At 53.5% G+C, this 56460-nt stretch carries 55 protein-coding genes, 1 pseudogene and 1 riboswitch (2 of these 57 running past the window's edge); of the genes and pseudogenes, 29 read left to right on the top strand and 27 right to left on the bottom strand.

What is annotated here, in order from left to right:
• Positions 1-724, top strand: partial view of a molybdenum ABC transporter ATP-binding protein ModC gene (modC, locus tag ACX1CU_RS16675; protein WP_459399387.1) — the 3' portion only. The gene continues 344 nt to the left of window position 1, outside the view; only the last 724 of its 1068 coding nucleotides appear in the window; the start codon falls outside the window, past its left edge; it ends in the stop codon at positions 722-724.
• Positions 725-757: 33 nt separating this feature from the next.
• On the opposite strand, the gene ACX1CU_RS16670 is transcribed toward modC, so the two are convergent.
• A complete protein-coding gene (locus ACX1CU_RS16670; protein WP_459399386.1) occupies positions 758-1582 on the bottom strand; it encodes a pyridoxal phosphatase in 825 nt (274 codons plus the stop codon).
• A gap of 305 nt (positions 1583-1887) precedes the next feature.
• Between ACX1CU_RS16670 and ACX1CU_RS16665 the strand changes: the two are divergent.
• From ACX1CU_RS16665 to pgl, 3 genes and pseudogenes are all read left to right on the top strand, one after another.
• Positions 1888-1983 (top strand): annotated as a pseudogene (locus tag ACX1CU_RS16665) (mRNA interferase); the annotation flags it as partial.
• Between the two features lie 80 nt (positions 1984-2063).
• A complete protein-coding gene (locus tag ACX1CU_RS16660; RefSeq protein WP_459399385.1) occupies positions 2064-2471 on the top strand; it encodes a type II toxin-antitoxin system HicB family antitoxin in 408 nt (135 codons plus the stop codon).
• Between the two features lie 277 nt (positions 2472-2748).
• Positions 2749-3744: a 6-phosphogluconolactonase gene (pgl, locus tag ACX1CU_RS16655; RefSeq protein ID WP_459399384.1), complete on the top strand. Its 996-nt coding sequence runs from the start codon at positions 2749-2751 to the stop codon at positions 3742-3744.
• Between the two features lie 563 nt (positions 3745-4307).
• Here the strand turns inward: pgl and ACX1CU_RS16650 are convergent.
• Together ACX1CU_RS16650 and bioA are read right to left on the bottom strand one after the other, a co-directional pair.
• Entirely contained in the window at positions 4308-4790 is a 483-nt protein-coding gene (locus tag ACX1CU_RS16650) for a kinase inhibitor (protein WP_459399383.1), read from the bottom strand.
• 79 nt (positions 4791-4869) lie between these two features.
• Entirely contained in the window at positions 4870-6144 is a 1275-nt protein-coding gene (gene bioA, locus ACX1CU_RS16645; RefSeq protein WP_459399382.1) for an adenosylmethionine--8-amino-7-oxononanoate transaminase, read from the bottom strand.
• 91 nt (positions 6145-6235) lie between these two features.
• On the opposite strand from bioA, the gene bioB reads away from it, so the two are divergent.
• Genes bioB through bioD form a run of 4 tightly spaced genes read left to right on the top strand, consistent with a single transcriptional unit; the run spans position 6236 to position 9854 of the window.
• Positions 6236-7273, top strand: coding sequence for a biotin synthase BioB (gene bioB / locus ACX1CU_RS16640; protein WP_459399381.1), 1038 nt, complete (start codon positions 6236-6238; stop codon positions 7271-7273).
• Positions 7273-8424: an 8-amino-7-oxononanoate synthase gene (gene bioF, locus ACX1CU_RS16635; protein WP_459399380.1), complete on the top strand. Its 1152-nt coding sequence runs from the start codon at positions 7273-7275 to the stop codon at positions 8422-8424. The genes bioB and bioF overlap by 1 nt, the downstream gene beginning before the upstream one ends.
• Entirely contained in the window at positions 8408-9175 is a 768-nt protein-coding gene (bioC, locus tag ACX1CU_RS16630; RefSeq protein WP_459399379.1) for a malonyl-ACP O-methyltransferase BioC, read from the top strand. The genes bioF and bioC overlap by 17 nt, the downstream gene beginning before the upstream one ends.
• A complete protein-coding gene (gene bioD / locus ACX1CU_RS16625) occupies positions 9168-9854 on the top strand; it encodes a dethiobiotin synthase (RefSeq protein WP_459399378.1) in 687 nt (228 codons plus the stop codon). Before bioC ends, bioD begins: the two co-directional genes overlap by 8 nt.
• Before the next feature lie 11 nt (positions 9855-9865).
• On the opposite strand, the gene ACX1CU_RS16620 is transcribed toward bioD, so the two are convergent.
• Entirely contained in the window at positions 9866-10576 is a 711-nt protein-coding gene (locus ACX1CU_RS16620; protein WP_459399377.1) for an ATP-binding cassette domain-containing protein, read from the bottom strand.
• A gap of 912 nt (positions 10577-11488) precedes the next feature.
• Here ACX1CU_RS16620 and uvrB point away from each other — a divergent pair.
• Both uvrB and ACX1CU_RS16610 read left to right on the top strand, forming a co-directional pair.
• Positions 11489-13501: an excinuclease ABC subunit UvrB gene (gene uvrB, locus ACX1CU_RS16615; RefSeq protein ID WP_459399376.1), complete on the top strand. Its 2013-nt coding sequence runs from the start codon at positions 11489-11491 to the stop codon at positions 13499-13501.
• A 97-nt stretch (positions 13502-13598) separates the two neighbouring features.
• Positions 13599-13844, top strand: coding sequence for a VF530 family protein (locus ACX1CU_RS16610; RefSeq protein ID WP_459399375.1), 246 nt, complete (start codon positions 13599-13601; stop codon positions 13842-13844).
• A 1-nt stretch (position 13845) separates the two neighbouring features.
• Here ACX1CU_RS16610 and ACX1CU_RS16605 read toward each other — a convergent pair whose 3' ends face one another.
• Positions 13846-14763: a gluconeogenesis factor YvcK family protein gene (locus ACX1CU_RS16605; protein WP_459399374.1), complete on the bottom strand. Its 918-nt coding sequence runs from the start codon at positions 14761-14763 to the stop codon at positions 13846-13848.
• A gap of 262 nt (positions 14764-15025) precedes the next feature.
• Positions 15026-15168, top strand: a riboswitch (molybdenum cofactor riboswitch).
• Here ACX1CU_RS16605 and moaA point away from each other — a divergent pair.
• The 6 genes from moaA to ACX1CU_RS16575 all read left to right on the top strand — a co-directional run bounded on the left by moaA (position 15155) and on the right by ACX1CU_RS16575 (position 18788).
• On the top strand, positions 15155-16141 hold the full coding sequence (moaA, locus tag ACX1CU_RS16600; RefSeq protein ID WP_459399373.1) for a GTP 3',8-cyclase MoaA: 987 nt from the start codon (positions 15155-15157) through the stop codon (positions 16139-16141). Its footprint overlaps the riboswitch before it by 14 nt.
• 121 nt (positions 16142-16262) lie before the next feature.
• The gene (gene moaB, locus ACX1CU_RS16595; protein WP_459399372.1) at positions 16263-16775 is read left to right on the top strand and encodes a molybdenum cofactor biosynthesis protein B; all 513 of its coding nucleotides are present in this window, start codon (positions 16263-16265) and stop codon (positions 16773-16775) included.
• Positions 16776-16778: 3 nt separating this feature from the next.
• Entirely contained in the window at positions 16779-17258 is a 480-nt protein-coding gene (gene moaC, locus ACX1CU_RS16590; protein ID WP_459399371.1) for a cyclic pyranopterin monophosphate synthase MoaC, read from the top strand.
• Positions 17255-17500: a molybdopterin synthase sulfur carrier subunit gene (gene moaD, locus ACX1CU_RS16585; RefSeq protein WP_459399370.1), complete on the top strand. Its 246-nt coding sequence runs from the start codon at positions 17255-17257 to the stop codon at positions 17498-17500. The genes moaC and moaD overlap by 4 nt, the downstream gene beginning before the upstream one ends.
• Before the next feature lie 2 nt (positions 17501-17502).
• Positions 17503-17955: a molybdopterin synthase catalytic subunit MoaE gene (moaE, locus tag ACX1CU_RS16580; RefSeq protein ID WP_459399369.1), complete on the top strand. Its 453-nt coding sequence runs from the start codon at positions 17503-17505 to the stop codon at positions 17953-17955.
• 125 nt (positions 17956-18080) lie between these two features.
• Positions 18081-18788 (top strand): Bax inhibitor-1/YccA family protein, encoded by a 708-nt coding sequence (locus ACX1CU_RS16575; RefSeq protein WP_459399368.1) that lies wholly within the window; start codon positions 18081-18083, stop codon positions 18786-18788.
• A 53-nt stretch (positions 18789-18841) separates the two neighbouring features.
• On the opposite strand, the gene ACX1CU_RS16570 is transcribed toward ACX1CU_RS16575, so the two are convergent.
• From ACX1CU_RS16570 to cecR, 5 genes are read right to left on the bottom strand one after another with little or no spacing between them, the layout of a single operon-like run.
• A complete protein-coding gene (locus ACX1CU_RS16570) occupies positions 18842-19948 on the bottom strand; it encodes an ABC transporter permease (protein WP_459399367.1) in 1107 nt (368 codons plus the stop codon).
• Between the two features lie 9 nt (positions 19949-19957).
• Positions 19958-21094 carry an ABC transporter permease gene (locus ACX1CU_RS16565; RefSeq protein ID WP_459399366.1) on the bottom strand — a complete coding sequence of 379 codons (1137 nt, stop codon included), beginning with the start codon at positions 21092-21094 and terminating at the stop codon, positions 19958-19960.
• Complete coding sequence (locus ACX1CU_RS16560) at positions 21091-22827, bottom strand: ATP-binding cassette domain-containing protein (protein WP_459399365.1); 1737 nt, start codon at positions 22825-22827, stop codon at positions 21091-21093. Before ACX1CU_RS16560 ends, ACX1CU_RS16565 begins: the two co-directional genes overlap by 4 nt.
• 9 nt (positions 22828-22836) lie before the next feature.
• A complete protein-coding gene (gene hlyD, locus ACX1CU_RS16555) occupies positions 22837-23820 on the bottom strand; it encodes a secretion protein HlyD (protein WP_459399364.1) in 984 nt (327 codons plus the stop codon).
• A 37-nt stretch (positions 23821-23857) separates the two neighbouring features.
• Positions 23858-24556 (bottom strand): transcriptional regulator CecR, encoded by a 699-nt coding sequence (gene cecR, locus ACX1CU_RS16550; protein WP_459399363.1) that lies wholly within the window; start codon positions 24554-24556, stop codon positions 23858-23860.
• 304 nt (positions 24557-24860) lie between these two features.
• Between cecR and rhlE the strand changes: the two genes are divergently transcribed.
• The 6 genes from rhlE to dusC all read left to right on the top strand — a co-directional run bounded on the left by rhlE (position 24861) and on the right by dusC (position 31250).
• Positions 24861-26219, top strand: a complete 1359-nt coding sequence (gene rhlE, locus ACX1CU_RS16545) for an ATP-dependent RNA helicase RhlE (protein ID WP_459399362.1) — start codon at positions 24861-24863, stop codon at positions 26217-26219.
• Between the two features lie 226 nt (positions 26220-26445).
• Entirely contained in the window at positions 26446-27219 is a 774-nt protein-coding gene (locus ACX1CU_RS16540) for a CDP-diacylglycerol diphosphatase (RefSeq protein ID WP_459399361.1), read from the top strand.
• 463 nt (positions 27220-27682) lie between these two features.
• The gene (locus ACX1CU_RS16535; protein WP_459399360.1) at positions 27683-28537 is read left to right on the top strand and encodes a hypothetical protein; all 855 of its coding nucleotides are present in this window, start codon (positions 27683-27685) and stop codon (positions 28535-28537) included.
• Between the two features lie 16 nt (positions 28538-28553).
• Positions 28554-29411, top strand: a complete 858-nt coding sequence (locus ACX1CU_RS16530) for an ion channel (RefSeq protein ID WP_459399359.1) — start codon at positions 28554-28556, stop codon at positions 29409-29411.
• A 2-nt stretch (positions 29412-29413) separates the two neighbouring features.
• Complete coding sequence (locus ACX1CU_RS16525; protein WP_459399358.1) at positions 29414-30304, top strand: hypothetical protein; 891 nt, start codon at positions 29414-29416, stop codon at positions 30302-30304.
• Between the two features lie 10 nt (positions 30305-30314).
• Positions 30315-31250: a tRNA dihydrouridine(16) synthase DusC gene (gene dusC / locus ACX1CU_RS16520; RefSeq protein WP_459399357.1), complete on the top strand. Its 936-nt coding sequence runs from the start codon at positions 30315-30317 to the stop codon at positions 31248-31250.
• Positions 31251-31255: 5 nt separating this feature from the next.
• On the opposite strand, the gene ACX1CU_RS16515 is transcribed toward dusC, so the two are convergent.
• Positions 31256-32320, bottom strand: coding sequence for an AraC family transcriptional regulator (locus tag ACX1CU_RS16515; RefSeq protein ID WP_459399356.1), 1065 nt, complete (start codon positions 32318-32320; stop codon positions 31256-31258).
• A gap of 84 nt (positions 32321-32404) precedes the next feature.
• Complete coding sequence (locus tag ACX1CU_RS16510) at positions 32405-35080, bottom strand: beta-glucosidase (protein WP_459399355.1); 2676 nt, start codon at positions 35078-35080, stop codon at positions 32405-32407.
• 420 nt (positions 35081-35500) lie between these two features.
• Between ACX1CU_RS16510 and ACX1CU_RS16505 the strand changes: the two genes are divergently transcribed.
• Positions 35501-36124, top strand: a complete 624-nt coding sequence (locus ACX1CU_RS16505) for a LysE family translocator (RefSeq protein WP_459402840.1) — start codon at positions 35501-35503, stop codon at positions 36122-36124.
• Between the two features lies 1 nt (position 36125).
• Here ACX1CU_RS16505 and ACX1CU_RS16500 read toward each other — a convergent pair whose 3' ends face one another.
• Positions 36126-36689, bottom strand: coding sequence for a DedA family protein (locus tag ACX1CU_RS16500; RefSeq protein ID WP_459399354.1), 564 nt, complete (start codon positions 36687-36689; stop codon positions 36126-36128).
• Positions 36690-36816: 127 nt separating this feature from the next.
• Between ACX1CU_RS16500 and ACX1CU_RS16495 the strand changes: the two genes are divergently transcribed.
• The 3 genes from ACX1CU_RS16495 to ACX1CU_RS16485 all read left to right on the top strand — a co-directional run bounded on the left by ACX1CU_RS16495 (position 36817) and on the right by ACX1CU_RS16485 (position 39587).
• Positions 36817-38136 carry a sensor histidine kinase gene (locus tag ACX1CU_RS16495; RefSeq protein ID WP_459399353.1) on the top strand — a complete coding sequence of 440 codons (1320 nt, stop codon included), beginning with the start codon at positions 36817-36819 and terminating at the stop codon, positions 38134-38136.
• Positions 38136-38756, top strand: coding sequence for a response regulator transcription factor (locus ACX1CU_RS16490; RefSeq protein ID WP_459399352.1), 621 nt, complete (start codon positions 38136-38138; stop codon positions 38754-38756). Before ACX1CU_RS16495 ends, ACX1CU_RS16490 begins: the two co-directional genes overlap by 1 nt.
• A 147-nt stretch (positions 38757-38903) precedes the next feature.
• Positions 38904-39587 carry an outer membrane protein gene (locus ACX1CU_RS16485; protein WP_459399351.1) on the top strand — a complete coding sequence of 228 codons (684 nt, stop codon included), beginning with the start codon at positions 38904-38906 and terminating at the stop codon, positions 39585-39587.
• Positions 39588-39709: 122 nt separating this feature from the next.
• On the opposite strand, the gene ACX1CU_RS16480 is transcribed toward ACX1CU_RS16485, so the two are convergent.
• Positions 39710-40399 carry a DJ-1/PfpI family protein gene (locus tag ACX1CU_RS16480; protein WP_459399350.1) on the bottom strand — a complete coding sequence of 230 codons (690 nt, stop codon included), beginning with the start codon at positions 40397-40399 and terminating at the stop codon, positions 39710-39712.
• Between the two features lie 78 nt (positions 40400-40477).
• Here ACX1CU_RS16480 and ACX1CU_RS16475 point away from each other — a divergent pair, with 78 nt between their 5' ends.
• Both ACX1CU_RS16475 and pbpG read left to right on the top strand, forming a co-directional pair.
• The gene (locus tag ACX1CU_RS16475; protein ID WP_459399349.1) at positions 40478-41581 is read left to right on the top strand and encodes an adenosylhomocysteinase; all 1104 of its coding nucleotides are present in this window, start codon (positions 40478-40480) and stop codon (positions 41579-41581) included.
• Between the two features lie 285 nt (positions 41582-41866).
• Entirely contained in the window at positions 41867-42796 is a 930-nt protein-coding gene (gene pbpG / locus ACX1CU_RS16470) for a D-alanyl-D-alanine endopeptidase (protein ID WP_459399348.1), read from the top strand.
• A 196-nt stretch (positions 42797-42992) separates the two neighbouring features.
• Here pbpG and ACX1CU_RS16465 read toward each other — a convergent pair whose 3' ends face one another.
• The 12 genes from ACX1CU_RS16465 to ACX1CU_RS16410 all read right to left on the bottom strand — a co-directional run bounded on the left by ACX1CU_RS16465 (position 42993) and on the right by ACX1CU_RS16410 (position 54426).
• Positions 42993-43556: a GNAT family N-acetyltransferase gene (locus ACX1CU_RS16465; RefSeq protein WP_459399347.1), complete on the bottom strand. Its 564-nt coding sequence runs from the start codon at positions 43554-43556 to the stop codon at positions 42993-42995.
• Between the two features lie 12 nt (positions 43557-43568).
• Positions 43569-44252: a LuxR C-terminal-related transcriptional regulator gene (locus tag ACX1CU_RS16460; protein WP_459399346.1), complete on the bottom strand. Its 684-nt coding sequence runs from the start codon at positions 44250-44252 to the stop codon at positions 43569-43571.
• A 107-nt stretch (positions 44253-44359) separates the two neighbouring features.
• Positions 44360-45436 carry a hypothetical protein gene (locus ACX1CU_RS16455; RefSeq protein WP_459399345.1) on the bottom strand — a complete coding sequence of 359 codons (1077 nt, stop codon included), beginning with the start codon at positions 45434-45436 and terminating at the stop codon, positions 44360-44362.
• A 63-nt stretch (positions 45437-45499) separates the two neighbouring features.
• On the bottom strand, positions 45500-46021 hold the full coding sequence (locus ACX1CU_RS16450) for a fimbrial protein (protein ID WP_459399344.1): 522 nt from the start codon (positions 46019-46021) through the stop codon (positions 45500-45502).
• A gap of 15 nt (positions 46022-46036) precedes the next feature.
• A complete protein-coding gene (locus ACX1CU_RS16445) occupies positions 46037-46711 on the bottom strand; it encodes a fimbrial biogenesis chaperone (protein WP_459399343.1) in 675 nt (224 codons plus the stop codon).
• Complete coding sequence (locus ACX1CU_RS16440) at positions 46680-47360, bottom strand: pilus assembly protein (protein WP_459402839.1); 681 nt, start codon at positions 47358-47360, stop codon at positions 46680-46682. Before ACX1CU_RS16440 ends, ACX1CU_RS16445 begins: the two co-directional genes overlap by 32 nt.
• Before the next feature lie 42 nt (positions 47361-47402).
• A complete protein-coding gene (locus ACX1CU_RS16435; RefSeq protein ID WP_459399342.1) occupies positions 47403-49655 on the bottom strand; it encodes a TcfC E-set like domain-containing protein in 2253 nt (750 codons plus the stop codon).
• Positions 49656-49934: 279 nt separating this feature from the next.
• Complete coding sequence (locus ACX1CU_RS16430; RefSeq protein ID WP_459399341.1) at positions 49935-50432, bottom strand: CS1 type fimbrial major subunit; 498 nt, start codon at positions 50430-50432, stop codon at positions 49935-49937.
• Positions 50433-50978: 546 nt separating this feature from the next.
• A complete protein-coding gene (locus ACX1CU_RS16425; protein ID WP_459399340.1) occupies positions 50979-52022 on the bottom strand; it encodes a MerR family transcriptional regulator in 1044 nt (347 codons plus the stop codon).
• Positions 52023-52138: 116 nt separating this feature from the next.
• The gene (locus ACX1CU_RS16420) at positions 52139-52951 is read right to left on the bottom strand and encodes a MetQ/NlpA family lipoprotein (RefSeq protein WP_459399339.1); all 813 of its coding nucleotides are present in this window, start codon (positions 52949-52951) and stop codon (positions 52139-52141) included.
• 125 nt (positions 52952-53076) lie between these two features.
• Complete coding sequence (locus tag ACX1CU_RS16415; protein WP_459399338.1) at positions 53077-53910, bottom strand: DUF1460 domain-containing protein; 834 nt, start codon at positions 53908-53910, stop codon at positions 53077-53079.
• A gap of 111 nt (positions 53911-54021) precedes the next feature.
• Positions 54022-54426, bottom strand: a complete 405-nt coding sequence (locus ACX1CU_RS16410; protein WP_459402838.1) for an acyltransferase — start codon at positions 54424-54426, stop codon at positions 54022-54024.
• Between the two features lie 303 nt (positions 54427-54729).
• On the opposite strand from ACX1CU_RS16410, the gene ACX1CU_RS16405 reads away from it, so the two are divergent.
• A complete protein-coding gene (locus ACX1CU_RS16405) occupies positions 54730-55320 on the top strand; it encodes a Yip1 family protein (RefSeq protein WP_459399337.1) in 591 nt (196 codons plus the stop codon).
• 77 nt (positions 55321-55397) lie between these two features.
• On the opposite strand, the gene dld is transcribed toward ACX1CU_RS16405, so the two are convergent.
• Positions 55398-56460, bottom strand: the 3' portion of a protein-coding gene (gene dld, locus ACX1CU_RS16400) for a D-lactate dehydrogenase (RefSeq protein WP_459399336.1). Its footprint extends 644 nt past the window's final position; the window shows 1063 of its 1707 coding nt (coding positions 645-1707); its start codon lies off the right edge, out of view; it ends in the stop codon at positions 55398-55400.

Here is a 56460-nt window from a genome sequence, read left to right as displayed (position 1 = left end):
GCTGGGGATTGCGCCATTGCTTAACCGTTTGCCATTAACCCTTTCTGGTGGCGAAAAACAGCGGGTGGCCATCGGCCGGGCTTTGCTCACCGCGCCGGAACTGCTGCTGATGGATGAACCCTTGGCCTCGCTCGATCTGCCGCGCAAGCGTGAACTGTTGCCCTATCTGGAGCGGCTGGCGCAGGACGTCAATATCCCGATCCTCTACGTCAGCCACAGTATGGATGAGATCCTGCGGCTGGCGGAGCAGGTGATGGTGTTGGATAACGGTCAGGTGCGTGCATTTGGCGGGTTGGAACAGGTGTGGGCCAGCAGCGCGTTGCGCCCTTGGTTACAGCGTGAAGATCAGAGCAGCGTGCTGCGCGTCAGCGTGCTTGAACATCATCAGCACTACGCCATGACCGCGCTGGCGCTTGGCGATCAACGCCTGTGGGTAAGCGGTATTAATTCGCCCGTCGGCAGGCAATTACGCATCCGCATTAACGCCGCCGATGTTTCGCTGGTGCTGCAACCGCCGCTCAACAGCAGCATCCGTAATATCCTGCCGGCAAAAGTGGTGGAGTGTCTGGATGTTGATGGGCAGGTGGAAGTGAAGCTCGCGGTAGGGGAAAACGTTCTGTGGGCACGCATCACGCCCTGGGCGCGTGACGAATTGCTGATCAGGCCAGGGCTGTGGCTGTATGCGCAGATCAAGAGCGTGTCGATCAGCCGCGAAGGGCGCTGAATCTTTCCTCTTCCGTGAGAAGAGGGAAGCAGCTCACAGTCCAAGCACCCGCGTGCGGATCACTTCCGCGATGCCTGGTTGCAGGTGATCGGCGATCACCAGATCGGCGCGTTGTTTGATCGCATCATCGGCGTTCCCCATCGCGACACCCAACCCAGCGGCTTCCAGCATGCTCAAGTCGTTGTAGTTATCACCAAATGCCACCACCTGATCCATAGTAAAACCCTGCGATTCTACCCACTGCTGCAAGCGGTTGCCCTTGCTGTTGCCACCTTTGGCGATATCCACCTGATCGTGCCATGACCATTCGCAGGCCAGACCCAGCTCTTTTTCCACCGTGTCGGCAAAGTTGCGCAATGCTGGGATATCGCTGTGCGAGGTAGCAAACTTCCAGATCGCCTGCGCGTTGTCGGCGGCCTGAACCAGGCTGTCGACCTGCAACAGTGTCGGGCGCTGGGCCTGCGGCAAGGTTTCCGCCCACGCCAGCGAACGCGTCACATGGCCGCTGGTTTCCTGATACAGCATGGCATCATCCACATACATCAGGCCGTGGATATTGCTCTGTTTGAGCATATGTAACACCAGCTTGGCCTGATCTTTGGCCAGTGGATCGGCGGCCAGCACCTTTTTCTGCTGGAAATCGTACAGATAGGTGCCGTTGCAACAGATGGCAGGGGTATCGATTTGCAGTGCCTGATAGAAAGGATGAATGGCAACGTGGTGGCGGCCGGTGACGATCACCACCTGGATGCCAGCGGCGCGGGCTTCCGCCAGGGCAGCCAGCGACTGTGGCAAGATGCGTTTCTGGTTATCCAGCAGGGTGCCGTCTAAATCAAGGGCAATAACACGGTAGCTCATAGCGATCTCATGGTTGTAGGCAAGAAAATTAACCGAGATAATATGATTTATAGTGTAATAAAATCAAAGAATTATTTATGACTGACAAGACCTGAATATGCCTCAGACGCGTAGTCGCCTGCATCGTGAGGCGTGGCTTCGCAACATGCTGAATGATCTTGAGCCTGCTTACTTCGCCTTTATAGTGCATTGAAAGGAAGATTTGTGTATCAGCCATAAATAAACAAAAATGTTTAATTTTCCTCTTGTGCGTATAAACAAAAATGCTTACTCTGGTTTCAAGTGAAACAAACAGGAGGAGGGCGGTGAAGCAGAGTGAGTTTCGGCGGTGGCTGGAGGCTCAAGGGGTGGAGTTCAGGAACGGTACTAACCACCTAAAACTTTACTTCAAGGGTAAGCAATACTGAAGCAGCTAGGCATCCAATAATTAAACTGGCCCTTCGGGGCTGGTTGTTACTCACGAAGGTTCACCGGAAAAAATATGCGATATCCCGTAAAATTTGAAGAAGACGTAACAGGTTGGGCGGTAAGCTTTCCAGATATCCCAGAGGCACATACAGGCGGAGCGACCAGAGAAGAGGCACTCTCTGAGGCGTTAGACGCCCTGGTCACTGCGTTTGATTTCTACTTTGAGGATCGCCGCCCCGTTCCAATGCCGAGCACTGATGGTGATGATTTTGTCCAAGTACCCGCCAGCGTGGCGGCTAAGGTGCTGTTGCTTAACGAGATGCTGGCTACCGGAACGACAAACTCGGAATTGGCCCGCCGTTTGGGGACGCGACCGCAGGATGTGCAGCGGATCGTTAACCTCGGGCATATGACGAAAATCGACACGATAGAGACAGCGCTCAGAGTGCTGGGCAAGCGGTTAGAAATAACCGTTATCTAATAATCCTAACCAGAACTGGATTTTTCAGGCTCACTTCGGTGAGCCTTTACCATTTTTATCAGAAAGGCAGGCGCAGCATCATAGGTTGGTGAGTGGCGATCGCGTAATTCGCTGCTCGAAGAGCAGGTTAGTCAGAGCAGCAAGCAGCCATAAAAATAAGCGATAGTGGCATCTTGAGTTGTACTACTGAGAAGGGTTGTTATGTGACGGATGTCAGGTAAGCTAGAGCAAACCGCAAAACTGAAACCGGTTACTCTTTCTCACTTAAGGAGCGCAAATGAAGCAAATCGTTTATGTTGCCAGCCCGGAAAGCCAGCAGATCCACGTTTGGCAGTTAGACGACCAAGGGGCGCTGGCGTTGCTGCAAACGGTTGACGCACCGGGGCAGGTGCAACCGATGGCGATCCACCCGGACAGAACCCATCTGTACGTTGGCGTGCGCCCGGCGTTTGGCATTGTCAGCTACCGCATTGAGGCCGACGGTTCGTTGCAGGAGGCGGGTATGGCACCGTTGCCAGGCAGCCCGACCCATATTTCAACCGATTTGCAGGGCCGCTATCTGTTCTCCGCCTCTTACAGCGGCAACTGCGCCAGCGTCAGCCCGATTGACCGCGATGGCATCGTCACCGCCCCGATCCAGCAGATCGACGGCCTTACCGCGCCGCATTCGGCGAATATCGATCCCACCAACCAGTTGTTGCTGGTGCCGTGCTTGAAAGAAGATCGCATCCGCCTGTTCAACCTGAGCCAGGAAGGCAAACTCGCGCCACACGCTCAGGAAGCGGTACCGACTGCTGCCGGTGCAGGCCCACGCCATATGGCGTTCCATCCAAACCATCAGTTTGCCTACTGCGTGAATGAGCTGGACGGCACGGTAGACGTGTTCGCCATCAGTGAAAACGGCGGCAAATATTCATTGGTGCAAACCCTGGATATGATGCCGGCTGATTTTACCGGCACCCGTTGGGCGGCGGACATCCATATCACGCCGGATGGCCGCTTCCTGTACGCGAGCGATCGCACCGCCAGCATTCTGACCATTTTCAGCGTTTCCGCAAGCGGGGGCAGCATTGCGGTGGTAGGGCATCATGCAACGGAAGAGCAGCCGCGCGGGTTTAATATCGATCATAGCGGCCGCTTCGTGATTTCTGCTGGTCAGAAATCCGGCCATATTGAAGTGTGTGAAATCGATCAGGCCAGCGGTGTGCTGACTCAGCTTGCGCGCTATCCGGTAGGTAAAGGCCCGATGTGGGTGAGCGTGCTGGCTAAATAATAAAATCGGTGGTGGTGTTTTTAGGGGTCAATATGCGGAACCCTAAAGACTACTGACAGAGCCCGTTATTAGGGAAAGCGTGCCGAAGGGGTCGTAGCGGCGTAAGCCGCCGGTGCGCTAGGCATAGATATCTACACAAGTTGCCAATAGACAGCCCCATCACCTCCGACGGACAGAGTATCACGGCTTGCTGCGGCTTTGGTGCTTGAAATGTGCACTGAACGGTCCCCTCTCCCCGCGGGAGAGGGCTAGGGTGAGGGGCTATTCACGGCGAACTTTCATTGATTAAATATCAATTAATTCAATGGGTTTTGTTGTCCATGACAATGAGTTTCTAACGGAGTCGCTGGCAATAGATCGTGATAAAAAGGCCCCTCACCCCCGCCCTTGTATGTTTGTAGTTGATGTAAAAAGATAGATTGTACCGTGTTCTTACCCGGCGTGGCAGCACGTACCCCCAAGGGAGAAGGAGTCCCACCTTCCGTGCAAAGATGTGTAGATACCTATGGTGCGCTAGGCCCGGGTATCTCGGGCTAAAAAACCATCTCTAGAGTTCAGCATTTTTAGCTGTATATCACGGTCAGCGTGGCACTGCCCAAGCTGTGGAAGTGAATATTGAATCCCACCATGGCACCGCTCGCGCCTTCATCCACCTCAATAGTCTCTACGTCTAGCGCATGAACCGTGAACTGGTAACGATGGCTTTCGCCCTGTGGTGGTGCAGCACCGCCATAACCGGCCTTGCCAAAATCGGTACGGGTCTGCACGGCACCTGCTGGCAAACCAGCCAGGCCAGAGCCAGCACCCTGCGGCAGCTCATGCACGCTAGCCGGAATATTTGCCACAACCCAGTGCCACCAACCAGAACCGGTCGGGGCATCGGGATCGTACACCGTCACAACAAAGCTTTTGGTGCCCTGTGGTGCGCCATCCCAAGCCAGGTGTGGCGAAAGATTATCGCCGTGGTAACCCATACCGTTAAATACCTGCCGTTCCGGCATTTTTGCGCCGTCTTGCAGATCGTTACTGTACAAACGAAACGCCATAATGACTCCCAGTTGTCGAAAGTGCTGAGCGTTTAAGCTAGATCGTTTTGCCCGAACAATCCAACCCTATCATTGCGGGTTATTCTGCCGCTGCGGCAACTGCTTCCGTCAGGCGTGTGAGCTGTTCTGGCGTAATGATATAAGGCGGCATCAGGTAAATCAGTTTGCCAAAGGGGCGGATCCACACGCCGCGCTCAACAAACCCGCGCTGTAACCTAGCCACATCCACCGGTTCACGCATCTCCACCACGCCAATTGCGCCAAGCACCCGCACATCTGCCACTTTCGGCAAGGCTGCCAGTGGCAACAACTGTTGCCTGAGTTGCGACTCGATAGCCGCAACCTGCTGCTGCCAGCGGTTCTCCTCCAGCAGTGCCAGGCTGGCACTGGCTACCGCGCAGGCCAGCGGGTTACCCATAAAAGTAGGCCCATGCATAAAGCAGCCTGCCGCGCCGTTGCTGATGGTTTCGGCGACCAAACGGGTGGTCAGGGTGGCGGAAAGCGTCATATAGCCGCCGGTCAGCGCTTTGCCCAGGCAGAGAATATCCGGCACGATGCCCGCATGTTCACAGGCGAACAGCTTACCGGTGCGGCCAAAACCGGTGGCGATCTCATCGGCGATTAGCAGGATCTGGTGACGATCGCACAGTTCGCGCACCCGTTGCAGATAGGTGGGGTGATAAATCCGCATGCCACCGGCACCTTGCACAATAGGCTCCAGAATCACCGCAGCGATCTCCCCGCTGTGCTGCTCTAGCAAGGCGGCGAAGGGGGCAATATCCTGTTCATCCCAGGCTTCATCAAAGCGGCGCCGGGGCGCAGCGGCAAACAGATGCGGTGCAAGATAGCCCTGATACAGGCTGTGCATGGAGTTATCGGGATCGCACACCGACATCGCACCAAAGGTATCACCATGATAGCCGTGGCGCAGGGTCAGCACCCGCTGCCGCCGTTCCCCGCGTGCCTGCCAGTATTGCAGCGCCATCTTTAGCGCGACTTCTACCGCTACGGAACCGGAATCCGCCAGAAAGACGCATTGCAAGGCTTCTGGCGTCATGGCGATCAGTTGGCGGCACAGCGCAATGGCGGCGGGATGGGTAATGCCGCCGAACATCACGTGCGACATTTTCTCCAGTTGCTGCGTTGCTGCCTGATTCAGCTGCGGATGATTGTAGCCGTGGATGGCGGCCCACCAGGATGACATCCCATCGACCAGCAGGCGGCCATCCGCCAGTTGCAGCTCAACGCCGCGAGCAGCTTCCACCGGATAACAGGGCAGTGGATGGATCATCGAGGTGTAGGGGTGCCAGATGTGGCGTTGATCGAAGGCGAGATCGTCATCAGTGAGGGACATTGTCGTAAACCAAATTAAAACAGAATGGTTGACAGTATATCCGCAATATTTACACTGACGACACTTTTTCCTCTCTTTGGAGACGCCGTCAATGGCCGATCGCATTCACTGGACAACCGCGCAAGCCCAGGCGCTGTTTGATAAACCCCTGCTTGAACTGCTGTTCGAAGCGCAAACCGTTCACCGCCAGCATTTCGATCCACAACAGGTTCAGGTCAGCACGCTGCTGTCGATTAAAACCGGGGCCTGCCCTGAAGACTGCAAGTATTGCCCCCAAAGTTCGCGTTACAAAACGGGGCTGGAATCCGAACGGCTGATGCAGGTGGAACAGGTGTTGGAGTCTGCGCGTCAGGCCAAAGCGGCCGGTTCGACTCGTTTTTGCATGGGTGCCGCCTGGAAAAACCCGCACGAGCGCGATATGCCTTATTTGCAACAAATGGTGCAGGGGGTGAAAGCGCTGGGGATGGAAACCTGCATGACGCTGGGCATGCTGGATGGCACTCAGGCCGAGCGCCTGGCCGAGGCGGGCCTGGATTATTACAACCACAATCTGGATACCTCGCCGGAGTTTTACGGCAGCATCATCACCACCCGCACCTATCAGGAACGCTTGGACACGCTGAATAAGGTGCGCGAGGCGGGCATCAAGGTCTGTTCTGGTGGTATCGTCGGGCTGGGGGAAACGGTGAGCGATCGCGCCGGGCTGCTGGTGCAACTGGCCAACTTGCCAACGCCGCCGGAGAGCGTACCAATCAATATGCTGGTGAAAGTTAAAGGCACGCCGCTGGCCGATAACGCTGACGTTGATCCGTTTGATTTTATCCGCACCATCGCTATTGCGCGCATCATGATGCCGTCGTCCTATGTACGCCTCTCTGCGGGCCGCGAGCAGATGAGCGAGCAGACCCAGGCGATGTGTTTTATGGCCGGTGCCAACTCGATCTTCTACGGCTGTAAACTGCTGACTACCCCGAACCCAGACGAAGACAAAGATCTGCAACTGTTCCGCAAGCTGGGGCTGAACCCGCAGCAGACCGCTACCGCACATGGCGACAATCAGCAACAGCAGGTGCTGGCAGAGCAGTTACTGCATGCTGACACCGCCGAGTTCTACAACGCGGCGCTGTAATGAGCTGGCAACTACGCATTGAACAGGCTTTGGGCGAGCGGCAACGTGCCGCCGCTTACCGTCAGCGGCAGGTCAATCAGGGCGGCAATGGCCGCCATTTGCAGCTTAACGATCAACGTTATCTTAACTTTTCAGGTAATGACTATCTGGGGCTCAGCCAGCATGCGAGCGTGATCGCCGCCTGGCAGCAGGGCGCTGCGCGCTATGGCGTGGGCAGCGGCGGTTCGGGCCACGTCACTGGTTTTTGCCAGCCGCACCATGAACTGGAGCAGCAACTGGCTGAGTGGCTTGGCTACCCGCGCGCGTTGCTGTTTATCTCCGGTTATGCCGCCAATCAGGCTTTGCTGGCAGCGCTGATGCAGGCCGACGATCGCATTGTGGCGGATAAACTCAGCCATGCGTCAATTTTGGAAGCCGCCTCCCACTCACCGGCTCAGCTGCGGCGTTTTCGCCACAATCAGCCGCAGGCATTGGCGGCATTGCTGGAGAAACCCTGCGCTGGCCAGCAGTTGGCGATCACCGAAGGCGTATTCAGCATGGATGGCGACAGCGCGCCGCTGGCTGAACTGCATCGCCTGACGCAACAAGCCGGGGCTTGGCTGATGGTGGATGATGCACACGGCATCGGCGTGCGCGGTGAACAGGGGCGCGGTAGTTGCTGGCAACAAGGCGTTCGCCCAGAAATGCTGGTGGTGACCTTTGGTAAGGCGTTTGGCGTCAGCGGTGCCGCGATCCTGTGCGATGAACCGCTGGCAGAATATCTGCTGCAGTTTGCCCGCCATCTGATTTACAGCACCGCCATGCCACCGGCGCAGGCCTGCGCTTTGCAGGCAGCGTTACGCTGTATCCAGCAAGGGGACGAGTTACGCAGCCAACTGCAACGGCATATTCAGCGTTTTCGTGCTGGGGTGGCGAACTTGCCGTTAACGTTAACCGATTCAGATACCGCCATCCAACCGCTGTTGGTGGGGGATAACCAGCGTGCGCTCGACTTGGCGCAACGCCTGCGCGAGCAGGGGCTGTGGGTCAGCGCTATTCGGCCACCTACGGTGCCGCCGGGCGGCGCACGCTTGCGCATTACCCTCACGGCGGCCCATCAGCCGCAGGACATTGACCGCTTGCTGGAGGTGTTGCATGACGTTAGTGCGTGAGGTGGTGAACAAACCAGCAGTAGCTGCGGCGTTCAGCCGCGCGGCGGAAAGCTATGATGCTGCGGCGGTGTTGCAGCGTGAGGTGGGTGAACGCTTACTGGGGATGGGATTGAACCACCCCGGCCTGCAACTGTTAGATGCCGGTTGCGGCACCGGCTATTTCAGCCGCCGCTGGCGCGATTTGGGCAAACAGGTCACGGCGTTCGATCTGGCTCCGGGCATGCTGGCTTTTGCCCGCCAACGGCAGGCGGCAGATGATTATCTGCTGGGGGATATCGAGCATATCCCGCTGCCAGAGGCGGCGGTCGACATCAGTTTCAGCAGCCTGGCGGTGCAATGGTGCAGCGATCTACCGCGTGCGCTGGCGGAGCTGTACCGCGTGACGCGGCCCGGTGGCGTGATTCTGTTTTCCACGCTGGCGGCCGACTCTCTGCACGAGCTAGGGGATGCCTGGCAACAGGTAGACGGCGAACGTCATGTGAATGATTTTTTGTCCCCGTCGCAGATCGCCGCGGCCTGTGGCGATTATCGCCATCATCTGCAAGCGGTGTGGCAAACCCTTGAATACCCGGACGTGATGGCGCTAATGCGTTCACTGAAGGGAATCGGTGCCACGCACCTGCATCAGGGGCGCGAGGCGGGTTTGCTTTCCCGCCAGCGGCTGGCGGCATTGCAGGCGGCTTATCCGCGCCAGCGCGGCCAGTTTCCACTCAGTTATCATCTGATTTATGGAGTGATTTACCGTGATTAAGCGCTTTTTCATCACCGGAACCGATACCGAAGTCGGTAAAACCGTGGCCAGCATTGCGCTGTTGCAGGCCACCGCTGCCGCAGGTTTACGCTGTGCTGGTTATAAACCGGTGGCATCCGGCAGCGAGATGACGCCCGATGGCCTGCGTAATACGGATGCGCTGGCGTTGCAGAAATACAGCAGCGTGCCGTTGAGTTACGCTGAAGTAAACCCTTACACCTTCGCGGAGCCGACGTCGCCGCATATCGTCAGCCTGGCAGAAGATCGGCCGATTTCTCTGATCCGGCTTTCTGCTGGTTTACGCCATCTTGAACCGCGTGCCGACTGGCTGCTGGTAGAAGGGGCCGGGGGATGGTTTACCCCGCTTTCTGAGCTGTATACCTTTGCCGATTGGGTGCAACTGGAGCAGTTGCCGGTGATCCTGGTGGTGGGCATCAAGCTAGGTTGTATCAACCATGCGTTGCTCACGGCGCAGGCGATTCAGCAGGCGGGGCTGCCCTTGGCTGGCTGGATCGCCAACGATATCACCAAGCCCGGAAAGCGCCATCAGGAGTACCTCGCTACGCTGCGCCGTATGCTGCCAGCGCCGCTGCTGGGGGAGATCCCGCACCTGCCGCAGATAGAGCAACAGGCGCTGGGTCAGTATCTCGATCTTACCGCCTTGCAATCCGCTGGCTGAGTGACAAAAGCTTATCCAGCCAGATAGGTATTAATTAATGCCTCATCGAGCTGTGCCAAGGTGCCGTTGGCCACGTTGCGGCCTTGATCCATCAGGAAAAAGCAATCCGCCACGTGGCGCACAAACGGCAAAGTATGCTCCACCAGCAAAATGGTCATGCCTAATTCGTGGTTCAGCCTGCGGATAATATTGCTGATTTCTTTCGCCTGCGAGGAGGAGATGCCTGCTGTTGGTTCATCGAGGATCAGCAACTCCGGCTCCAGCACCAGTGCGCGGGCGATCGCCAGCTGTTGCTGCTCATCGTCACACAAGTCCCCGGCACGATACAGCAACATGGCCCGCAGATGGGGGAACAGGCTATAAATCATCGGCGGAATGCGCCGGGTTTTGTCATGCCCGGCCAGCAGCGCTATCTGAAGGTTTTCCTCCACGCTCAGTTGGGAGAAGATTTGCCGCCCTTGTGGCACGTAACTGATACCCAGTGCCGCCCGCTTTTCCATCGGCTGCTGCAACAGATTTTGCGGTGGTTCATTGGCTATTTGCCAAGTCATGCTGCCGCTGACAATCGGCAAATGCCCCATAATGCAATTAACCAGCGTAGTTTTACCCACGCCGTTGCGGCCAAGCAACGTGGTGCATTGCCCACGCGGCAGTTCAAGGCTGACATCCCACAATATATGGTTATGCCCATAATATTGATTTACTGCGCGTAAACTTAGCATTTTGCATTCTCCTCAAAGAGGCGTGTTCACTCGTGGATGGGATGAGCGACTCCGTTTTCAGGTGCAGTTGTGTGGTGTGTAAAGAATTCAGCAATTCTCAGGCCAACTTTAATGGTATAGCGCAAAACGGGCAGTGTTACCGTTTTGTTAATTGCTGCGGCTGTGCTGGCGGAGGGGGCTGTGGGCCTCGGGAAAATGCCTGTTATTAGCGCGGGAGGTTTTTGCACTTTTGTGGTGCGGCGTTGACGTGAAATGGTGCAAGTTCCGGCAGATTGTCGCAACAGGCAGCAACCTGAACGGGGAAGAGAGAAAATGAGATCTGGGCAATGACTTCTTTTAGTATTAATTGTCATAACCAAAGCCAGATTATTGTGAAAAAATAACTAAAAAATAGCCTTAGACGATATTTTAGCGAGAAAACCGTTCTTTCTGTAACTCCCGGCTCCCATGGGGTAGTGTGAGTTATCCACAATTCCTGTGGATAACCTTGTGCATTATCCCTAGAAAAGCGGCGTAAACAGAGAGCGGACGCGGGTTGTGTTCGCGTTGCCCGTATTCTCGTCTTTTTTATAAAAATAATAATTATCAATAAGTTAGTTAAAATCAAGCAAGCCAATAGCAACTTGGCGCGCTACGCGTCATTTTTGCTCTGAATACTATCGAAATGTTAATTATTGCCGGGCTCTGGGGATAAAATGGTGGTTGACAATAAAAATGTCACGGTGCTGTAACCTCCTTGGTGCGCAGATGCTTGGTTAACGCACGCTAAAGCGACAAATCCACTTGAAGCTGGTTTTATATCCAGTATTATAAGCGGTGGCGGAGATCGCTAGGGTTTTCCATACTTAGGGGCTGCTGCCAGCAGATGCTATTCTCGTCACCCGGTTGCCACTCGAATCATTCAGGGTCTATATGAGCAAAACTTTCAAACTGCATTCAGAATTCGCACCGGCCGGCGATCAGCCGGAGGCCATTCGCAAGCTGGAAATGGGGCTGGAAGATGGTTTGGCACACCAGACCTTGCTGGGGGTGACCGGATCGGGCAAGACCTTTACCATCGCTAACGTGATCGCCGATCTCAACCGGCCAACCATGGTGCTGGCACCGAACAAAACCCTGGCGGCACAGCTCTATGGCGAGATGAAAGAGTTCTTTCCCGAGAATGCGGTGGAGTATTTTGTCTCCTATTACGATTACTACCAGCCAGAAGCCTACGTCCCTAGCTCCGATACCTTTATCGAGAAAGACGCCTCGATAAACGAACACATTGAACAGATGCGCCTTTCTGCCACCAAAGCGCTGCTTGAGCGGCGTGATGTGGTAGTGGTGGCATCGGTTTCCGCGATCTACGGCCTGGGCGATCCCGATCTATACCTGAAGATGATGCTGCACCTGACCAAAGGGATGATCATCGATCAGCGCTCGATCCTGCGCCGCCTGGCTGAGCTGCAATATACCCGCAACGATCAGGCGTTCCAGCGTGCCACTTTCCGCGTGCGCGGTGAAGTGATCGACATCTTCCCGGCGGAATCAGACGAACTGGCGCTGCGCGTCGAACTGTTTGACGAAGAGGTGGAACGCCTGTCGCTGTTTGATCCGCTCACCGGCCAGATTGAGCAGGTGGTGCCCCGTTTCACCATCTACCCTAAATCCCACTACGTCACACCACGGGAACGTATCCTGCAGGCGATGGAGGAGATCAAGGTGGAACTGGAACAGCGGCGCAAGGTGTTGCTGGCGAACAATAAGCTGCTGGAAGAGCAACGCTTGGCGCAGCGTACCCAGTTTGATCTGGAGATGATGAACGAACTGGGTTATTGCTCGGGCATCGAAAACTACTCGCGCTACCTCTCCGGGCGCGGCGAGGGCGAGCCGCCGCCGACGCTGTTCGACTATCTGCCCGCCGATGGCCTGCTGGTGGTAGACGAATCGCACGTCACTATTCCGCAGATTGGCGGGATGTTCAAAGGCGACCGTTCACGCAAAGAAACGCTGGTGGAATACGGTTTTCGTCTGCCTTCGGCGCTGGATAACCGGCCAATGCGCTTTGAAGAGTTTGAAGCGCTGGCCCCGCAAACCATCTATGTCTCCGCTACGCCGGGTAAATATGAGCTGGAAAAATCCGGTGGCGATATTATCGATCAGGTGGTGCGCCCAACCGGCCTGTTGGATCCGGTGGTGGAAGTCCGCCCGGTGACGACCCAGGTTGACGACCTGCTTTCCGAGATCCGCAAGCGCGTGGCGATCAACGAACGCGTGCTGGTGACTACGCTGACCAAACGCATGGCGGAAGACCTGACGGAATACCTGGAGGAACACGGCGAGCGGGTGCGTTATCTGCACTCGGATATCGACACCGTAGAACGGGTCGAAATCATCCGTGATTTACGCCTTGGCGAGTTCGACGTGCTGGTGGGGATCAACCTGCTGCGGGAAGGGTTGGACATGCCTGAGGTGTCGCTGGTGGCGATCCTGGACGCCGATAAAGAGGGCTTCCTGCGTTCAGAGCGCTCGCTGATCCAGACCATTGGCCGTGCGGCGCGTAACCTCAACGGCAAGGCGATTCTGTACGGCGACAGAATTACCGATTCCATGGCCAAGGCGATAGGTGAAACCGAACGCCGCCGCGCCAAGCAGCAGGCGCATAACGAAGCCAACGGCATTGTCCCTAAAGGCCTGAACAAGAAAGTGGCCGATATTATGCAACTGGGGAACCCGAGTTCGCGTAGCAAGCACAAAGGCAGAGGCAAGGCGGCAGAAAGCGCGGCGCAGTACAAACACCTCACGCCAAAAGCGTTGGATCAGAAAATCCGCGAGTTGGAAGGCCAAATGTATTCCCATGCCCAAAATCTGGAGTTCGAGCAGGCCGCCGCCGTACGCGACGAAATTCATCAACTGCGCGAGCAGTTTATTGCGATTTCATAACTGCGCTAACAAGGAAGGCGAAGGGTATAAACTCCTTGCCGCGTGGGCGTTTGCTGATTAAGGTATGCGCCCCAATTATTGATATGAGTTGCCGAGCATGACTGCACATCCATCAAAAGATCCGCTACACGGTATTACGCTGGAACAATTACTGAACAAGTTGGTGGAACAGTATGGCTGGAGCGGGCTGGCTGAACGCATCCGTATCAACTGTTTCAGCAGCGATCCGAGCATCAAGTCCAGCCTGAAGTTTTTGCGCCGCACGCCATGGGCGCGCAAGCAGGTGGAAGATCTCTATATCGACACCGTCAGCGATAACCCGTGGCACCGCGGCAAGGACTGATCTAAGTACGGGTAGCCAGTTGCACCAGTGCCTGATCCAGCGCCAGACGCAGTAACTGGCGATCGTGGCGGTAAGGGATATCGGCGGCTTCCAGCGGTTGTTTTACCACGATGCGATCGTGCATTTCGTCCGTGTTGATATGCGGGCCAACCACCACCGCATCAATCATTTTCCGGCCGATTCTCTCTTCCATCAGTTCCAGCTTTTGTTTGAGCGTCAGTGCTGCGGCAGCAACGCTCAGCTCACGCCCCAGGTTACCGATATAGATCATGCTGGCACTGCTGCGGCGCAGGGCTTGAGTCAGATCATCAAGCAGTAGCAGCGGCATCAGGCTGGTGAGGAAACTGCCTGGCCCAATCAGGATCAGTTCAGCTTGCGCAATGGCATCCACTGCTTCACGCGTGGTACGGACATTCGGGTAAAGCATCAGCTCTTGCGGCATAGTTGCCAGTTGGTCGATATTCACTTCGCCGTAAATCTGATTGCCTTCATGATCGTGCGCTTCCAGGTCCACCGGCTGTTCCGACATCGGGATCAGCGCCGCCTCGACTTTCAGCAGGTTGCGTACCAGATTGATCGCCTCCAACGGGCGCACGCTGAGGTGATCCAGCGCTTTCAGCATCAGATTGCCCAGATTATGCCCGGCCAGTTCACCATTACCGCTAAAACGGTATTCAAACATCGCAGAAGCTACGCTGGGCTCGGTAATCAGCTGATTCAGGCAATTACGCGTATCACCCCAGGCGATACCTCCTTCGGAACGGCGGATGCGGCCAGTAGAACCACCGTTATCGGTTGTGGTGATAATACCGGTTAAACGGGATCCTAAAGACGACAGAGACGACATCACGCGGCCAAGACCATGACCACCACCTAATGCCACCACCCGATCGAGATCGGCGAGGGTTCGATTACGCATAAAATTCCTTAATACACTGGGCGTTAACTGCCTGCATAAAGTAGCGGATTTAACGAGAAAACGCGAAAAAGAGTGTGGTTTGCGTGATTCTGGTCAATTCGCCTACGTAATAGGTGTTTACTATGGTTAACCAGATTTGGATCCGTAAAATCGCTGTATATAAAATTATATAGCGTAATTGCGCGTTGGCTATCGCATTTGTTTCGCGCTAGAATTCTGCTGAAAACCACGGTTTCATTCGGGTTACCTCAGGTAATCGGGATTGAAATCCAAACTCCTAGCCTTTGTGCCTACGTTGTTCTAGGGAACGATAGGGTGCCTAGGCCGTGGCGAAGTCAGCCACCAGGGTGCAGAGTGGAAACGCTCGCATCTCCCGTATTTGGAAGGTGTTATGGTACCGCAACTCATTGATGCTTTTGAGCGCAAGTTCTATTACTTGCGCCTGTCGATCACCGACGTGTGTAACTTTCGTTGCACCTATTGTCTGCCGGATGGCTACAAACCGAACGGCAGCCCCAAGACCTTTCTTTCGTTGGACGAAATCCGCCGCGTCAGCCGCGCGTTTGCCGAACTGGGTACTGAAAAAGTACGCCTGACCGGCGGCGAGCCCTCGTTGCGCCGTGATTTTACCGAGATCGTCGCCGCCGTGCGCGAAAACCCGGCGATCCGCACGCTGGCGGTGACCACCAATGGTTACCGCTTGGCGCGTGACGTGGCCCGCTGGCGCGATGCTGGCCTCACGGCGATTAACGTCAGCGTCGACAGCCTCGATCCACGCCAGTTTCACGCCATCACCGGGCAGGACAAATTTCGTCAGGTGATGGCAGGCATCGACGCTGCTTTTGCTGCCGGTTACCGCAAGGTCAAAGTCAACGTGGTGCTGATGCGTGACGTTAACCACCAGCAACTGGTCAGTTTTCTTCATTGGATCAAGGATCGCCCGATCCAACTGCGTTTTATTGAACTGATGGAAACCGGCGAAGGCAGTGAACTGTTCCGCAAGCACCATGTTTCCGGCAACGTGATCCGCCAGCAACTGGAACAACAGGGTTGGCAACGTTTGGCGCGTGGCTACAGCGATGGCCCGGCGCAGGTGTTCAGCCACCCGGACTATCAGGGTGAGATTGGGCTGATCATGCCTTACGAGAAGGATTTCTGTGCCAGCTGCAACCGGCTGCGGGTTTCCGCCATTGGCAATCTGCACCTGTGCCTGTTTGGTGAACAGGGTATTACCCTGCGCGATCTGCTGGCGGATGACGCTCAGCTCGAAGAGCTGAAAATGCGTATTCAGGGCGGATTGCGCAGCAAAAAGCAGACGCATTTCTTGCACCAGGGTAATAGTGGCATCACGCAGAACTTATCGTTTATCGGCGGCTGATACTAACCAAGTTCCCTCTCCCTGGGGGAGAGGGTTAGGGTGAGAGGCGATGCGCCGATCCCTTTGTCAGGCTACGGCTTGAAACCTAGTGGGTATCCATAATAGGGGAGCATATTTAGCTATGAGCCAGACCAGCAGTGAATTTATTCCGGCAAAGATTGCCATTCTGACCGTCTCGGACAGCCGCGGCGAAGCGGAAGATACCTCCGGCCAATATTTGCAGGCAGCGGCACAAGAAGCCGGGCATCAGGTGGTGGCACGCGCCATCGTTAAAGACAATATTTACCAGATCCGTGCGCAGGTTTCCGCGTGGATTGCCAGCGATAGCGTGCAGGCGGTGTTAATCAACGGTGGCACCGGCTTTACCGCCGGTGATAACACGCCCGAAGCCTTATTACCGCTGTTTGACCGTGAAGTGGAAGGGTTTGGCGAACTGTTCCGCATGGTGTCGTTTGAAGAGATTGGCACCGCGACCATACAGTCGCGCGCTCTGGCCGGTATCGCCAATCGGACGGTGATCTTCGCTATGCCGGGCTCCACCCGCGCTTGCCGTACCGCTTGGGAACGCATTATTGAAGAGCAGTTGGATGCGCGCCATCGTCCGTGCAACTTCCTGCCCCATGTGAAGAAATAATTTATGACACAGTTAACCCATATCAATGCCGCAGGCGAAGCCCATATGGTGGATGTTTCGGCTAAGGCTGAAACGGTACGTGAAGCACGTGCCGAGGCCTTTGTTGAAATGCACGCCACGACGCTGGCGATGATTATCGACGGCAGCCATCACAAAGGGGACGTGTTTGCTACCGCGCGCATTGCCGGTATTCAGGCGGCGAAACGCACTTGGGAACTGATCCCGCTGTGCCACCCGTTGATGCTGAGCAAAGTGGAAGTGCAGCTTGAGGCACAACCGCAGCATAACCGCGTGCGTATCGAAACCTGCTGCCGCCTGACCGGCAAAACCGGGGTGGAAATGGAAGCGCTGACCGCCGCTTCGGTGGCGGCGCTCACCATTTACGATATGTGCAAAGCGGTGCAGAAGGACATGGTGATCGGCCCGGTGCGGCTGTTGGCGAAAAGCGGTGGCAAGTCCGGTGATTTCAAGGTGGAATTATGATCAATATTCTGTTCTTTGCGCAGGTGCGTGAACTGGTGGGTACCAGTTCGCTGAGCGTGCCAGCGCAATACCTTACGGTAGAAGAACTGCGTAAAGCGCTGTGTGAGCGCGGCGACCGTTGGGCGCTGGCGCTGGAGCCCGGCAAGCTGCTGACGGCGGTTAACCAATCGCTGGTGGCGAGCGAGCATCCGCTGCGTGCCGGTGATGAAGTGGCCTTCTTCCCGCCGGTCACCGGGGGTTAAGCGTGGAAAATACCCGTATCCGCGTCGGCGCTGCCCCGTTCAGCGTTGGCGAAGAGTATCAATGGCTGGCGCAGTGTGACGACGATGGCGCAGTAGTCACCTTCACCGGCAAAGTGCGTAACCATAATCTGGGGGATGGCGTCAGCGCCTTGTCGCTGGAGCACTATCCCGGTATGACCGAAAAAGCGCTGGCAGAGATTGTGGCCGAAGCGCGTGCCCGTTGGCCGTTGCAGCGGGTTACGGTGATCCACCGCGTCGGCGATCTGTTCCCTGGCGATGAGATTGTGTTTGTCGGCGTGACCAGCGGGCACCGCAGCCAAGCGTTCGACGCCGCGCAGTTCATTATGGATTACCTGAAAACCCGCGCACCTTTCTGGAAGCGTGAAGCTACCGAGCAAGGGGAACGCTGGGTCGAAGCCCGCGATACCGATCGGCAGGCGGCAAAACGCTGGTAAATCGCGCATCAACAGCGGAAATAAATCAATACCTTTGCCGGTTCCGCGTGACGTTTTCTGTGATACGCTTATTACTGGCAGGGGTGTTCCCCCAAAACTTAGTTCACATGTAAAAGGTAACCGTCATGGACCGATATCCACGTAATGGTTCGATCGTCGAGCGTGCCAACAGCGGCATTCAGGCTTATATGGCGCAGGTTTATGGCTGGATGACCTGTGGTTTGCTGTTGACCGCTTTTGTGGCCTGGTATGCTTCACAAAGTGAAGCGATCATGTCTTTTATTTTCTCCAGCAATATTACGTTCTTTGGCCTGATTATTGCCCAGTTAGGGTTGGTGTTTGTGATTTCCGGCATGGTGAACCGCCTTAGCGGCACGGTGGCCACCGGGCTGTTCATGCTCTATTCGGCGTTAACCGGGCTCACTCTATCCAGTATCCTGTTGGTTTATACTGGCGCGTCGATCGCCAGCACTTTCGTGGTCACCGCCGGGATGTTCGGTGCTATGAGCCTGTACGGTTACACCACCAAGCGCGATCTGAGCGGCCTTGGCAGCATGCTGTTTATGGGGCTGATCGGCATTGTGCTGGCTTCGCTGGTGAACATCTGGCTGAAAAGCCCGGCGCTGACCTGGGCGATTACCTACATCGGTGTGGTGGTGTTTGTCGGTTTGACGGCGTATGACACGCAAAAACTGAAAGCCCTGGGCGAGCAGTTGAATGCCGACGACCGAGACGGCTTCCGCAAATACGCCATCGTAGGCGCGCTGACGCTGTATCTTGACTTCATCAACCTGTTCCTGATGCTGTTGCGCATTCTGGGCAACCGCCGCTAAATACCCGTCGTCTTTCAAGCCGCAGCTTACAACGCTGCGGCTTGAACTTCCTGTTAAGCAATCTTCCTTCTGAACATCGCATAAGCCGCGCTGCCGGTGGTAGCGGTGATCGCCAGCAATGGCCACAGGCTGTGCCAGATAATGCTGAAGCTGGCGTCCTTGAGGTAGATTTGCTTGGTAATATCGGTGAAGTGACGAATAGGGTTAGCCCAGGTGAGATGTTGCAGCCACACCGGCATGTTCTCTACTGGTGAAACATAGCCGGAAAGCAGGATCGCTGGCATCATAAACACGAACACGCCGATAAACGCCTGTTGCTGAGTGGCGCACAGCGACGAGATCAACAGCCCGAATCCCACCAGCGAAAGCCCGTAAATCAGCATGGTGGCGTAGAACAGCAACAGCGAACCGGCAAACGGGATCTGATAGGCAAAGATACCGATAAACAGCACGATCGACGCCTGAAAAGTGGCGACCACCAGCGCGGGCACCGCCTTGCCAATAAAGATCTGCCAGGTGGTCAGCGGCGACACCAGCAACTGCTCCAGCGTACCCTGCTCACGTTCACGCGCTACCGAAAGCGAAGTCACAATCAACACGCCGATGGTGGTGATCATCGCAATCAACGAAGGCACCACAAACCATTTGTAATCCAGATTCGGGTTATACCAGTTGCGCACCACCAGTTCGCTGTTGTTGGGCTTGGCGCGCCCGCCGATCAGCTCGTTCTGATAATCCTGCACAATCTGCTGCACATAGTTGGCGGCGATCTGCGCGCTGTTGGAGTTGCGGCCATCGAGGATCAACTGCAACGCTGCCGTATTACCACTGGCGATATCGCGCGAAAAGTTGGCCGGGAAGCGGATCAGCAGCAGCGCTTTCTGGTTATCGATGGTGGTTTTGATCTCTTGCGGGCTGCGTAGCAGCAGGACGTGCGAAAACGCTTTGGCTTTGGCAAAGCGCTGGGTCAGCTCGATCGATGCCTGGCCGCTGTCCTCGCTGTACACCGCAATGGTGGCATTGGTCACTTCCAGCGTGGCGGCGAACGGGAACAACAGCACCTGTAAGATCACCGGCATCACCAGAATGGCGCGGGTTTGCGGATCGCGCAGCAGCGACTGCATTTCTTTGACGATCAGTGTCCAGAGACGGTGAAACATATTCTCTCCTCAATCCAGCCGTCGCGGGGTTTTCCAGGCCGTCAGGCCGATAAACACCACCGCTGAAGCGATCAGAAACAGCAGGTTAACCAGTAGCACGCTGCCGATATTGCCTGCCAAAAACAGAGTTTGCAGCGTGCTGACAAAATAACGCGCCGGAATGACATAGGTCACCGCGCGAACCACGGCGGGCATGCTGTCGATCTGGAAAATAAAGCCGGAAAGCATAATTGACGGCAGAAAAGCGGCGTTCAGCGCCACCATTGCCGCGTTGAACTGGTTGCGGGTGATGGTGGAAATCAGCAGCCCCATGCCGAGCGTGCTGGCCAGGAACAGGCTGCTGATAACAAACAGGATCAGCAATGAACCCCGGTAGGGCACGCCGAGCACAAATACCGAAACCACCATGCACAGCACCATGGCGATCATGCCAAGGAAGTAATAAGGCACCAGCTTGGAGAGCAGCAGTTCACTGCGCGTCACCTGAGTGGACAGCAGTGCCTCCATGGTGCCGCGCTCCCATTCACGGGCGATCACCAGCGAAGTCAGGATCGCGCCAATCACCGTCATAATGATGGTGATCGCCCCAGGGATAATAAAGTGCTGGCTGATCGCCGCTGGGTTAAACCAGTAGCGCATCTGGATCTCAATCAACGGGGTTAATTGCTGCCCCCGATCGGTGGCGCGCTGTTGCTGCCAAATCTGCCAGACCCCTTGGGTATAGCCCTGTACAAAGTTGGCGGTATTGGGTTCGCTGCCGTCGGTAATCACCTGCAACGGCGCGCGATCGGACGGCCGTGCCATATGCTCGGCGAAGTCGTTCGGGATCACCACCAGCCCACGGATGCTGCCCGCCTGCATCATTTGCATCAGCTGCTGGCGGTTATCGCTGATGGTCGGTTCAATATAGGGAGAACCGGCAAAGGCATTGGCCAGATCGCGGGCTTCTTCACTGTGCTGTTCCAGCAGGATCCCCAAGCGCAGCTTGCTGGAGTCCAGATTGATGCCGTAACCGAAGATAAACAGCAACATCAGCGGGATGACGAAGGCGATCAGGCCGCTGCTCGGATCGCGCAGGATTTGCCGCGTTTCTTTCAGACACAGCGCGCGCAGGCGCCGCCAGGAAAAGCCGCTGTTATCGCTCATGACGTTTCCTCTCGGTCATAACCCTGTACCAGCTCGATAAACGCCTGTTCCATTGTAGGATTGGGGTTTTCGGCACTGGCGATCTGCTGTTTGAGTTCGTCCGGCGTACCGGCGGCGATAATCTTGCCGCGATATACCAGCCCGATGCGATCGCAGTATTCCGCCTCATCCATAAAGTGGGTGGTGACCATCACCGTGACGCCTTTATCCACCATACCGTTGATATGCAGCCAGAACTCGCGGCGGGTAAGGGGATCAACCCCGGAGGTGGGCTCATCAAGAAACAGAATATCCGGCTCATGCATCAGCGCGCAGGCCAGCGCCAGCCGCTGTTTGAAACCGAGCGGCAAAGAATCCGGCGCCTGGTTGAGGATCGGGCCGAAGTTGAAGGCGGTAGACATCTCGTTGATCTTATCGCGCTGCACCTTGCCGCTCAGGCCATACACGCCAGAGAAAAATTTCAGGTTCTGCGCCACCGTCAGGTTGCCGTACAGCGAGAACTTCTGCGCCATATAGCCCAGGTGCTGGCGCGCTTTGCCGGAGCTGGTTTTCAGATCCATCCCCAGCACCAGCGCTTTGCCGTCGCTCGGCACCAGCAGGCCGCACATCATCTTGAAGGTGGTGGACTTACCGGCCCCGTTGGGCCCAAGCAGGCCGAAGATTTCACCCCGTTGCACCTTGAAATCCACATGATCGGTAGCGGCAAAGTGGCCAAACCTTTTAGTTAATCCCTGCGCTTCAATCACCGTTTCCGAACTATCGCCCGCCACGGTGGGCATGATCTCCGCCAGCGCCGATTTGCTGCCTGGCCCGCCGCCGAGCAGATCGATAAACGCATCTTCAAAACGCGGATCTGCTTCAGTCAGTTCGGCAGTGGGTAGCTCCAGATCGCGTAATATCTGCTGGTGGTCTTCTCCCGGTTTCAGGATCAAACGCAGATATTTGCCCTGAATCACGCCATCGCTGACGGTAGGCAAACAGATCGCCTGTTGCAGCAGCGCACGGTGGCTGCCAGCCGGAACCTCGATCAGCACGGTGCGCCCGGCCATGCGTTGGGTAAGCTCCTGCGGCGCCCCGCTGAACAGCAATTCGCCCTCGTTCATCAGCAACACTTCGCGGCACTGTTCGGCTTCGTCCAGATACGAGGTGCTCCACAGGATCAGCATGCCGTCGTTGGCCAGTTCATGCACCATGCGCCACAGCTCGCGGCGCGATATCGGGTCGACCCCAACTCCGGGTTCGTCCAGTAACAGTACCTGCGGTTGGCCGAGCAGCGTACAGGCCAGCCCGAGTTTCTGCTTCATGCCGCCGGAAAGCTTGCCCGCCAAGCGTTCGGTAAAGCGGGTCAGATCGGTAAAGGTCAGCAGCCGTTCGAAGGTTTGTTTGCGCAGATCGCCGGTGACACCGCGCAGATCGGCATACAGCGTCAGGTTTTCCATCACTGTCAGATCTTCATACAGGCCAAATTTCTGCGGCATGTAGCCGAGAATGGCGTGCAGTTGGCGATCTTCTGCGATCGGATCCAGCCCGGCGACGCGCAGTTGGCCGCTGCTGGGTTTCAGCAATCCGGCCAGCATGCGCAACAGGGTGGTTTTGCCCGCGCCGTCGGGGCCGACCAGCCCGGTGACCGCGCCGCTGCGCAACGTCGTCGTCAGGCTGGCAACCGCCGGTTTGGTGAGTGACGGGAAGCGCTTCTCCAGCGCCACCAGTTCAATCGTGTGTGCCTGTTCCATCACCCTTCCTTACGGCTGTGTGAAACGGATGGTGACTGGCATGCCCTGGCGTAATGCATCGTCGGCATCGGTGACAATCACCCGCAGGCGATACACCAGATCGGTACGCAGATCCGGCGTTTCGACGCTTTTCGGGGTAAATTCGGCGGTGGGTGAAACAAAACCAATCTTGCCGTGATAGGGCTTGCCGGGGCGGCTGTCGGTATAAATGCTCAGTTCCGCCCCTGGAACCGCTTTGCCCAGGCTGGCTTCATTGATATAGGCGCGCACCCATACCGGTTCGGTCAGCGACAGGGTAAACACCGTGCTGCCGGCGGCGAGCATGGTGCCGGGTTCAACCGCACGGGTCAGGACGGTGCCAGCGGAGGGGGAAATCAGCGTGGTATCTTGCAGATTCAACTGCGCCTGTGCCAGTACCGCTTCGGTTTGCGCCAGATTGGCTCTGGCTTCGGCGATTTGCTGCGGGCGGTTACCGCTCAGGTATTGCACCAGTTTGTCTTTCGCCGCCTGTAGGTTGGCCTGTGCCTGATTGCGTAGGGTACGGGCGTCTTCCAACGCATCGGCGGAAGTGGCCTTTTTCGCCCACAAACCCTGCTGCCGCTGGAGGAAGCTATCGGCATAGTTGAAGGCCGAGAGACGCTGCGCCACTTCTGAGCGCACCTGGGCGATCTCTTCATCACGATAACCGGCCTGCAACAGCGCCAGCTTGGCGGTAGCGCTGGCGACGTTGGCCTGCGCCTGCTGTAATGCATTAAGGTTAGGGGCATCATCCAGTTTGCCGAGCAGTTGCCCCGGCTGCACGCTGTCTCCTTCGTCAACCGCCAGCGTGGCGAGCCGCCCGTCGACGCGGAAGCCCAGATTCACCGTGCGAATATCCACGTTACCGTACAGCGTCAGCGGTTTTTCCTGCTGCTGTTGGTAATGCCAGATGCCATAGGCGGCGGCAATTAACAGGATAACGATGCCAATAATGCCAATTCTTTTCTTGTTCATAATGCTTCCTGCCGGTTGCAGTGTGAAAGAAGGGGATTTATGCGCCGTAACCCTGGCGCAGCCCATTAGCCAAAATATCGATATGCTCGGCCAGCACGGCGCTGATTTGCGCGGCTTCTTCGCTGCCGATCTGCTGCCAGCCCGCCTGACGGCGCACGGTTTCACGCCCGACGCGGAACGACAACACCTCGCCAATCAGCGCATGGGTGTGCAGCACAATCTTGGTCGATTGCGCATCGAGGCCGGTATAGCCCGCCAGCAGGCGGCACAGCATCTGGTGCAAGGGCGCAATCACCTGCTGGTGGATCAGCGGATAAGCGTCGGTAGGGGAGAGCTGTTCGCGCGACATGATTTTGCTCAGGTTGAGCGTCTGCGGCTGAGTCATTAATTCACTGAAGTCCAGCAAGCCACGTTTGAGGTGGTACAGATACCGCTCCGGCGGGCGCTGTGGCGCTGATAATAGCCAGAAATCTTCAACTTCCTGGCTTTGCGTGCGGAAAGTTTGCTGAATAAAATCGGCGATCCACTGTGCCACCGCCAGATACAAACCCTCTTTCGAGTTAAAATAATAGGTAATGGCAGCAATGTTCTGCCCGGCGCGCTGGGCGATTTCCCGCGTTGTGGCCCCTTGAAGGCCGTATTCGCCGAACACTTCAATAGCGGCCGCGAGCAGTTGTTGGCGCGCCTGTTCACCGCGAGCCCGGCTGGGAGTGTGTTGATTTTCCGTTGATGGCATGACTGACTCACAAAAGTTAATCATATGATTGATTAACTTTAGGCCCGGCAGTACGGAATGTAAACAGCAGTTTGGCCTTATTGCTGGATCGCTGACTCTTATTACGCAAAATTACTTCTTTTTGTTCGATTTCTGTTACAATCAGCCGCTTGGTGCACTGCAGTTTGTGCCAATCCCTCGTGGTATGCCGAGGTTGTGCCGCAAACAAAAACGCGAGCACCGCCTTATGCCCCGTCTGATCATCCTCCCAGGAAACTGCACCGAACATTGTTAGGTTAGGGGGGATCTGGAGTTTTTCTCTACTATGTCATTTGAAAACCTCGGCTTAAGTGCCGAAATTCTGCGCGCTGTTGAAGAACAGGGCTATCGCGAACCTACGCCAATTCAACGTCAGGCAATCCCTGTCGTCTTGGAAGGTCGTGACCTGATGGCCAGCGCCCAGACCGGCACCGGTAAAACCGCTGGTTTTACCCTGCCGCTGTTGCAGTTGCTGAGCAAGCATGATCACCCGATCAAAGGCCGCCGCCCGGTGCGTGCGCTGATCCTGACGCCAACCCGCGAGTTGGCTGCACAGATCGGCGAAAACGTCGAGTCCTACAGTAAACACCTGCGCTTGCGTTCGCTGGTGGTGTTTGGTGGCGTGAGCATCAACCCGCAGATGATGAAGCTGCGCGGCGGCGTCGATATTCTGGTGGCAACACCGGGCCGCCTGCTGGATCTGGAACATCAGAACGCGGTTGATCTGTCCAAAATTGAAATTCTGGTGCTGGATGAAGCGGACCGCATGCTGGATATGGGCTTTATCCATGATATCCGCCGCGTGCTGTCCAAGCTGCCCGCGAAGCGCCAGAACCTGCTGTTCTCCGCGACCTTCTCCGATGAGATCAAAGGGCTGGCCAGCAAACTGCTGCACAACCCGGCGTCGGTGGAAGTGGCTCGCCGTAACACCGCTTCTGAGCAGATCGAGCAGAGCGTTCACTTTGTGGATAAAAAGCGCAAGCGTGAACTGCTTTCCCAGATGATTGGCGAAGGTGATTGGAAGCAGGTGCTGGTATTTAACCGTACCAAACATGGCGCGAACCATCTGGCTGAACAGCTGAATAAAGATGGCATCACCGCTGCGGCTATCCATGGCAACAAAAGCCAAGGGGCACGTACGCGTGCGCTGGCCGACTTTAAAGACGGCAAAATCCGCGTGCTGGTGGCGACCGATATTGCCGCGCGCGGTCTGGATATCGATCAGTTGCCACACGTGGTGAACTACGAGTTGCCAAACGTGCCGGAAGATTACGTGCACCGCATTGGCCGTACCGGCCGTGCCGAATGCACCGGCGAAGCGATTTCGCTGGTGTGCGTGGATGAACACAAACTGCTGCGTGATATCGAACGCCTGCTGAAGCGTGAAATCCCGCGTATTGCCCTGCCGGGTTATGAGCCGGATCCGTCGATTAAGGCGGAGCCGATCATCAACGGGCGTCAGGGCGGTGGCCGTGGTGCGCCAAATAGCGGCGGTCAGCGTGCGAGTCACGGTGGTCAACGCACGGGTAACGCCGGTGGTCAACGCGAAAATCGCGGTGGCGGCAGCGCCCGCCCGCAGGGTGATGGCAAGCCGCGTTCTGGAGCGCCTGCGCGCCGTCCGCGTAGCCGTAAACCGGGCGAGTAAGCCTAAAAAAGCCGCTATTTATTGGCGGCTAATAAGAGAACACCTACACCCTGTGAGCGCCATGCTGACAGGGTGTTTTTCTTTCTGCATCCGTCAGCAATATGGTGGGCCGTACCGGGGTATTTTCAAGGTTTTTGATGCGCCGAATTGTACTATAGGTAACAATAATACGCTTTTGCTCGGTTTCTGGCGGCCCTTACGTGCAGGTTATAAGACAGAGAAACAGATGATAAAACTCACTCGTTTATGTATTCGGCACGGGCTATTGCTGTTGGGCATTTTATTGCTGGCAGGATGTGCGCGTTCAGACGCTTTGTGGGGTGTGGTGGATAAGCTCTGCATGGTGAATTATCAGCAAAAGCACAGTCCCGCTCCTTGCCAGCAGATTTATCTGCCCCCAGGCCAAGGCAAAGAGCAGGGGTTCAGCGTTATCCAAAACCCGCGTTATCCCTTTCATTTTATTCTTGTTCCCACCACACCGTTATCGGGTATTGAGAGCCCTCAGCTTTTGATGGATGGGCGCACGGATTACTTTGGCTACGCTTGGTTGATGCGCCACCTGTTAACGTCCGAATATGGCCAGCCAGTGCCCGAGGATAGGTTGGGAATGGCGATCAATTCGGCTTATGGCCGCAGTCAGAATCAGTTGCATATTCACCTGACCTGCCTGCGTGAAGATGTCTACCGCCAGCTTCAGGCTGAGCGTCCTTATATACAGGATAACTGGTCGCCATTGCCTGATAAGTTATTGCGGCATACCTATTACGCGCGTCGGGTGGTACAACCGGCGGCGATGGGGATTTACCCGATCCAATCCGTAGCCAGTTATTTTCATTTGTCGCCGCAGCAGTTAGCAGAGTACGGCGTAGCCTTGGTGCCAACCCAGTTCTCTGGGCAAAAAGGTTTTATCCTGCTGACCACAAAACGCGGTTGGGATAGCGGCAACCGTGCGTCGGTAGAGTCACTGCTGGATAAGAAGTGCGCAATTTTACCGCGTTAACACTATTTTATCGCCGCCAGATTAGGCTGTTTATGGGCTCGGTATATACCCAGCAACGGGGATAGATAGCCAGGCAAGATATCACAGGGATCTCGCCAGAAGGCTTGTCTGACGCCGCCTTTCGCCCGTATCATGGCGCGTCTTTTTTTGCTGGGGTAGTCATGCGCGTATTTTTAGCTCCGATGGAGGGGGGGGGCTCGACTCTCTGGTGCGGGTTAAATTATTGGACCAGTATCCGAAATGACTGGCAGAAAAAACTGTTCGTGCGGTGGCGTTTGGGGCTTACAACGCTGAGCTGCGATTAAACAAAAATTATGTAGCGTAAATGAGATAGTTGCTAGGTCGATAATAAAACTTCACTTAAGATTTCGTTATTAATTTTCAATAAGATTTGGCATAGTCTATAGAATCATTTAGTTTCGTTCTGATTAATTTGATAGAGATTTCAGAAGGTGGAGTTTTTATGGATATAGCATTATGTACTCAAGATAGCAAAGAGTGGGAAATAGAAGCTTTCTGTAGATTACCTGAAGCGCAACTACAAGCAATGCGTCGGAGCTTGATTTGTACTGAATGTCTTGGGAATGCTTGGTACAGAAAATCAAGTTATGGTAATAATTCACCTCATTTTTGTGCACATCATGAAGAGAATTGTTCTTTTTCAACTTGTTATGAAGTCGTTGGCGAAGGAGATGGAGGTGATGGTGTTCCGGCATCTGACCCTGATAGTGGTATAGTCCTGAATCTTGACCAAGAAAAAAATTATCACATAGACGTAAAAGCGTTCGATTCAAGTGTTCGAGATTCTACAGGTCAACAACGATCAGGACAACAAGTGATTAATGGTGGTGGAGTGAAGTTCCCCGCTCATTTGACATTAAAAAATGTTCTATACAAATTAGTTAGATCACATTCACCCTATTTCTCTGAGCAAGAAATAATTGTCCGTGATGAAAACTTCAAAGATCTCCCTAAAAAGGCTAATGAGCTTTTTGTTGAATTCAAAAGTGTAATGCCTTGGCTGGATCGCCATAAGAGGATATTTTGGGGGTTCATAAGTGATGCTCGCCAGACTCGAGATGGTAAAATCTGGCTAAACGCTGGCAATATAAAGTCAGGGCTAAGTATATCAATTAATCCTGAGATTAATAAGGAATTTAAAGAATACTTTAAGATTGATGATTCACTTGACTCTTTAGCTGGTTGCCATGCCCTAATATTAGGGACCTGCTATTATGCAGGGTCTGGAAAACCCATTATATGGTGTTCGAATATAAATTATATTGTACTAAGAAGATATAATTTCATAAATAATTAATTTTTTGGAGATGGGTATGGCTGCAAATAAATTCTCGCTAAAAAATGGACGGTTGGTGGAGGATTTTGAGAGTTTTATTAATGAGGAGGAAAGTGGTGTATGGAGTGATATTATTTATTTACCTGATTTTTTTGGGGGCGAGGAGCGTTCACCGAGAATTTTTAGGGATAGAGAGTTTCTACGTGTCTCTTTTAAAAGTAAGTGTATAAAAAATGTTAGATTTATAAATTGTACATTTAAAGAATGCTTGCTAATGGGGGCTCTGATAGAGAATTGTGATTTTAATGAGTGTAAATTTATTGATACGAATACTGCAAAGATAAAAATAAATAGATGCTTGATTGATCCTATTTCTTTTAGTAAGAATTTTGATTTTAAAAATGATGCTAATATTGCAATAGATCTCTATCATGAACTTTATAAAAATTCAAGGAATGAAAGCCAGCCCTCATACGCTAGTGAAAGTTTATATATGATGAAGGTTGCTGAAGGATGTAATTTAGACTACAAGCTTAAGGAGGGTAAAATAAGCTTGTTTGATTATCTTAAAAAAAGATTTTCTGGTTTGATTTATAAAGTCACCTCAGGTTATGGATTGAAAATTAATAGGATATTCTACACTCTTATTTTTGTCATAATCTTAATCGCGGGTGTTAATTTTATCTATAGCGCCCACTTTTTTAAGACTGGAGTTGTAAATAGCTATTTAGATTCACTTTATTTTACATGTGTAACAATCACTACTTTAGGTTATGGGGATATCTACCCCGTAACATCAATTGGTCGAGTCGCTATTATCTTTGAATCTTTGCTTGGATTTGTCATGATGTCATTATTTGTTAGTGCATTCATCAATAAAGTATTAAGGAGTTGATAATGTTTGCAATAGCAAATTTTGGTTCAAAAATAAGAAACATATCAGATGAATACAGTGACAATGATTTATTGATCGTTTGTAATGATGAGGAAAGAGAAGGCTTATATAAATACTATAGTAATATGGGGTACAGTGTATCGCTGTTTTCAAAGAGACAACTTTACTTCATGAGAAAAAGAGGGTCTCTTTTTCTTCAGCATATAAAGAGAGACGCTGAAATATTTTTTGATAAAGATGGTTTTTTTGAGGATTTTATCAATGGTTGTGAGTTAAAAGCACCTGAAATAGATGAGATTATGCGCTGCGAGTCTACAATTTCTTTTATTGCATCACTGCCAGATGATGAAAAAATCAATGGGTGGAAATCTGATTTTTTATATTGTACATCAAGGGATTACTTGATAAAAAAATTAGCTTTGGAAAATGATTTGGCTTTTGGTATTGATGAGATAATAAGTAAGTTAAAATTAAAGTTTAAATTAAAAGAAATAGAGACTGACCAATTAAAATGCTTGAGGCGTGAGAAATCTATATATAGAAAATCTATCTTTGGATTTTCATCTTATTGCAGTCATGATGTGATTTCTGAGTGGGTTAATATTTTACATGATAGATTTGAAATAGAAAAACCTAAGAATAATTTAGGGCTTTTATCAAGTATTAGCAACCGAGAGATATGTTCATCATATGAGGGGTTAAGGTGTTTAGAGGCCGTATATTTGCTGGCTAGACATAGAGGAATATATCATGTAATGGATGAGAAAATAATGAGAATTATTCAGTCACCTAATTTATATAGATCTCTTCAAAGAAATAAAAATGGAATAATTAAAAAATTAATTTTTGAGATAATAAATATGTTACAATTAGAAGATAGTATTAGGTCATGATAAAAATAAAATGAAAGTATTTTTAGCTCCGATGGAGGGGGTTCTCGACTCTCTGGTGCGGGAATTGCTCACCGAGGTGAACGATTACGATCTCTGCATCACCGAATTTCTGCGCGTGGTCGATCAACTGTTGCCCGCAAAATCCTTCTATCGCCTCTGCCCCGAGCTTGAACATGCCAGCCGCACGCCTTCGGGTACGCTGGTTCGTGTGCAACTGCTCGGCCAATACCCACAATGGCTGGCGGAAAATGCCGCTCGCGCCGTAGAGCTGGGTTCGTACGGTGTCGATCTGAACTGTGGTTGCCCTTCAAAGCATGTCAACGGCAGCGGCGGCGGTGCCACCTTGCTGAAAGATCCTGAACTGATTTACCAAGGGGCCAAAGCGATGCGCGCTGCGGTGCCCGCCCATTTACCGGTTTCGGTCAAAGTGCGCTTGGGGTGGGATTCGAACAGCCGTAGCTTTGAAATCGCTGACGCGGTGCAACAGGCCGGAGCCACCGAACTGGCGGTGCATGGGCGTACCAAAGAGGATGGTTATCAGGCCGATCGCATCAACTGGCCCGCTATCGGTGAGATCCGCCAGCGGCTGTCTATTCCGGTGATCGCCAACGGTGAAATCTGGGATTACCAGAGTGCGCAGGATTGTATGCAGATAACCGGCTGTGATGCGGTGATGCTGGGGCGCGGTGCGCTGAACCTGCCTAACCTGAGCCGGATGGTGAAATACAACGAGCCGCGCATGCCGTGGCCGCAGGTGGTGCAGTTGCTGCAAAAATACGTTCATCTGGAAAAGCAGGGCGATACCGGTTTGTATCACGTGGCGCGTATCAAACAGTGGCTGGGCTATCTACGCAAAGAGTATCAGGAGGCCAGCGAATTATTTGCTGAGATCCGTGCGCTTAAAACCTCAGGTGACATCGCGCGGGCAATTAACCGGGCGAACTGAGCGGTTTACCCTTGATCATAAACGGCGCACCCATTGCGGTAGCGCAGCGGCGAAACGTTCATTTTATTACGGAAGAAGCGGCTGAATGCGGCCTGAGATGAAAAGCCGAGCAGTTCGCTGATATCGCTGAGGGTCAGGCTACGCTGTTGCAGCAGGCGGCAAGCCTCTTCCATTTTGGTTTGCTGTGCCAACTCGGTAAAGTTCTGGCCTTCATGCTGCAACTTGCGTTGCAGCGTCCAGCGCGGCATCGACATCTTTTGGCAAATCAGCGTGATCTCATTGGCCGGATTGAGCTGGTGCAATGTTGGATTCTGGTAATGTGCTCTAAGGCAGTTTTTCACCTGTAGAGTGAGTGGGGCAGCGTTGCTGGTAAGGGTGTTGATCTCGCTGTCGGCGGCTTTCTGGATAGTCTCGAACAGTTTGCGGTTATAAAAATCATAAGGCCTGTCGATATTTTGCTTGCTGAAGGTGAGGGTGTTGCGCGCGGCATTCATCTGGCAACTGAAACCCAATAGTGATGACAGTTGCTGAGCTTGCCTTGAATTGGAGCAGGTGCCTTTCAGCGTAACCTGAATCGAAGCGTAAGTTTGCCGATCGTAGTGGCCGATGAGTTCCGCCAGAATAATAAAATTGCCCAATGGCGATGCCAGCGAGGCGCTCAGTATTTCCGGGCCGCTGTTGTGGTATTCCAGCATCAGTTGCTCATCATTTTCATAGACTTGAATATGGTCGGTCTGCCCAATGATATCGCGGTATTTCAGGTAATTTGCCACCCCTTGGCGTAGGCTGCGGCTGTTGGTCAACAGCGAAGACAAGGTGCCCCAGGAACGGAAAATATCCGTTAGGGCGAAATCCGGCTGATAGTCGTTAAACAGGAATTCACGCTTTTCTTCCACCAGAATCATCAGGCGATAGTGCTGTGCCGCAGAAATCCGGCTATCTGACTGGGTGAGCTCATAGGGGGAGATCCCGGTGCGGTGGTGGATCAACGCTGCGGGTACGTCATGCTGTTGCAGAAAGGAAAACAGAAATCGGGAAACAATATTGGAAACCGTTTTGCTGTTACTCATGCTGTTATTCCGCTATCCATGGCAAAGAGTGAAATACCCAAGGGTATTTCACTCTTATCATCAAGTTATGTGCTGAGCAAGCGCCTATTTCGCAACCTGAATTTGTGCAATCTCCTCCACGCTGCTGGCAGATGAACCCAGATATACGGCGCGCTGGCCGCTAGCAACCTGCCATTGTGCGGTGTTGACATCCCAATAAGACAGCGCGCGTTTTGCGATCGGTATCGTTACTTTGGTGGATTCCCCGGCGGCCAATTTCACCTTACTGAACCCGGCCAACGCTTTTTTCGCCATCGGCACCGCTGGGGTGGCTGGGGCACCTAAGTAAACCTGTGGAACATCCACACCGGCGGCTGCCCCGGTATTGGTGACCGAGAAGCTGACGCTATAGCCGTCTGCGGTAGCGGTCACGGTCGGTTCGCTATAGGAGAATTGGGTGTAAGACAAGCCATGGCCGAACGCGAAACGCGGGGCAACGCTGTGTTGATCGTACCAGCGATAGCCAACAAATATCCCCTCTTCGTAAGTCACAGTGCCGTCTACGCCAGGGAAACTTTGCGGCTCGTTGGCTGGGGTATAGTCTGCCAGTTTGAACGGTATTGAGATTGGCAAACGCCCACCCGGTGATGCCTGACCAAACAGGATCTCCGCCGTAGCATCGGCCCCTTCCTGGCCGGGATACCACATGTTCAGCAGCGCGGCAGGTTTGTGCGCACCATCCAACCAAGGCATCTCAATGGATGAACCGACGTTCAATACCACCACGGTATTTGGGTTGGCTTCGACCACCGCCTGGATCAGCGCATCCTGATCTTCGGGGAGGTTGAGCGAATCAATCAGGTCTTTCCCTTCGTTACCTTCGGTATAGGCAAATAGCACCACGTTTGAGGCACTTTTGGCCGCGTTAACGGCATCGTCAAACCGCTGTTGTTTCAACTCCGGGGTCATCCAGGCCAGCCTGAAGCTGGTGGGTTTCAGCGGGTCGGCCAGATCGGTGGCAAAGTCACTGCCAACGCCTGGGATGGCGGTGATGGTAATCGGCTGCGGCACGCCTGCCTCAAGGTGGATTTTATAACCCGCCCATTGCAGCCCATCGCGGGTGGAGATCAGCGAGATATCGGCAAAAGAAATCGAACTGCTGTTGGCAATACCGATCTGCGGGTTGCCATTCTGATCGCCGGTACCGATTTTCAGGCTGGCACCGCCATTTTTCACCTGAATCTTCAGCTCATACTCGCCGGTGGTCGGTGCCGTCAGGTTACCGGACCAGGTGATCACTTGCTTGCCGTTGGGGGCCAACGGGTTGAGATTGGCGGTGGTGAAGTCAAGCGCGTTGTCGACGCTGCCATCATCCCTCAACAGCCCTGGTTGCCCCTGATCGTGGCTCAGTGCGGATGCCGGAATGGCGATGCCGTCGAGATCAACACCGGGCTGATAGCTGACCTGCCCGCTGGAAAGCCGTTCCTCAATCGAGGCGAGCGGTGCTTTCATATTTAGCGGCTTAACGCGCGAACTGCCACCGCCGCCATAGTTAAGGCTGGCGGCCGTTTGGCCAATCACCGCCAACGACGTGATGCTTTTTGCCTGAAGCGGCAGCGCGTTGTTGTCGTTGACCAACAACACGGCGCCATCAATGGCGGTTTCTTTGGCGATAACGCTGTTCTGATCTTTCAACTGATCGATGGTTTTCTTGGCCGGTGGCGTGCCATCCAGCAAATGGAATTTATCCATCTGGGTCAGGATGCGGTATACCGCTTTATCGACGGTAGCGACCGGCATCTCCTTATTCTGTACGGCATCAATCAGCAGGGTGCCGAACATATTGCCCCCCGGCATTTCCATATCCAGACCGGCACTCAGCGGGGCTGGCGTCAGCGCTTCCAGGCCTTGTAACCCCGGCAGCACGGCGGCGTACCAATCCGTCATCACAAAGCCGTCGTATTTCCACTGGGTGCGCAGAATATCCGTCAGCAGCGTCTTGTTGGCGCAGGCGTAATCGCTGTTTTTGCCGTCGATGGCCAGGCGGTTGTAGGAGCACATAAAGGAAGCCACCCCGGCGTTAACCCCCTGTTCAAAGGCTGGCAGATAAATCTCGCGCATCGTGCGTTCATCAACGATGGTGTTGATGGTCATACGATCGGTTTCCTGATTGTTGGCCGCGAAGTGCTTAATGGTGGCCATCACTCCTTGATTCTGAATGCCGGTAATCTCTGCGCTGGCCATTTCTCCGGCCAGCAGCGGGTCTTCACCGAAGGTCTCAAAGTTACGGCCGCCTCCCGGAATTCTGACGATATTGACCATCGGGGCCAGCAGCACATCCTGATCGATCGCGCGGGCTTCCGCGCCGATGGCCGCGCCGTATTGCTTGGCAAGCTCTGGGTTAAAACTGGCGGCAAGCGAGACAGGGGCGGGCATCGCAGTGGTCAAGCCTTTGGTGTAGCGCGCCCCTGCGGGGCCGTCGGTGAGCCGTAATGGTGGGATATTGAGCCGGGGCACGCCAGGAATAAAGCCGACGTTGGCTTTGTTTTCCGGGTCACCAAAGTCCGACATATCAAAGCCTTTAACCAATCCGTGCAGGAACGAGGTTTTCTCTTCCAGCGTCATTTGCGCCAGCAAGCGCTCAATTTTATCGCCGTTTTGCGAAGTACTGGAGCTGTTGTCGCACCCAGCGAGGGTTAATGCAGAGAAACAGAGTAGCCCAGACAGGAGTTTCAGCGTTTTTTTATCCGGGTGATTCATGCAGTTAATTGATTTTTTCATATTTCTTTCCATGAATTCAGGTGGGAGGTTTGTTTAAAACTAGGGTATTCACGACCTAATCTATATTTTTCGGGCATCAAAATATTACCCATGAAGAACGTTTTTTTACCTTGATAATACAGTTTGGCTTAAATTTGACTGCGGTCACACCGGAGATAAAACAGGCGGGATCCGGAAATAGAAAGGAGTAAAAGTGTTGTTTGGCAGAGTGTTACAGCGTTAGCCGTTGGAGGAAGGCGGTTATTTGCGGCTTGCTGGGTTCAACAACGCTTATGCTTATCTTGCCCATTCAATCGCAAAATACTGCCTCAATGCTTCCCGGCGTTCTTTTTCTGAATGCACGTGGCGATGTTTTCCGTTGATTTTGTGTTTACCTGCGCGCAGATTTGAACCCTGGATGCCGTGGAGAACAGGGACATGATGAGCGAAACGATGTTGTCAGTATTGAGCATTACCGGTGCGATTACGTTGGGTGCGATGAGCCCAGGGCAAAGTTTTATTCTGGTGGCGCGCACCGCCGTGGCCTCGTCGCGCCGTGATGGGATGGCAGTGGCTTTAGGCATGGGGATGGGGTGTTTTGTCTTCGCACTGATCGCCCTGCTGGGCTTGCAGTCGCTGCTGCTGGCACTGCCTTGGCTTTACACCACGCTGAAAATGCTGGGTGGCGCTTATCTGATCTATCTGGCGTTCAGGATGCTGCGCGGTGCCAGCCAGCCATTAACGGTAGAAGCGGCTGGCGGGCCGCAGTTGGGCTTTCGCCGGGCATTTACCACCGGGTTGCTGACTCAACTGGGCAACCCGAATACCGCCATCGTGTTCGGCAGCGTGTTTGCCGCGCTGCTCAGCCATAAAATTCCACCGGTGCTGTACATCGTGCTGCCGCTGATTGCCCTGGCGGTCGATCTGCTATGGTATGCCTTTGTGGCATTTGTGCTGTCATCGCCGCGCCCGCGCCGTATTTATCTGCGTTTCAAAGCCTGGTTCGATCGAATAGGCGGCAGCGTTCTGGCGTTGCTGGGCCTGAAATTGATGTTCAACAAATAGTTTATGCCTTACGCTTGCGCCGCCACCAATAGCGCAGCAGCAGGATGGCGGCGATCACCAGCGCACAGAACAGCAGGCTGTAGAGCTTTTTGTCGTAACCGCTGACGAAGCTGCCTATGGCCTGACCACCAAAATAGCCCAGCAGCACGAAGAGGGTAGCCCACAGGATCGCGCCGAGGATATTCAGCGGGACGAACAGTGAAGGTGGCAACTTGCTGGCCCCGATCAGCACCGGGCCGATAATGCGAAAGCCATACATAAAACGTACGCCGATCACGAACAGTATCGGGTGGCGGGCAATCAGCTGTTGCGCACGCTCAATACGTTGCTGTTGATTCTTCAGGCGTGAAATGACCCGGCCACCAAAGTAGCGCCCGGCAAAATAGAGCACCTGATCGCCCAGCGTGCCGCCGAGCGCCACCACCGCAATCACCAGCGGCAGCCGCAGAAATCCGTTATGTGCGGCAATACCACCCAGTAAAGTGATGGTTTCCCCTTCCAGCAGGCAGCCGATGAACAGCGCCCAGTAGCCATATTGCGTGATATAGTGGGCCAGCTCCGTCATTTTATTCCTTATTGATTGCCATCAGAGGCTGATATTAAGCGTTCGCTGTGGGCCTGGTTGGGTAATAGGGTATTAAATCTCTCGGCTCGATATTAATAAATAAATTTAAGAATAACATGGAATTATTATGCTCAAGGTCTGTATCTGGTTGATTTTATCTTTACTCTCAGGCAGTGGGCTGGTTATTTATGCCTTGCAGCAGCAATATGAAGAGCAATCAATTGATTTTCGTATTTTACATCGCGATCTCACGGTAAAGCTCTCTCAGCATGAAACGATTCTGTCATTACTGTCCGTGACCAGCGATCCTTCGGTGATCCAAGAAAAGTTTCCCCAGATCCTGGCCTGGAAACCGCTGCTGCCCACGGCTTCAAGCAATACTCTGTTGCCTGCCGGTAATGGCACTTATTGGCTCAATGCGCAGCATTTTGCGTTGCTGATCGATCTCAACGAGTTATTGGCGGAGCTGCCACAAAGCCACTATTTTCGACACGTTCGCCTAAGCTGGCAGAATGCGCCGCTGGTCGAATTAGGCGGCGCCTGGCAACCCGCTTATTGGCAGTGGGATAAACAGGTGGCCAGCGCTTTGCAGCCTTTCGAACTCTCCGCCAGCAGCGATCCTGACTGGGCGCGGTTACCTTGGCTACTGTTGCTGTTATCGTCACTCGGCTGGGCGGCGATCGTTTATTTTATCAGTCAGTATCGTGTGCAAAAACGCCAGCGCAATATTGCCGTTTTGCGTGAGCATTTCTCGGAACTGACCCGGCTTAATGCCATGGGGGAAATCACCACCGGCATTGTGCATGAGCTGAACCAACCCTTGACGGCGATTCTGAGCTATAACCAGGCCGCGCTACGCTTGCTGGATCAACAGCAGGCACATCAGGTACCGCCGCTGCTGGATGCGGCCGTGATACAAATAAAACGTATCAGTGCGTTGTTGATGCAGTTCCGGCAAAAACTGACTCATGATCAGATGGCTTTGCAAGCGGTCAATCTGGGTAAGATCTGGTTGCGTGTCACTATGTTGCTGGAAAACGAGATCCAAACCGGGAAGGTCAAAATTATCAATCGGATACCCGAAAATTTACCCAACCTGCAGGCTGAGCCGCTGTGGATTGAGCAAATCCTCCATAACATCCTCACGAATGCCATTCAGGCCCAGCAGCACCAAGCGGCGGGGTCTTCTTGGGTGGCGATCGGTGCAACAGCTTCAGAGCAAGGCATTACGCTGGTGATTACGGACGGCGGGCCTGGGCTTTCCGAGCAGGCGCTGCAACAGGTGTTTATGCCTTTTTACACCACGCGGCCAGAGGGTTTAGGATTGGGCATGGCGCTGGCCGAAACGTTAATTCAGCGCCTTCACGGCAGTATTAAAGCGGAGAATATTGCCGGGCAGGGTGCCTGTTTCACCCTGTGGTTCCCTTTTAACGCTCAGGAGGCGTGATGGAGCAGTTTATCTACCTGATTGATGACGATCAGGCCATCCGTTGTTCACTCAGTTCATTATTGGCCACCATGGGTTGGCGAACCCTTGCGTATGAAAGTGTGCTGGATTTTCAGCAACAGATGCAGGAGCCACAGGCCTTGTCGGGCTGTTTGCTGCTGGATATCCGCATGCCGGGTAAAAGTGGGCTGATGCTGCTGGAGGAATGGCAACGGCAGGGGCTGGATATCCCGGTGATCATTATGACCGGCCACGGCAATATTGAGCTGTGCCGTCGTGCTTTTAAAAATGGCGCTTTTGAGTTCCTGACCAAGCCTATTGATGCGGATTTACTGATCGAAACGGTGAGCGCAGCCTTGGAACATCAGCGCCTATTGCAAAGTCAACGCGCAGAAAATGCCGAATTAAAAGAAAAACTCAGCACGCTTTCTGCGCGTGAATATGAAATAACCCTGCTTATTATGGCGGGTAAATCCAGCAAAGAAATTGCCCATGATTTAGCCCTTTCACCGCGTACCGTAGAAGCACATCGTGCCAATCTGTTTGCCAAATTGGAAATTAACTCCTTGGTTAAATTGATTACTATTTATGGTGGGCTGCTGACTAAAAATACGGACTAGGTAAAAATACCTAGAAAGTTAGGTAATCGACCGAATTGTTTCCTCGCTCCAGGCTGGCTATTTTAACCGAATCGATTGCGATGGTGTTAAATAAGCCAGACTGTGCTGTTTAATATCATCATTGATTTTCTTTAAAGCGAGAAACGTATGAATATTAAACCTCTTGTACTGGCTATTTCTTTAGCGGCTGTTTCCGGCCAGGCTTTTGCTGATGATGCTTTGCAAGGTTATTATGGCTCACTGAAGTTACTGCATGTTGAGCAATCGGCAAAAAATATGGATACCAGCAGCCGTCCGGGCGTTGGGAGTTTTGTCAGCGGTAATGAAAGAGAGAGTTTCTTTAATGGTGCCGTTGCCGCAGGCTATCAGTTTGGTAATGGCTGGCGTACCGAAGGTGAATACGTTTTCAAGAAAAAGAGCGAATACACCAGCGGTTCTACCACTTTTGCCAGCAGCTTTAATCATCATAAAGTGGATGTACAACGTTTGATGCTCAACGCTTATCGTGACTATGCGCTGGGTTATGACTTCTCTATTTATGGCACCCTTGGCTTGGGTATCGCTAAAGTTGAATCTGATGGCTGGCAGGGCAATACCTCTCGTCAATATGGTTCCAATACCCAAACCAACCTGGCTTACTCTCTTGGCGCAGGGATCAGCTATGCGCCTATTGAACGCCTGAACTTCGATCTGGGCTACCGTTACGTCGATATGGGCAACGTTGAAAGTGGTTACAATAACTTCAACAACGTTAGAGGGTTAAAAGACGAGCAAATGAAAGCCCGTCTGGTTTCCAGCGAAGTGGTGCTGGGCGCTCGTTATCTGTTCTAATCTCTGCTGAGCTTTATTTATTACCGCTGTGTCTGTTATTACCTCGTGTCTATAATAATTTCCCGCTTACCAACTTGGCTAAGCGGGAAATTATCTCTTCCTTATCGATACCCTGTGTTTTTCTAACCGTGATTTATATCGGCCGCAATTTGTGCCACCAAAGCGTGCCGTTTCAGCAGGTTTTCTGCCATCGCGGCCTGTACCTGTTGAACAATCGCAGCAGGAGCCAATTCGGGGGTGCCGCCTTTAAACGGCGGGGCTGGGGCATATTCCAGCCCGAGCTGGATCGCCTGGGCGGTGTCTGCGCCGCGTAGCTCGGCAATCAGCGCTAAGGCAAAATCGATACCGGCAGTGACACCGCCACCGGTGATGATATGTCCGTCACGCACCACACGCTCATTGCTGGGGATGGCACCGAACAGTGCCAGGCTTTCACGCATCGACCAATGGCTGGTAGCGCGCTTGCCATTGAGCAACCCTGCGGCGGCCAGGATCAGCGAACCGGTGCAAACCGAGGTGAGATAATGCGTTCCGGCCGCCAGACGGCGAATCTGCGCCATATAGCGCTTATCCTGCATGGCTTGAGTGCAGCCTCCACCACCGGGAACGCACAATACATCGCAGCGCTCAATCTGTTCGAGTGGTTGCAGTGCAGAAAAATGCAAACCATCGGCGCTCACCGTCTCTCCACCCAATGAAGCCACTATCACTTCAGTATCCGGCAAGCGGGACAAAAACTGGTATGGACCGGCGAAGTCCAACAGAGTGACGCCCTGATAGATTGGAAAAACAATCACTAACGCTTCTGCCATAATAGTCACCTCGGTTTTTTTGTTTGAGTGATAATAGCTGCCATGCCCCATCGGTGTAACGCAGTGGAGGAGTAGCAAATGTATCAGGATTTTGACAGTGAGTTGAGTTGGGCGATGCGCCATATGCCACGCACCCGTGCGGCGGTTGCGGCATTGCCGGATCTGCACGGTGTGCGTCTGGCTTGCAATATGCACCTGGATTTGAAAATGGCGCCGCTGGTGGCGGGGTTATTGGGTAAAGGAGCGGCAATTTATCTCACCACCTGCAACCCAACAACGGTTCAGGACGATGTGGTGGCGTGGCTGGAGCGCCACGGTGCCGAAGCCTATGCCTGGCGTGATATGAGCGATGCCGACTGGTCGGCGTCTTTTGATCGCGCACTGGCCTGGAATCCGACTCATCTGTGTGAAATGGGGGCCGATCTGACCACGCGTTTGCACCAGTCGGAAAGTGGCCCGCAGATCAAGGCCGGGCTGGAAGCCACCGGTTCAGGCATCAACCGTTTGGGTGGCATTGCGCCGCGCTACCCAATTTTCAACTGGGACGATCTGCCGGTAAAAGAGGGGCTGCATAACCGCCATATGGTTGGCCTTACCGCTTGGCACACCTTTTTCCAGACTACCCATTTAACACTGCACGAAAAATGCGTGCTGGTGATTGGCTACGGCCTGGTGGGCCAGGGCGTGGCTGCCGCCGCGAAGGCCTATGGTGGGCAGGTGATAGTGGCAGAAATCGATCCGGCGCGGGCTTTGCAGGCGCGTTACGATGGCTGGGCGGTGGTCGATCTGGCTGCTGCCATGGCACAAGCTGACGTGATTGCCACGGCAACCGGGGCGAAGAATGTGCTGTCTGCCAAACATCTTGAGCAGGCGAAAGATGGGGTATTTATCCTCAACGTGGGCCACGTGGCGGAAGAGATTGATGTCGGTTTCCTCCAAGCCTTGCCGTGCAGCGAACCGCTGCCGTTTGTTAACGCCTACCAACTGGCAGAGAAAACGCTGTATCTGTTGGCGAATGGCTCAATGTTCAACCTGACAGCCGGTTATGGCGATAGCCTGAATGCCTTTGATGTCACCCTGGCAGTGATGGCGGCGGGGATTGGCCATATTGTGGGAACGGGTGCGCAACAGCCCGCTGGGGTGTATCTGTTGCCGCAAGCAGCTTGGCAACCCGCACTGTAACTTTTGCTCTGCGGGCGTACAGGCTAGTGCGCTCGCAGTTTGCACAATTTTCCCTTCGACAGAATTTGTCACAAATAGCCACTAACAATCGCAGTGCTAATTCCATATCCCTCACTTATAATTCAACGCATTATACTCGTCATACTTCAAGTCGCATGTGCGTTAGCTGCGTTCGCTCACCCCAGTTACATAGTTATCTATGCTCCTGGGGCCTCGCGAACTTGCTGCCTTCCTGCAACTTGAATTATTTAGAGTATGGGCTTCCCTGTTTTTCCGTTAAGAGACATGCATGTGAAAATCCGAGTTTTGGTTCTAACTTTACTCGCTTTGCAAGTGGGTACCGGCCTGGTGCCGCGCGCGCTGGCCAGTGAAAAAACTGCTGCATTGCATGCCACCCAGCCTGAGTTGGCTTCAGGCAGTGCGATGGTGCTGGATATGCAAACTCATAAGGTGATTTATGCACGCAACCCGGATGAAGTGGTGCCGATTGCGTCGATCACCAAGCTGATGACGGCCATGGTGATGCTGGATGCCCATTTGCCGCTGGATGAAGTGTTGGCGGTGGATATCAGCCAGACGCCGGAAATGAAAGGGGTGTATTCACGTGTGCGTCTGAACAGTGAGATCAGCCGCAAGGACATGCTGCTGTTGGCGCTGATGTCATCGGAAAACCGCGCTGCCGCCAGCCTGGCGCACCATTATCCTGGTGGTTATAACGCTTTTATCAAGGCGATGAATGCCAAGGCCAAATCGTTGGGCATGACGAAGACCCATTACGTAGAACCGACCGGACTATCGATTCACAACGTGTCTACCGCACGCGATCTCACCAAGCTGCTGCTGGCGACCAAGCAGTATCCGCTGATCGGCCAGTTGAGCACCACCACCGAACGCATGGCGACGTTCAAAGATCCTAACTACACCTTGCCGTTCCGCAATACCAACCACTTGGTCTATAACCAGAAGTGGAATATTCAACTGACCAAAACCGGCTTTACCAATCAGGCCGGGCATTGCCTGGCGATGCGCACGATGATTGGCAACCGTTCGGTGTCGCTGGTGGTGTTGGATGCTTTTGGTAAATATACCCACTTTGCGGATGCCAACCGTCTGCGTACCTGGATTGAAACCGGCAAGGTAACGCCAATCCCGGCGGCGGCGCGTGACTATCGCCGCCAGAAAGACGGGCGTTTGGCAAAAAACGAGACGGAATAACCTAAATGACTACACCTAATAGTGCCACAGGTGGGAGCGATGCAGGTTAGCCGACCGTTGAGCGCATAGATACGCGATACGAGCCCCCAGGGATGGGTCCACGGCGTGTCGGCGTTCCGCATCACTCCCATCTGTCTATAGGTAAGTGGGGCGGTATTAAGCTATTACCTGCCGGGCTGCGGCAGGTGATTTTCCATTAAGGCCGATCGTCACTGGCCGGAAGCGTGTGAGTCCCTTCTCCCAGCGTGCGTTGCATGATGTGGGTATCCAGCCAGCCGCCGAATTTAAAGCCTACGCCACTCAGGGTGCCGACGCTGGTGAACCCCAATTTGCTATGCAGCGCCAGCGAACCGGGATTGCCCTTGGCATTACCCACGACTGCCAGCATCTGCCGCCACGGGCCCCGCTCACAGCGGGCAATCAGCGCGCTGAGCAGCGCCTTGCCAATGCCGTGCCCTTGCATGCCTTCGGCGATATAGACCGAATCTTCAACCGTATAGCGGTAAGCAGGGCGTGGCCGGTAGGGTGTAGCATAGCAATAGCCCACCACCTGGCCATCCAGTTTTGCTACCAGCCATGGCAACCCAGCCGCCAACACTTTGCCGCGTCGCTCCAGCATTTCATCTGGCGAAGGTGGGGTTTCTTCGAACGAGGCTGGTCCATACAGCACGTGATAGGCGTAAATCTGTTGAATGGCGGCCATATCCTCAGTGCTGGCATCATCGATAACCAGTACAGCCTGCGGGGTTGCAAGTGACATAGTGATCCTTGTTTAAGGGGGAGTTTGAACATTATGCGCTGTGCCCGGCAACCAGGTAAATTGGCTTTTACTCACTATTTCCTTGCGATAATTATTCACCATAAGCGGCTGTAACGAGCGAATACCTAATTTGATCAGGGCTGAACGCTTATAATGGCTGACGGTCTTATTGCTGAGCAGGAGATCATTGGCAATATCTACCCCTTTTTGCCCTTCTAACAAACGTCGCAGTACGGTCATTTCGCGTAAAGAAAGTGAGGGGGCCGCTATCTGACCTAATCGGTAGAGTTCAGTCAATGGGTGAAATGCACTCAATAACTGATCTTCAAAAATTTCTAGCGATTTTGATTTATCCAACACAACCAAAACGTTATTGATTCCACAAAGATAGCGAGCCATTACTTCAACAGTTAGCATATCGGCAATAAGCACTATTCTGGTATTGGGCTTCACCAAGGGTAAACTCTCACCGAGCAGGTGCAGAGCCGTGGCCGGATCCTCAACCATGCTACTCAGCGTGAGTAGCATGATATCGACAACAGGAAATTCCCTTAAATATTTTTCACATTGCTTAAGTTCACTGACGCTGTCTATAACATCGCACTTCTCTGATAATTGCGTATTACGCAGCATGCCCTCAATACCTAAGCGAGTATAATGGCATGGGCATTGAATGATTATTTTTTTCTTGATCATATCTATCTCTTAAAAAGATATCCCTTTATTGCTTCAAGCCACATTCATTGTTGTTTGCGGTTTTTAACCCCCAGTGACAGCGTGCGCTGTCACTGGGGGTATGTGCGTTATGCCTTGGGTGTAATAACAAAGGCCACATTATCAGAGTGCAGACCTGCGGTGGTTGAGGCATTCTTGAACAGGTTTACCTGCGGCGTCCAACACATCTCGCTGCGATTAGCCGTGCTGCTGGCCGTTTGTGACAGGTTGATATATTTAGCCGTTGCTGTCGGGAAATTAAAGTTATTACCTGTCACGCCATCGTTGCTTGTTAGCTGTAGATTATAAAATAGCTGGCTGCCAGGGCCTTGCAGGGTAAATAGGCTACGCCCATTTTGCGTGCTGGCACTGTTGCTTACGCTTAACGCATAAGTTTTATTCTTTATCCCGGCGGTGACATAATTCACACATAACTGGTTACTGGCGGCATTTTTAATTGAGGCTGGATAACCGGTGCCTGCGGCAGAAACATCAGGTAAATCCCCGACGTCCAGCGTATTGAGCTCCCACACGGCGGAGGTCATTTTAAAATCGGGATCAACCGGCATAAGCTCTTCAACGGGAGGAACTACGCTAGGAGGTTTTTCTCCTCCACCATAGGTACCACAGGTACCGTTAGTGACGGTCGGTATAAACCAGTACCATCCATTACCTGCGCTAGCATCAGTTGTTGAGAAATTAGGAAAAACACGTGCGGCTGGATAAGCGCCGTTGCCATTTGTGGAGAAAGTAAATGAAACATTGCCATTGGTAGTAATCAGAAGAGTACCGTTTGGATTACCAACGACAACCTGGTCCCCAGAAGGGGGGCGTGCATAAAAACCTCCGGGCTGTGAAAAAGTGAAATCCAGAGCAGGAATAGGGTTCATAAATCCAGTGGCAGTGCGGTCAACGGTAGTTCCATCGGCACTGATTTTCGGGATTTTTACGATGAAATAATTAGTCACCCCATTTGGATTATTTGGGCTCGAGAGCGACTTTGATTCCCAATTAAAACTGACTTTCCATTGGTTGTTACCGAGACCGGTCATGTAGCAGTTAGTCATTTGAAAAACATAATAAGTCCCAGCCATGGCCGACTGTATGCTACCGCACAACAACGTTGCGCCTAATAGGGCCGACCATAAAAAACGTATTTTCATCATGATTCCTTGATGTCTTAAATTCCCGCAAAAGCAGTAATCACAACACATTAGCCACAGGTGGCCTTACACCTTCACTTCAAACATCAGCACCAGTTGGCCGGTATAACTCCCGGCGATCGTACCGAGTACCCCCACCGGTTGACGGGCCAGCACCGACAGCAGATAACTGCCCGTTGAGGTGTCCCCCACCAGTGCCGGGTTACTGAAATTCACCGGTGTGGCACTCAGTGCCTGTAGCGTGGTGGCGCTGCTGCCAAACCCGATCTGCTCGGTGGTGAAGGTCAGCGACGCATCGGTTTCATGGGTCAACACCAGCGGGTTAACCAGCGAGACCATAAAGTTGCGCTCATTACGAATGCTCACCTGTACCGGCACCTGCGCCTGGTAGCGGGTGATATCGCTGCCTGCGCTGTTGCTCAGCGTCAATGTGTCGTACCAGCCGCCACCCGGTTTCTCGATCGTGATTTTCGGCAGGTTGGTCAGGGTAATGCTGAGCGGTACGCTGCTGAGCGATATGTTGGCGGCATTCACGCTGCTGCCCGACAGCAGCAGGGCCGCTGCGATTAGCTGTTGCCATAACTTCATGGTGTTGATCCTTTTTTATCTGTCACATTGCAGGGTGAACGAGGTGTCCTGTGCCTTGCCGCGCAAGTTCTTGCCTGCCAGTAGGCGTGGCGTTCCCGGGTAGACATTAAAATCATCCACGACTTTGCCATCCTGCATCAGTTCACGAAACTCCACCCGCACCGTACCAGTAGCCTCCAGGTGCAGGCCGTCGGCCTGGCAATCATGGCGCCAGGTCGCGGTCTGGGTTAACGGCAACTGGCGCACCAGCCCCATATATCCCAGGCCCACCAGCATCACGTTGTTGTGGGTTCCGCTGATGGTGGCCTGCTGTTGCGGCATGACCGCCAGCCGGTACACTTTCTCTTTATCTGGACGAGTCAGCGCTTTTAACTGCACCTGTTTCTCCTGCCGTGGCCCCAGCGTCAGTTTGAACGGTGCGGCATACAGAGACGGTGCTTTGACCAGGCCCAGCGGTATCCGCTGCTCCTCTTCCGGCGGAGCACCGGGGTTGGTCACCTCGAACAGGGTGATGTTGACGAACTCCGGTTTGTCCCCGGTATTTGTCACCCACACCGTCGTCTGATCGTCCTTCATTTCTACAATCTTCGGGTTGATATTAATCAGCGCCTGCGCCGCGCCCCAAGGCAGGGCGCACAGCAGTATCCCGAGAGGTGCCTTACGGGCAGCGCACATCAAAAGGCTGACCATCGGCATTTCCTTGCAAACGGGTTACCTGGAACACGCGTGGCGTACCGGGGAATATTTTCTGCTCTGCTGGCAGGCTACCTGCCGGAGTGGCCTGCAACTGGTTGAACAGCGTGTGTACATTACCGGTGGCGGTCAGTTGCAGTCCGCCAGTGGTACATTGGTGGTTCCAGCCATGATTCTGAGCCTGGGCTGGTGGCAGATGGTGAACCACCACTCCGTAGGCCACCCCGAAGGTCAGGGGTGCAGTGATTTTGTCCTTGATCTCACTCCCAACCACTTTGATGCTGGAGACTGGCACGATATACAGCCGGTACAATGTTTCTTTGGCCGGTGATTTCAGCGCCACCAGGTTGATATCCCGTTTCTGGCCGGGGCCCAGCGTCAGTTTGGCCGGGTTGGCCATCATCTCCGGTACGGTGATATCGCCGATCGCCGTTTTGCGTTCTGGAGTTTCCCCTGGATTCTCGATTCGCATCAGGTCAACCTTCAGGTACAGCGGCTTGTCGCCCAGGTTGCTGACCTGCACGGTACGAGTCTGTTGCCCTTCCACGGTGCTGCGTGCTGGCATCACCATTAATTGCCCATCGGCCTGCGCTAATCCGCCCAGGGCCAGCAGGCTGGTCGCCAGCAGGGCACGGCATGTTTTGATCATCGGTTTCATAGGTTACTCACATCAATTCAGTGGGTTCACTTAACCCGCCACGCAGAGGTAGCGGTTGTCGCGCGGTTGGGTCAGGTCACAGCGGTAACGCCCTTGCTTACCGGTCACGGTGATTTCTTTAATCAACGTTGTGGAGGCCATTGAGAACAGACCGTTCGGATAGACCGCATCCCCCGTCTCGCTCACCGTGCCGCTCACCGGCACTCCGCGGCTGTCCACCAGGAAGCCGTTATACAGCAGGTTCATCGCCACCTCGGCTTTCACCGGGTACACCTGCCCCGGGTGGGCGCGCACTACGTTGGCTGGCAGGCGGATATTCATATCCATGTTGGCATCCACCGCCTGTGCGCGGGCAAAGGTCACGTCTTGGTAGCTGGCCAGCGGCACCGCGTAGGTGCTGCCCCCGCCAACCGGGTTGCCTTCCACCTTGAAGCCGTATTGGGTGTCGCCCAGTTTAGGGGTAGTCACCAACATCGCCGCACCGCTCGGGCTGGTACGCCCCAGCGCAATGCCGTCTTTGCTTGCCGCCAGCATGCCGTTGTAGTTGAAACTGCCGCTGGTGATATGGTCATCCACCCCGAGCCGTAGCGATGCATCGCCGCGGGTGCCGCTGCGGCGGGCGTTCAGACCGACCGCATTGGTGCGGCCGACTTCGCTGAAGTCCACGCCTGCATAGGTGGTGCCGGTGCTGTCTTCAAACTCACGGGTATAACTGCCGCCGGTGTGCAGCTTGCCGTTGTTGTAAGCGGCGTTCAGCGTGCCGGTATTGCGGTCCAGCATGATGGTGGTGTTCAGATACAGCCCGTAGTTGTTGCTGCTGTTGTTATAGCCACCTTTTTGCACCCCGGTGGAAATCACCGCCCAGACCCCGTTGCCACGCCAGTTCCAACTGCTTTGCAACTGATGGCGCTCGCTGTTGGCATAGCGGCTGTAGTTGTAGCCCAAGCGAGTCGGGCCAAACTGCCGGCTGTAGCCCAGCGAGGTGCTGTTGCTGCCCAGGTAGAACTCGGACACCGAGGTATTCTGGTACTGTGAAACCGTCAGGTTACCCAGTTGCTGATTGCCCGCGCTCAGGCTGGCGTAGCCACCCACGCGTTTTTCCCCGGCCATTACGCCCACGGTTGGTGTCACTTCCACGTCCGCGATCTGCATTGGCCGGGTGAGGTTGTGCTCCATCGCCCAGGTATTGCCGGTGCCCTTGAGCAGGGTACTGCTGGCGGCAAACCAGTTGGTCTGGAAGCTGACGCCCGCGTTAACGATGCTCTTCTGAGTGTTCAGTTCCTTGCCCAGCGTCAGATACCAGCCAGAGCCGCCACCATAGTTGATGTTGGCAATCTGCTGGTTCTCGGTACTGACCACCTGGCCGCTGCGGTTAACCAGCCGAACTTCGACGCTGTAGAAGCCGCCGGGCAACTGGTTGTAATCAATCTCATTGCGGCCCACTACGGCCGGCAAGCGGCGGATAAGGCGCCCGTCGCGGTAGAACTCGTAGTCGCCATCGGTGGTGGCGAACAACACCATTTTGCCTGCGGACTGGTTGTCGCGCTTCAGGTTGTCCTGGCTGCCCAAGGTGACGAACTGGTCAAAGCTCGGGTTGAGTGAGGTGCTGACGCTGCCTGAGGCACTGTCGCGGCTGTCCTGCCGCCCGCTACGCAAGTAGGTGGAGGCAAAGTTTTTCTGCAGATACCAGGTACTGATACCTTGATCTGTGGTCTGGGTATCGAAATTCTTGCTGTCGTTGTAGTACCAGTTCAGATACGCGTAGCTCTGTGCCGGCAGGCCGAGGTAGCCCTGGCCGTAGGCTGAAACCGCGCGGTATTCATTGGAGGCGGTACGCACGTCGAGTGACTGGTTGTGAATGAAGCCCATCATGGTCTGGGGCTGCACATAACGCTGGTTGCCGTCGGTGATGGTCAGCGACTGCTTGACCTTATCCAGCGATACCGTCTGGCCGCTGACGGTATAGTCGCAACCGTTCGGGCAGACCGCGTAGGGTATCTGGGTGAGAACCTTGTTAAGTAATACTATCTGTTCGGCTGACACTCCATTTTGGCGATACAGCGCTTCATCAAAGGTGAGGCGATTTTTTTGTGCAGACCAGTTGATGGGCCCTGGCAACGGTTTGCCGTCCAGAGTGGCCAGAAACTGCATGGATTTATCCTGCTCGGCCTCGGAAAAGCCCGCAGGCACCTGATATTCAATCTGGGCACTGTCTGCATAGGTTACGGCTGAAGGTGCCAGCAGCAATAAACCGGTTGCCCATCCTGGGATAACGTTGGCCATGGAGAGTCCGTTCAATAAGTAGAGTAAACAACGCTGTTATTTATTAACGTATTAATAATCAAGCAGCATGACGCACTTAATGACTAGTGATTAATCATTAACCCGCTTTGAATAAAATATTTATATTTTTACAGCGTGGTAGCTAACAAGAAACTTTGATTGCTGCCCTAAAAAATTTTTACGTCAATAATTTTTGAGTTAAGGTAAATAATAGGGTTATAGATATAACCCTATTATGGTATCAATACCAGAAATCAAAGATATTGTGACAATACCAATTTAGATTTTTGGTTCGAACAGCATGACCAGATCACCCTGGTATGAACCGTTGGTAGTGCCAGTCACGTTAGTTGGCGCTTTGGCAGTGATTTTCAGGTTGTAGGTGTTGTCATAACCACCTGGTGCAACAGTAGTCTGAGTCACTTTCACTGGAGCACCCACAACTACTGGCTTGCCAGCGAAAGTGACGGCCACGGTTGATAACTGAGCGCCATCAAGACGGTTCACGGTCAATGGCTGAACCAGAGATACGTTCACGTCAGTGTCGGTGGTGTAAACACGAACCGGCAGATCGTTGGAAGCGAAAGATGTCTGGGTATAATCCTTGGCGAAAAGCTCTTCTTTATCGTACCAGGTGCTGCCATCTGGCTTGGAAACGAAGATGGCATCGTTAATATTGGCTACGATGGTGATCTTTTTATTAACGCCAGTAGCAGCCTGTGCCATACCGGTAGACAGAATAGCAGCGGCGACAACAGACAGAAGAATCTTTTTCATTATTACTTTCCTTTTTTAATTAAAACGACGTCCTTATCATTAAGAAACGTCCTTAATGTTTCCGTTCAGTACTGAACATGATACAAATAACCATTTATTAAAAGGCTATTTGGAGTTGATTCAATAGAGAAGAAATCCATCAACATTTATGACAATGCAGTAAGCTAGGTACAATATGGTTTAATTGAAATCTCAATATCGACCAGCGGGGCGTAATGTAGGATTTTTCTTTTATTAAAGGGAGATGCTTTTTTCCTATACACAATGCGAGTTTGTTATTTTTGTAATGAAAAAATAGAGTTTATTTTCATTATGCTATTGAATTTATGTTGTTTTTTTCTGTGATAACACTTTCATACCAGGCTGATTTTTTTGAAAAAAACGATATAAATCAGTTTTTAAATTCCCCTTTTTTTTTAGATAACCCAAAAAGCGTCGTCAGATAAGAATGAGCTTATTCAATTTCTCCAGTTTATAAATCTGATAACGCCGGGAGTGTGATATTTTTATTAGAATAATCTTATTTTTTGGTGCCGAAGACACTCATCATGCTGGTCGCGATCCCACCTGTTGCATCAGTTGTGCAATGCATTCACGCAAGTAGGCCAGCAATGGTGGCGTGAGCCAGGTACCTTCAGTCAAAACCGGTTCCTGTTCCATCGCCTGACGGATTTTCATCTGGGTCGCCGGGTTGTCGCCCGCATAGGAGCGGAACAGTTCCAGCCAGTGAGCGGCCAACTGCCGCGCTTGTTCTGATTCTGCGGGGACAGCCTCTCTCATCGCCTGCTGGAAGCGGGCGATCAACCCCGGCCATTCCTGCATGCGATCAAAATAGTGAGCACGTACATAGGCATACTCCTGCTCATCGAGGTATTTGCGGTAAATCTCCAATTTGGTTTCGGCAAAGGCCCGCGTCACGTAATCGGTCATGGCCGGGGTGATGCCGGTTTGCTCGCGCATCAAGGGTTCATCGGCATGCATGGCATTCAAGCGGGTGAGAAATGCGGGATTGCCAGCGGTATCGCGCTCCAACGTTCGCATCCAACGGCGTGCAATGGCCTGAGCGCGTGGGTCTTCAGCGTTGATGCCGCTTTCCATCAGCATATGCACGCTGCTGACCATTTCTTTCCATTCCTGGTTGCGGGCTTCATCGGCCTGATAGAAGGGTAACTGCGCCAGTTCGTCAGCGGTAAAATATTTATCGTACATCGTCATTGACTCCAAAGTTGTCAGCCAGTCGTTTAATTCGGGTTCATCGCCCATGGTCAGTTGCGTATGCATATGCTGCAACCGGCCACGCAACGCGGTGATCTGCACCAATTGCCGATCGAGCATAGCAATCTGCTGCTCGATAACGGCGGGTAGCGCCAGCCCCGAACGTGCCAGAAGCGCTCCGACTTCCGCCAGCGTAACGCCCATACGGCGCAAGGCCTGAATATGGTGCAAGCGGGTAATATCAGCCCGGTTATACAAACGATACCCGGCGTCGGAACGTGCAGAGGGGATCAATAAACCAATACTGTCGTAGTAATGCAGCGTTCTGACGGTAATTCCCGAACGGCGCGCCAGTTCGCCCACTTTTAATAGCATATGGTTACCTCCTGCGGCTTCAGGTAATAAGGTATAAGGCCTGACGTAGCGTAAGGGTCAAGAAGAAAGACAGGGGGAGATTGTTGCAGGCTCACGTACGAAGCCTGCACTATGCACTACCAACCTTTTACGGCACCGCCGTTGAAGATTTTTTCTGCGGCTTTGGCTACTTCATCGGATTCATAGGCTTTCACGAAGTTCTGCACGTTCTGCGCATCTTTATTGTCTTCGCGGGCTACCACGATATTGGTATACGGCGACTCTTTATCTTCGATAAAAATGCCGTCTTTGGTGGGGGTCAGGCCTATTTGATTGATATAGGTGGTGCTGATGACCGCGACGGCGACTTTTGGATCGTCCAGTACATGCGGAAGCTGTGCGCCCTCCAACTCCATAATCTGGTAATTGTGCGGGTTGGCGCTGATATCCAAAGAGGTCGGCAGCAGGCCTTTGCCCTGTTTAAGATCGATCAGCCCGACTTTTTTCAACAGCAGCAGCGCGCGGCCCAGATTGGTAGGATCGTTGGGGATAGCAATCACCGCACCATCCTGTAACTCTTTCACTGAAGTGATTTTTTTCGAGTAACCCGCCATCGGGAACACAAAGGTATTGCCAACGGCCACCAGCTTGTAGCCGTGATCTTTATTTTGCTGGGCCAGGAACGGGCGGTGCTGGAATACGTTGGCATCCAGTTCGCCTTTATCGGTGGCATCGTTGGGCAGCAGCGAACCACTGAAGCCGACCAACTCAACATCCAGGCCATATTTCTCTTTGGCCACCTGTTTGGCGATCTCCGCCACATCCTGCTCGGCACCGTTAATCACACCGACTTTGATATGGTTTTGATCGGTTTTTTGATCGCAGCCCTGTAACAGCAGCGTTGCCGACAGTGCTGCCGCCAAGGCGGTAAAGCGCCAGGTTATGGTCATAGGAATCTCCCTGAAAAAACAATGAAATCAGTAAGTTTGGTGCTGATAGCTAATCCCAGGCCGCTGATGAAGTCAAACGATTACTCAGTATAAAGAGGCATAGCTAATAACCACCGAATTCAGCGTTAACGCGGGCGCAAGACCACAATGCCCGGCGTATTCATTACGTAGGCGCTAAACGGCGAATCCACCACTTGCATATTCTCTTTACGCGAAGAGGCATTGCGCAGCACCGGGCCATCCTGCGTCATAATAAAGAAACCGGTGTGGGTAACGTCCAGCCCGGCCAGTTTGGTGTAGATGCCGATGTAGTCACCGGTTTGCAACTGACTAATCACCCGATCGTTAACAAATTCACTGGGGATATAGGTAATGCTGCGTTCCACTACCGGCAGGCCGGGAAGATAAGTCTCGCCATCGGCTTTACGGTTGAGTTGTTTCACGACGGTGACGGCATTCGGGCTAAGCTGGGCGGTAATATCGTCGGCAAGCACCTGCTCTTTTTGCGCCCAATCGTTGAAGAAATGCTTGCGATGCAGGAAATCGATCTCACCATTCACATAGCGTGTTTGAATCAGGTTCTCGATAAACTGCTCGTCGGTAGTGGCTTCTCTGAGCGCTTCAACGTAATCCAGGTAGGTGAAGCAGTCCAACCCACGAAAATCGATCACCAACTGTTCGGGGGTGCTGGCAGAGCCGATCAGCATATTGGCAACATAAGGCGTGCCGAGGAACGTCTGCGAGAGCAGATCGATCGTCTGGCCTTTATCGGCTTCAGGAACCGCCGCGTGCAGCGCCAGTATGGCGTGCAGTTTGTTAACTGTGTCGTCGTCCATTTTCATCGCTATTTTCTGCTGGTTAGCCGTTTCCGGCGTTAATTTTACCGGGTTCTCGACAGGTTTTTTAGCGCTGCATCCCACTATTAGCGGGATCAACGTGATTAAAAGCAATCGGCGCATCTTTATTTCCTATCCTGGCATTAAATGATAACGGTTATCATTATTGCCGGTGGGAAGTAAACTTAGCGTAAACATAACGGCAATCAACTTGATGCCAACCACCTGATTCAACTAATCAAGCTCCCTCAACAGCTTGGCCGGATTACCGGCATAAATGCCTTTACGGCTGATATTTTTGCTGACCACCGCACCGGCACCGATCACCACATCATCGCAGATCTCAACGGCCAGCACGGTAGCGCCGGAACCGATGGAAACCCGGTTGCCGATCCTGGTACGGCCCCAACTGGCCGGATCGGCGTTGGGCGCGCCGTTTTTGAACAAATCGTTGGCGAACATCACGCCGTGGCCGATAAAGCAGTCTTCACCAATAGTGACGTATTCGCAGATAAAGCTGTGGGATTGCACTTTACTGCGTGCCCCTACGCTGACGTTTTTCTGGATTTCGACAAATGGCCCGACGAACACATCGTCACCCAATTGGCAGCCGTACAGATTGCTGGGTTCGATCACCATCACGTTCTGCCCGGCCTGAACTTGATTAATCCCGCTTTGGCGGGTGCGGATTTTAGCTGACATAGAGTCCCTCCATTAAAGTGGTGCAACATACTGACTATACACTTATTACTTAACGTTGCAGGGAGGTAACTGTATCGCGTTATTTGGCCCTTCGCCGCCGCTGCGCACGTTTCTTCAATCAAAGACTATACTGGATACAGGGGAGGTGCCCCGTGGCCGCCATCCTCGCGCGGTATGTTATCCGTTAAAGATGTTAATGATTCGCCGCTTGCGCTCTGCGGTGAAATGAGGAGGTGTTTCATGGCCAATCATGTTTGGGGACTGCTGGCACATCCCCGCACCGAGTTCAAAAACATTCAAAGCGAGAATGAAAGCATCTCGCACCTGTACACCCACCACGTTCTGTTAATGGCGTTGATACCGGTGATCTGTACCTATATCGGTACCACGCGGCTGGGCTGGCTCTCGGGTAGCGGACACGCAATCCGCTTGGATATGCTTACCGCTTTCTACACCGCTATTGCCTTTTACCTGCTGATGCTGGCCGGTGTGGCGGTGATGGGGAAAGCGATCCACTGGATGGCCCGGCGCTATGAGACTCGCCCCAGCCTGCACCGCTGCATGGTGTTTGCCGGTTATGTGGCGACGCCGATGTTCCTTAGCGGGGTAGTGGCGCTGTATCCGGTGCTCTGGCTGTGTCTGTTGGCCGGTATTATCGGCCTCAGCTATTCGGCCTATCTGCTGTACATCGGCATTCCGAATTTCCTGGGTATCGATCGCAAAGAAGGGTTTATCTTTTCCAGCTCGACGTTGGCTATGGGCATCCTGTTACTTGAGCTTCTGCTTGGGTTAACGGTGGTGCTGTGGGGGTATGGTTCCTGGTTCTTCTGAAGTCTGTATTTTGCTCTGTTATTGCCCCTTATGCTGTTGCGGCATAAGGGGCTTTTGCATTTAACGCTCGCGAATTATCAGCTACGATCGCCCCAGAACTTCTGCTTACTGGTCTTGCCAAGGCCGGGGTTAAAGCTGTTGGTAGGGTCGGCTTCTTTATAGAACGCCTGCAAATCCGGTTTGGCATGATACAGATGGCCGACGTTATGTTCGGCCGGGTATTCCGCACCGCGCCGATCGAGGATCGCCAGCATCTGTTCTTTTAACGCGTGGCAATCGACGCCTTTTTTCACTACGTAATCCTGATGGAACACGTGGCACATAAAGTGGCCGTAATACAGTTTGTGCACCAGCTGGCTGTCGATTTCCGGCGGTAGGGTTTCGAACCATTCGTTATCGTTGCGGCGCAGAGCGATATCCAACGCCAGAATGTCTTCCACTTCTTTGCTGTGCACGGCATGGTAGCGTATGGCGGCACCCGCAGCGGCGAAGCGGTGCAGGAAGGCTTTTTTGCCTTCTTCCGGTGTGCAAACGAAGAAATCTCCGTTGGCCTGCGCGAAGTAGCTTTGCAGATACTGCTGTGCTTCTGCCACCCCAGGGCCCGACATTTTCAGCAGCAGATGGTGCTCAAAACGGATGCGATACTCTTTCATCCGCTTTGGCAGATGGCTGGGAGCCAGCTTGCTGAGCTTTTGCATTACGCAGTCAGTGAGATTGTGCGGCAGCAAAGGCAGCTTGTTGAGGCGGGCATCCACAAAGCCTTTCAGGGTGAAGAAACGGGGTAGCTGGTCAGTGCCGAGCTTGTCGATCATCATAAAGGTGTCTTTGCCGTACACTTCGGCAATATCGAAGATATCGCGGTGCATGTACTCACCGGCCACCGGCAGATTTTCGAACTTACTCAGCATATGGCGGCGCAGTTCGGTCAACACCGCCGTGTCGTTGGTGCCGATGTAGAACACCTGCTCTTTATCTTCTTTGGCAAAGGTATCCAGACGTACGGCAAACACCGCCAGCTTGCCCGCGCAGCCGGAGGCTTCGTATAAACGGCGTTTATCGGCGTTGAAGCGCGAAGGGGTGTCGGCATCCACGTCGCGCACCCGGCTAGCGTATTCGTTGTCGGAGGCGCGCAGTTCGCCG

This window comes from Serratia sp. D1N4 (assembly GCF_054552755.1).
The sequence above is the reverse complement of the archived record's forward strand: the minus strand, read 5'-3'. Positions and strand labels throughout refer to the sequence as shown.

Coding starts and splice junctions, on each gene's coding strand:
- ACX1CU_RS16670 (WP_459399386.1), bottom strand. CDS start 1,582: ATGAGCTACCGTGTTATTGCCCTTGATTTAGACGGCACCCTGCTGGAT.
- ACX1CU_RS16660 (WP_459399385.1), top strand. CDS start 2,064: ATGCGATATCCCGTAAAATTTGAAGAAGACGTAACAGGTTGGGCGGTA.
- pgl (WP_459399384.1), top strand. CDS start 2,749: ATGAAGCAAATCGTTTATGTTGCCAGCCCGGAAAGCCAGCAGATCCAC.
- ACX1CU_RS16650 (WP_459399383.1), bottom strand. CDS start 4,790: ATGGCGTTTCGTTTGTACAGTAACGATCTGCAAGACGGCGCAAAAATG.
- bioA (WP_459399382.1), bottom strand. CDS start 6,144: ATGTCCCTCACTGATGACGATCTCGCCTTCGATCAACGCCACATCTGG.
- bioB (WP_459399381.1), top strand. CDS start 6,236: ATGGCCGATCGCATTCACTGGACAACCGCGCAAGCCCAGGCGCTGTTT.
- bioF (WP_459399380.1), top strand. CDS start 7,273: ATGAGCTGGCAACTACGCATTGAACAGGCTTTGGGCGAGCGGCAACGT.
- bioC (WP_459399379.1), top strand. CDS start 8,408: ATGACGTTAGTGCGTGAGGTGGTGAACAAACCAGCAGTAGCTGCGGCG.
- ACX1CU_RS16620 (WP_459399377.1), bottom strand. CDS start 10,576: ATGCTAAGTTTACGCGCAGTAAATCAATATTATGGGCATAACCATATA.
- uvrB (WP_459399376.1), top strand. CDS start 11,489: ATGAGCAAAACTTTCAAACTGCATTCAGAATTCGCACCGGCCGGCGAT.
- ACX1CU_RS16610 (WP_459399375.1), top strand. CDS start 13,599: ATGACTGCACATCCATCAAAAGATCCGCTACACGGTATTACGCTGGAA.
- ACX1CU_RS16605 (WP_459399374.1), bottom strand. CDS start 14,763: ATGCGTAATCGAACCCTCGCCGATCTCGATCGGGTGGTGGCATTAGGT.
- moaA (WP_459399373.1), top strand. CDS start 15,155: ATGGTACCGCAACTCATTGATGCTTTTGAGCGCAAGTTCTATTACTTG.
- moaB (WP_459399372.1), top strand. CDS start 16,263: ATGAGCCAGACCAGCAGTGAATTTATTCCGGCAAAGATTGCCATTCTG.
- moaC (WP_459399371.1), top strand. CDS start 16,779: ATGACACAGTTAACCCATATCAATGCCGCAGGCGAAGCCCATATGGTG.
- moaD (WP_459399370.1), top strand. CDS start 17,255: ATGATCAATATTCTGTTCTTTGCGCAGGTGCGTGAACTGGTGGGTACC.
- ACX1CU_RS16575 (WP_459399368.1), top strand. CDS start 18,081: ATGGACCGATATCCACGTAATGGTTCGATCGTCGAGCGTGCCAACAGC.
- ACX1CU_RS16570 (WP_459399367.1), bottom strand. CDS start 19,948: ATGTTTCACCGTCTCTGGACACTGATCGTCAAAGAAATGCAGTCGCTG.
- ACX1CU_RS16565 (WP_459399366.1), bottom strand. CDS start 21,094: ATGAGCGATAACAGCGGCTTTTCCTGGCGGCGCCTGCGCGCGCTGTGT.
- ACX1CU_RS16560 (WP_459399365.1), bottom strand. CDS start 22,827: ATGGAACAGGCACACACGATTGAACTGGTGGCGCTGGAGAAGCGCTTC.
- hlyD (WP_459399364.1), bottom strand. CDS start 23,820: ATGAACAAGAAAAGAATTGGCATTATTGGCATCGTTATCCTGTTAATT.
- cecR (WP_459399363.1), bottom strand. CDS start 24,556: ATGCCATCAACGGAAAATCAACACACTCCCAGCCGGGCTCGCGGTGAA.
- rhlE (WP_459399362.1), top strand. CDS start 24,861: ATGTCATTTGAAAACCTCGGCTTAAGTGCCGAAATTCTGCGCGCTGTT.
- ACX1CU_RS16540 (WP_459399361.1), top strand. CDS start 26,446: ATGATAAAACTCACTCGTTTATGTATTCGGCACGGGCTATTGCTGTTG.
- ACX1CU_RS16535 (WP_459399360.1), top strand. CDS start 27,683: ATGGATATAGCATTATGTACTCAAGATAGCAAAGAGTGGGAAATAGAA.
- ACX1CU_RS16530 (WP_459399359.1), top strand. CDS start 28,554: ATGGCTGCAAATAAATTCTCGCTAAAAAATGGACGGTTGGTGGAGGAT.
- ACX1CU_RS16525 (WP_459399358.1), top strand. CDS start 29,414: ATGTTTGCAATAGCAAATTTTGGTTCAAAAATAAGAAACATATCAGAT.
- dusC (WP_459399357.1), top strand. CDS start 30,315: ATGAAAGTATTTTTAGCTCCGATGGAGGGGGTTCTCGACTCTCTGGTG.
- ACX1CU_RS16515 (WP_459399356.1), bottom strand. CDS start 32,320: ATGAGTAACAGCAAAACGGTTTCCAATATTGTTTCCCGATTTCTGTTT.
- ACX1CU_RS16510 (WP_459399355.1), bottom strand. CDS start 35,080: ATGAAAAAATCAATTAACTGCATGAATCACCCGGATAAAAAAACGCTG.
- ACX1CU_RS16505 (WP_459402840.1), top strand. CDS start 35,501: ATGAGCGAAACGATGTTGTCAGTATTGAGCATTACCGGTGCGATTACG.
- ACX1CU_RS16500 (WP_459399354.1), bottom strand. CDS start 36,689: ATGACGGAGCTGGCCCACTATATCACGCAATATGGCTACTGGGCGCTG.
- ACX1CU_RS16495 (WP_459399353.1), top strand. CDS start 36,817: ATGCTCAAGGTCTGTATCTGGTTGATTTTATCTTTACTCTCAGGCAGT.
- ACX1CU_RS16490 (WP_459399352.1), top strand. CDS start 38,136: ATGGAGCAGTTTATCTACCTGATTGATGACGATCAGGCCATCCGTTGT.
- ACX1CU_RS16485 (WP_459399351.1), top strand. CDS start 38,904: ATGAATATTAAACCTCTTGTACTGGCTATTTCTTTAGCGGCTGTTTCC.
- ACX1CU_RS16480 (WP_459399350.1), bottom strand. CDS start 40,399: ATGGCAGAAGCGTTAGTGATTGTTTTTCCAATCTATCAGGGCGTCACT.
- ACX1CU_RS16475 (WP_459399349.1), top strand. CDS start 40,478: ATGTATCAGGATTTTGACAGTGAGTTGAGTTGGGCGATGCGCCATATG.
- pbpG (WP_459399348.1), top strand. CDS start 41,867: ATGCATGTGAAAATCCGAGTTTTGGTTCTAACTTTACTCGCTTTGCAA.
- ACX1CU_RS16465 (WP_459399347.1), bottom strand. CDS start 43,556: ATGTCACTTGCAACCCCGCAGGCTGTACTGGTTATCGATGATGCCAGC.
- ACX1CU_RS16460 (WP_459399346.1), bottom strand. CDS start 44,252: ATGATCAAGAAAAAAATAATCATTCAATGCCCATGCCATTATACTCGC.
- ACX1CU_RS16455 (WP_459399345.1), bottom strand. CDS start 45,436: ATGATGAAAATACGTTTTTTATGGTCGGCCCTATTAGGCGCAACGTTG.
- ACX1CU_RS16450 (WP_459399344.1), bottom strand. CDS start 46,021: ATGAAGTTATGGCAACAGCTAATCGCAGCGGCCCTGCTGCTGTCGGGC.
- ACX1CU_RS16445 (WP_459399343.1), bottom strand. CDS start 46,711: ATGGTCAGCCTTTTGATGTGCGCTGCCCGTAAGGCACCTCTCGGGATA.
- ACX1CU_RS16435 (WP_459399342.1), bottom strand. CDS start 49,655: ATGGCCAACGTTATCCCAGGATGGGCAACCGGTTTATTGCTGCTGGCA.
- ACX1CU_RS16430 (WP_459399341.1), bottom strand. CDS start 50,432: ATGAAAAAGATTCTTCTGTCTGTTGTCGCCGCTGCTATTCTGTCTACC.
- ACX1CU_RS16425 (WP_459399340.1), bottom strand. CDS start 52,022: ATGCTATTAAAAGTGGGCGAACTGGCGCGCCGTTCGGGAATTACCGTC.
- ACX1CU_RS16420 (WP_459399339.1), bottom strand. CDS start 52,951: ATGACCATAACCTGGCGCTTTACCGCCTTGGCGGCAGCACTGTCGGCA.
- ACX1CU_RS16415 (WP_459399338.1), bottom strand. CDS start 53,910: ATGCGCCGATTGCTTTTAATCACGTTGATCCCGCTAATAGTGGGATGC.
- ACX1CU_RS16410 (WP_459402838.1), bottom strand. CDS start 54,426: ATGGTGATCGAACCCAGCAATCTGTACGGCTGCCAATTGGGTGACGAT.
- ACX1CU_RS16405 (WP_459399337.1), top strand. CDS start 54,730: ATGGCCAATCATGTTTGGGGACTGCTGGCACATCCCCGCACCGAGTTC.